General features: G+C 60.1%; 56 protein-coding genes and 5 tRNA genes (1 of these 61 only partly in view). 17 read left to right on the top strand and 44 right to left on the bottom strand.

The window, feature by feature from the left end:
* From moaC to modA, 4 genes are all read right to left on the bottom strand, one after another.
* Positions 1–95: the 5' end (the start) of a cyclic pyranopterin monophosphate synthase MoaC gene (gene moaC, locus ACED88_RS01395; protein WP_449107440.1), read on the bottom strand. Its footprint begins 397 nt before the window's first position; 95 of the gene's 492 nt are visible here — the first part of the coding sequence; its start codon is at positions 93–95; its stop codon lies beyond the left edge, outside the window.
* An 81-nt stretch (positions 96–176) separates the two neighbouring features.
* Complete coding sequence (locus tag ACED88_RS01390; RefSeq protein WP_449107439.1) at positions 177–1,529, bottom strand: molybdopterin molybdotransferase MoeA; 1,353 nt, start codon at positions 1,527–1,529, stop codon at positions 177–179.
* A complete protein-coding gene (locus tag ACED88_RS01385; RefSeq protein WP_449107438.1) occupies positions 1,526–2,395 on the bottom strand; it encodes an ABC transporter permease in 870 nt (289 codons plus the stop codon). Before ACED88_RS01385 ends, ACED88_RS01390 begins: the two co-directional genes overlap by 4 nt.
* Positions 2,396–2,404: 9 nt before the next feature.
* Positions 2,405–3,172, bottom strand: coding sequence for a molybdate ABC transporter substrate-binding protein (modA, locus tag ACED88_RS01380; RefSeq protein ID WP_449107437.1), 768 nt, complete (start codon positions 3,170–3,172; stop codon positions 2,405–2,407).
* 144 nt (positions 3,173–3,316) lie between these two features.
* Between modA and moaA the strand changes: the two genes are divergently transcribed.
* From moaA to ACED88_RS01360, 4 genes are all read left to right on the top strand, one after another.
* Complete coding sequence (moaA, locus tag ACED88_RS01375; RefSeq protein WP_449107436.1) at positions 3,317–4,450, top strand: GTP 3',8-cyclase MoaA; 1,134 nt, start codon at positions 3,317–3,319, stop codon at positions 4,448–4,450.
* 16 nt (positions 4,451–4,466) lie between these two features.
* Positions 4,467–4,748, top strand: a complete 282-nt coding sequence (locus ACED88_RS01370; protein WP_237194747.1) for a MoaD/ThiS family protein — start codon at positions 4,467–4,469, stop codon at positions 4,746–4,748.
* A 12-nt stretch (positions 4,749–4,760) separates the two neighbouring features.
* Complete coding sequence (locus tag ACED88_RS01365) at positions 4,761–6,614, top strand: NTP transferase domain-containing protein (RefSeq protein ID WP_449107435.1); 1,854 nt, start codon at positions 4,761–4,763, stop codon at positions 6,612–6,614.
* A 140-nt stretch (positions 6,615–6,754) separates the two neighbouring features.
* Positions 6,755–7,765, top strand: coding sequence for a LacI family DNA-binding transcriptional regulator (locus ACED88_RS01360; RefSeq protein WP_449107434.1), 1,011 nt, complete (start codon positions 6,755–6,757; stop codon positions 7,763–7,765).
* 90 nt (positions 7,766–7,855) lie between these two features.
* On the opposite strand, the gene ACED88_RS01355 is transcribed toward ACED88_RS01360, so the two are convergent.
* The 16 genes from ACED88_RS01355 to ACED88_RS01280 all read right to left on the bottom strand — a co-directional run bounded on the left by ACED88_RS01355 (position 7,856) and on the right by ACED88_RS01280 (position 22,811).
* Positions 7,856–8,500 (bottom strand): N-acetyltransferase family protein, encoded by a 645-nt coding sequence (locus ACED88_RS01355; protein WP_449107433.1) that lies wholly within the window; start codon positions 8,498–8,500, stop codon positions 7,856–7,858.
* 279 nt (positions 8,501–8,779) lie between these two features.
* Positions 8,780–10,765, bottom strand: coding sequence for a sucrose-specific PTS transporter subunit IIBC (locus ACED88_RS01350; protein WP_449107432.1), 1,986 nt, complete (start codon positions 10,763–10,765; stop codon positions 8,780–8,782).
* A 197-nt stretch (positions 10,766–10,962) separates the two neighbouring features.
* A complete protein-coding gene (locus ACED88_RS01345; protein WP_449107431.1) occupies positions 10,963–11,529 on the bottom strand; it encodes a PTS sugar transporter subunit IIA in 567 nt (188 codons plus the stop codon).
* A gap of 164 nt (positions 11,530–11,693) precedes the next feature.
* Complete coding sequence (locus ACED88_RS01340) at positions 11,694–13,175, bottom strand: glycoside hydrolase family 32 protein (protein ID WP_449107430.1); 1,482 nt, start codon at positions 13,173–13,175, stop codon at positions 11,694–11,696.
* A 150-nt stretch (positions 13,176–13,325) separates the two neighbouring features.
* Complete coding sequence (locus tag ACED88_RS01335; RefSeq protein WP_449108520.1) at positions 13,326–14,348, bottom strand: endonuclease/exonuclease/phosphatase family protein; 1,023 nt, start codon at positions 14,346–14,348, stop codon at positions 13,326–13,328.
* A 132-nt stretch (positions 14,349–14,480) separates the two neighbouring features.
* Positions 14,481–14,858 (bottom strand): 50S ribosomal protein L7/L12, encoded by a 378-nt coding sequence (gene rplL, locus ACED88_RS01330; RefSeq protein WP_185174250.1) that lies wholly within the window; start codon positions 14,856–14,858, stop codon positions 14,481–14,483.
* Between the two features lie 120 nt (positions 14,859–14,978).
* The gene (gene rplJ, locus ACED88_RS01325) at positions 14,979–15,488 is read right to left on the bottom strand and encodes a 50S ribosomal protein L10 (protein WP_237185947.1); all 510 of its coding nucleotides are present in this window, start codon (positions 15,486–15,488) and stop codon (positions 14,979–14,981) included.
* Between the two features lie 322 nt (positions 15,489–15,810).
* A complete protein-coding gene (locus tag ACED88_RS01320) occupies positions 15,811–16,878 on the bottom strand; it encodes an ABC transporter ATP-binding protein (RefSeq protein ID WP_449108519.1) in 1,068 nt (355 codons plus the stop codon).
* A 155-nt stretch (positions 16,879–17,033) separates the two neighbouring features.
* A complete protein-coding gene (locus tag ACED88_RS01315; RefSeq protein ID WP_449108518.1) occupies positions 17,034–17,972 on the bottom strand; it encodes a hypothetical protein in 939 nt (312 codons plus the stop codon).
* 247 nt (positions 17,973–18,219) lie between these two features.
* Positions 18,220–18,558, bottom strand: coding sequence for a hypothetical protein (locus tag ACED88_RS01310; RefSeq protein WP_449108517.1), 339 nt, complete (start codon positions 18,556–18,558; stop codon positions 18,220–18,222).
* Between the two features lie 127 nt (positions 18,559–18,685).
* Positions 18,686–19,546, bottom strand: coding sequence for a DUF2599 domain-containing protein (locus tag ACED88_RS01305; RefSeq protein WP_237199085.1), 861 nt, complete (start codon positions 19,544–19,546; stop codon positions 18,686–18,688).
* A gap of 346 nt (positions 19,547–19,892) precedes the next feature.
* Entirely contained in the window at positions 19,893–20,585 is a 693-nt protein-coding gene (gene rplA, locus ACED88_RS01300) for a 50S ribosomal protein L1 (protein WP_185174246.1), read from the bottom strand.
* Positions 20,586–20,725: 140 nt separating this feature from the next.
* Positions 20,726–21,157 carry a 50S ribosomal protein L11 gene (rplK, locus tag ACED88_RS01295; protein ID WP_135012423.1) on the bottom strand — a complete coding sequence of 144 codons (432 nt, stop codon included), beginning with the start codon at positions 21,155–21,157 and terminating at the stop codon, positions 20,726–20,728.
* A 394-nt stretch (positions 21,158–21,551) separates the two neighbouring features.
* Positions 21,552–22,298, bottom strand: coding sequence for a transcription termination/antitermination protein NusG (gene nusG / locus ACED88_RS01290; protein WP_135012425.1), 747 nt, complete (start codon positions 22,296–22,298; stop codon positions 21,552–21,554).
* A 101-nt stretch (positions 22,299–22,399) separates the two neighbouring features.
* The gene (gene secE, locus ACED88_RS01285; protein WP_237194772.1) at positions 22,400–22,663 is read right to left on the bottom strand and encodes a preprotein translocase subunit SecE; all 264 of its coding nucleotides are present in this window, start codon (positions 22,661–22,663) and stop codon (positions 22,400–22,402) included.
* A gap of 75 nt (positions 22,664–22,738) precedes the next feature.
* Positions 22,739–22,811: transfer RNA gene (locus ACED88_RS01280), tRNA-Trp, on the bottom strand.
* A 249-nt stretch (positions 22,812–23,060) separates the two neighbouring features.
* On the opposite strand from ACED88_RS01280, the gene ACED88_RS01275 reads away from it, so the two are divergent.
* Together ACED88_RS01275 and ACED88_RS01270 are read left to right on the top strand one after the other, a co-directional pair.
* A complete protein-coding gene (locus ACED88_RS01275; RefSeq protein ID WP_449108516.1) occupies positions 23,061–24,263 on the top strand; it encodes a pyridoxal phosphate-dependent aminotransferase in 1,203 nt (400 codons plus the stop codon).
* A 545-nt stretch (positions 24,264–24,808) separates the two neighbouring features.
* A complete protein-coding gene (locus ACED88_RS01270) occupies positions 24,809–25,840 on the top strand; it encodes a 6-phosphofructokinase (protein WP_237184882.1) in 1,032 nt (343 codons plus the stop codon).
* A 378-nt stretch (positions 25,841–26,218) separates the two neighbouring features.
* On the opposite strand, the gene ACED88_RS01265 is transcribed toward ACED88_RS01270, so the two are convergent.
* Positions 26,219–26,947, bottom strand: coding sequence for a YceI family protein (locus ACED88_RS01265; RefSeq protein WP_449108515.1), 729 nt, complete (start codon positions 26,945–26,947; stop codon positions 26,219–26,221).
* Positions 26,948–27,215: 268 nt separating this feature from the next.
* Between ACED88_RS01265 and ACED88_RS01260 the strand changes: the two genes are divergently transcribed.
* Complete coding sequence (locus ACED88_RS01260) at positions 27,216–27,584, top strand: hypothetical protein (RefSeq protein ID WP_237199089.1); 369 nt, start codon at positions 27,216–27,218, stop codon at positions 27,582–27,584.
* A gap of 10 nt (positions 27,585–27,594) precedes the next feature.
* Here ACED88_RS01260 and ygfZ read toward each other — a convergent pair whose 3' ends face one another.
* The 3 genes from ygfZ to ACED88_RS01245 form a co-directional block, all read right to left on the bottom strand.
* Positions 27,595–28,740: a CAF17-like 4Fe-4S cluster assembly/insertion protein YgfZ gene (gene ygfZ, locus ACED88_RS01255; RefSeq protein WP_449108514.1), complete on the bottom strand. Its 1,146-nt coding sequence runs from the start codon at positions 28,738–28,740 to the stop codon at positions 27,595–27,597.
* A complete protein-coding gene (locus ACED88_RS01250) occupies positions 28,737–29,405 on the bottom strand; it encodes an FABP family protein (protein ID WP_237206181.1) in 669 nt (222 codons plus the stop codon). The genes ygfZ and ACED88_RS01250 overlap by 4 nt, the downstream gene beginning before the upstream one ends.
* Before the next feature lie 359 nt (positions 29,406–29,764).
* Positions 29,765–30,517 (bottom strand): hypothetical protein, encoded by a 753-nt coding sequence (locus ACED88_RS01245; RefSeq protein ID WP_449108513.1) that lies wholly within the window; start codon positions 30,515–30,517, stop codon positions 29,765–29,767.
* A 149-nt stretch (positions 30,518–30,666) separates the two neighbouring features.
* Between ACED88_RS01245 and ACED88_RS01240 the strand changes: the two genes are divergently transcribed.
* The 6 genes from ACED88_RS01240 to ACED88_RS01215 all read left to right on the top strand — a co-directional run bounded on the left by ACED88_RS01240 (position 30,667) and on the right by ACED88_RS01215 (position 37,200).
* The gene (locus ACED88_RS01240; RefSeq protein ID WP_237204813.1) at positions 30,667–31,353 is read left to right on the top strand and encodes a response regulator transcription factor; all 687 of its coding nucleotides are present in this window, start codon (positions 30,667–30,669) and stop codon (positions 31,351–31,353) included.
* A 35-nt stretch (positions 31,354–31,388) separates the two neighbouring features.
* Positions 31,389–32,360, top strand: coding sequence for a mycothiol synthase (gene mshD, locus ACED88_RS01235; RefSeq protein ID WP_449108512.1), 972 nt, complete (start codon positions 31,389–31,391; stop codon positions 32,358–32,360).
* A gap of 35 nt (positions 32,361–32,395) precedes the next feature.
* Positions 32,396–34,624: an RNA degradosome polyphosphate kinase gene (locus ACED88_RS01230; RefSeq protein ID WP_237204747.1), complete on the top strand. Its 2,229-nt coding sequence runs from the start codon at positions 32,396–32,398 to the stop codon at positions 34,622–34,624.
* 126 nt (positions 34,625–34,750) lie between these two features.
* A complete protein-coding gene (locus ACED88_RS01225; RefSeq protein ID WP_449108511.1) occupies positions 34,751–35,752 on the top strand; it encodes an NUDIX hydrolase in 1,002 nt (333 codons plus the stop codon).
* A gap of 7 nt (positions 35,753–35,759) precedes the next feature.
* On the top strand, positions 35,760–36,581 hold the full coding sequence (locus tag ACED88_RS01220) for a thymidylate synthase (protein WP_449108510.1): 822 nt from the start codon (positions 35,760–35,762) through the stop codon (positions 36,579–36,581).
* 16 nt (positions 36,582–36,597) lie between these two features.
* Positions 36,598–37,200 carry a dihydrofolate reductase gene (locus ACED88_RS01215; protein WP_449108509.1) on the top strand — a complete coding sequence of 201 codons (603 nt, stop codon included), beginning with the start codon at positions 36,598–36,600 and terminating at the stop codon, positions 37,198–37,200.
* A gap of 168 nt (positions 37,201–37,368) precedes the next feature.
* Here the strand turns inward: ACED88_RS01215 and ACED88_RS01210 are convergent, their stop codons facing one another.
* The 3 genes from ACED88_RS01210 to ACED88_RS01200 form a co-directional block, all read right to left on the bottom strand.
* Positions 37,369–38,049 carry a SinI family restriction endonuclease gene (locus ACED88_RS01210; protein WP_449108508.1) on the bottom strand — a complete coding sequence of 227 codons (681 nt, stop codon included), beginning with the start codon at positions 38,047–38,049 and terminating at the stop codon, positions 37,369–37,371.
* 67 nt (positions 38,050–38,116) lie between these two features.
* Positions 38,117–39,526 carry a DNA cytosine methyltransferase gene (locus ACED88_RS01205; RefSeq protein WP_449108507.1) on the bottom strand — a complete coding sequence of 470 codons (1,410 nt, stop codon included), beginning with the start codon at positions 39,524–39,526 and terminating at the stop codon, positions 38,117–38,119.
* Positions 39,527–39,588: 62 nt separating this feature from the next.
* Positions 39,589–39,828: a helix-turn-helix domain-containing protein gene (locus ACED88_RS01200; protein WP_237184912.1), complete on the bottom strand. Its 240-nt coding sequence runs from the start codon at positions 39,826–39,828 to the stop codon at positions 39,589–39,591.
* A gap of 140 nt (positions 39,829–39,968) precedes the next feature.
* Here ACED88_RS01200 and asd point away from each other — a divergent pair, with 140 nt between their 5' ends.
* Together asd and ACED88_RS01190 are read left to right on the top strand one after the other, a co-directional pair.
* The gene (gene asd, locus ACED88_RS01195) at positions 39,969–41,108 is read left to right on the top strand and encodes an aspartate-semialdehyde dehydrogenase (protein ID WP_449108506.1); all 1,140 of its coding nucleotides are present in this window, start codon (positions 39,969–39,971) and stop codon (positions 41,106–41,108) included.
* A 9-nt stretch (positions 41,109–41,117) separates the two neighbouring features.
* Positions 41,118–41,543 (top strand): GntR family transcriptional regulator, encoded by a 426-nt coding sequence (locus ACED88_RS01190; RefSeq protein ID WP_237184926.1) that lies wholly within the window; start codon positions 41,118–41,120, stop codon positions 41,541–41,543.
* Here the strand turns inward: ACED88_RS01190 and ACED88_RS01185 are convergent.
* The 12 genes from ACED88_RS01185 to ACED88_RS01130 all read right to left on the bottom strand — a co-directional run bounded on the left by ACED88_RS01185 (position 41,540) and on the right by ACED88_RS01130 (position 50,955).
* Entirely contained in the window at positions 41,540–42,097 is a 558-nt protein-coding gene (locus tag ACED88_RS01185; RefSeq protein ID WP_272878566.1) for a PIN domain-containing protein, read from the bottom strand. The two genes, ACED88_RS01190 and ACED88_RS01185, sit on opposite strands and share 4 nt — an antisense overlap.
* Positions 42,097–42,606 (bottom strand): helix-turn-helix domain-containing protein, encoded by a 510-nt coding sequence (locus ACED88_RS01180; protein WP_237222552.1) that lies wholly within the window; start codon positions 42,604–42,606, stop codon positions 42,097–42,099. Before ACED88_RS01180 ends, ACED88_RS01185 begins: the two co-directional genes overlap by 1 nt.
* A gap of 36 nt (positions 42,607–42,642) precedes the next feature.
* Positions 42,643–43,044: a PGPGW domain-containing protein gene (locus ACED88_RS01175; RefSeq protein WP_237222551.1), complete on the bottom strand. Its 402-nt coding sequence runs from the start codon at positions 43,042–43,044 to the stop codon at positions 42,643–42,645.
* A 12-nt stretch (positions 43,045–43,056) separates the two neighbouring features.
* Positions 43,057–44,148, bottom strand: a complete 1,092-nt coding sequence (locus tag ACED88_RS01170) for a UDP-N-acetylmuramate dehydrogenase (RefSeq protein ID WP_449108505.1) — start codon at positions 44,146–44,148, stop codon at positions 43,057–43,059.
* Positions 44,149–44,242: 94 nt separating this feature from the next.
* Complete coding sequence (locus ACED88_RS01165; RefSeq protein WP_449108504.1) at positions 44,243–45,472, bottom strand: MFS transporter; 1,230 nt, start codon at positions 45,470–45,472, stop codon at positions 44,243–44,245.
* Between the two features lie 146 nt (positions 45,473–45,618).
* Positions 45,619–46,080 (bottom strand): MaoC family dehydratase, encoded by a 462-nt coding sequence (locus ACED88_RS01160; protein WP_449108503.1) that lies wholly within the window; start codon positions 46,078–46,080, stop codon positions 45,619–45,621.
* A 3-nt stretch (positions 46,081–46,083) separates the two neighbouring features.
* On the bottom strand, positions 46,084–46,530 hold the full coding sequence (locus tag ACED88_RS01155) for an FAS1-like dehydratase domain-containing protein (RefSeq protein WP_449108502.1): 447 nt from the start codon (positions 46,528–46,530) through the stop codon (positions 46,084–46,086).
* 55 nt (positions 46,531–46,585) lie between these two features.
* Positions 46,586–46,657: transfer RNA gene (locus ACED88_RS01150), tRNA-Thr, on the bottom strand.
* A gap of 1 nt (position 46,658) precedes the next feature.
* Positions 46,659–46,732, bottom strand: a tRNA-Met gene (locus ACED88_RS01145).
* A 26-nt stretch (positions 46,733–46,758) separates the two neighbouring features.
* Positions 46,759–46,830 (bottom strand) — tRNA-Thr (locus tag ACED88_RS01140).
* A 216-nt stretch (positions 46,831–47,046) separates the two neighbouring features.
* The gene (locus ACED88_RS01135; protein ID WP_449108501.1) at positions 47,047–49,011 is read right to left on the bottom strand and encodes a DEAD/DEAH box helicase; all 1,965 of its coding nucleotides are present in this window, start codon (positions 49,009–49,011) and stop codon (positions 47,047–47,049) included.
* A gap of 339 nt (positions 49,012–49,350) precedes the next feature.
* Positions 49,351–50,955 carry a DUF2079 domain-containing protein gene (locus ACED88_RS01130; RefSeq protein WP_449108500.1) on the bottom strand — a complete coding sequence of 535 codons (1,605 nt, stop codon included), beginning with the start codon at positions 50,953–50,955 and terminating at the stop codon, positions 49,351–49,353.
* 114 nt (positions 50,956–51,069) lie between these two features.
* Here ACED88_RS01130 and ACED88_RS01125 point away from each other — a divergent pair, with 114 nt between their 5' ends.
* Entirely contained in the window at positions 51,070–52,068 is a 999-nt protein-coding gene (locus ACED88_RS01125; protein ID WP_449108499.1) for a DNA-3-methyladenine glycosylase family protein, read from the top strand.
* Positions 52,069–52,128: 60 nt separating this feature from the next.
* Here ACED88_RS01125 and ACED88_RS01120 read toward each other — a convergent pair whose 3' ends face one another.
* The 3 genes from ACED88_RS01120 to ACED88_RS01110 form a co-directional block, all read right to left on the bottom strand.
* Positions 52,129–52,509: a thioredoxin family protein gene (locus tag ACED88_RS01120; protein ID WP_135012472.1), complete on the bottom strand. Its 381-nt coding sequence runs from the start codon at positions 52,507–52,509 to the stop codon at positions 52,129–52,131.
* A gap of 121 nt (positions 52,510–52,630) precedes the next feature.
* Positions 52,631–52,712, bottom strand: a tRNA-Tyr gene (locus tag ACED88_RS01115).
* 154 nt (positions 52,713–52,866) lie between these two features.
* On the bottom strand, positions 52,867–53,277 hold the full coding sequence (locus ACED88_RS01110) for a hypothetical protein (RefSeq protein WP_449108498.1): 411 nt from the start codon (positions 53,275–53,277) through the stop codon (positions 52,867–52,869).
* Positions 53,278–53,456: 179 nt separating this feature from the next.
* On the opposite strand from ACED88_RS01110, the gene ACED88_RS01105 reads away from it, so the two are divergent.
* Positions 53,457–53,948 (top strand): YajQ family cyclic di-GMP-binding protein, encoded by a 492-nt coding sequence (locus ACED88_RS01105; RefSeq protein ID WP_237184942.1) that lies wholly within the window; start codon positions 53,457–53,459, stop codon positions 53,946–53,948.
* Positions 53,949–54,073: 125 nt separating this feature from the next.
* On the opposite strand, the gene htpX is transcribed toward ACED88_RS01105, so the two are convergent.
* Entirely contained in the window at positions 54,074–54,967 is an 894-nt protein-coding gene (htpX, locus tag ACED88_RS01100; RefSeq protein WP_237184944.1) for a zinc metalloprotease HtpX, read from the bottom strand.
* Positions 54,968–55,095: 128 nt separating this feature from the next.
* Positions 55,096–56,238: hypothetical protein (locus ACED88_RS01095; RefSeq protein WP_449108497.1), on the bottom strand; the 1,143-nt coding region annotated here is incomplete at its 5' end.

Below are 56,238 nucleotides of genomic sequence, written 5' to 3'. Positions count from 1 at the left end.
CGGGTGGTTTCGTTCTTTTCGGTGACGTCAACCATGTGGGCACTGCCGTCGGCACGCACGTGGGTGAGGTTTCCGTTGGGGGTGGGGGCGGTCATGGTTCTTGGCTTAGCCTCTCAACACAAAATTAATCAGTATTTACTATACGTGATTTGCTGGCAGGGGTGTCTATCTGCACCTCACAGGGCAATATACCGCACCGGTTCACCGCCGCGGTAGGTGCGCCCCGGTTCCAGTTCCACCAGGGCATCGGCGCGGGCTGCCTGCAGGAGCAGATGGGAGCCGGTTGCGGCGTCCGGAGTCAGCAGGGCAAGGACGCTCCCGTCCGCCCGAGCCTGCCGAGTCAGGTGGGCGCGGCGGTACTGGGTTTTTCCAGCCGGTGCCGCGATGGGGGCATCGAGCACCAGCTGGCCGTAGGCGTCCGGCTGATCTTCTGCTGCCAGGTGGGCCAGGGCAGGGCGCAGGAGCAGGTGGTAGCTAATGAGGGTGCTCACCGGGTTGCCCGGCAGGCAGAGTACCGGTAGCACCCTGCCGTCGGGGGCCTCGAGTAGGGCCAGCCCCTGGGGGCCGCCGGGCTGCTGGGCAACATGGCCAAACCAGCTAGCCCTCACCCGCCCCCCACCGGCAGGAGCAGTAGCCAGAGCCGCCAACCCCAGACGCACCACCTCGTATTTACCGTGGCTGATACCACCGCTGGTCACGATAAGGTCGGGCACCTGATGGGCCAGAGCCTTCTGCAGGGCCGTGCAGAAATCTTCTACCGAGTCCCCGATGGGCAGGTGGTCGGTGGTACAGCCGTCCTGATGAAGCAGGGCCGCCAACACCGGGCCGTTGGCGTCAAAAATCTGCCCGGTAGCAGGCGCCCGGCCCGCCCCAGCGACCTCGTCGCCACCTGTCACCACCAGCACCCGAAGGGGGCGGTAGACCGGCACGCTCGCGATTCCCTGGGCGGCCAGGGCGCCGATGAAGGCCGGGGTCAGGCAACTGCCGCTTTCTGCCAGGAGCTGGCCTGCGGCAACGTCCTCTCCCACAGCCCGTACGAAAGTACCGGGGGTAGCCGGGGGTATCTCCACCTGCCCGCCCTCGGCTACGAAGCCTGCGGCGTCCGTCTCTCCGGCCACAGGGCTGGTGCGCTCGACGGGAACAACGGTGGTGTAGCCATCCGGCAGCGGAGCTCCCGTCATGACCGGGTAAACCAGAGTATCGCTCACCGGCAGCCCCTCCCCGGTGGCTCCGGCAGGAACGTCCCGCCCTACCCGAAAAACCCGCTGGCCTGCCCGGGCGGCAGTGCTGGTGAGGGCGTAACCGTCCATCTGGGAGTTAGCGAAAGAGGGCTGGGGGGCAAGCGCGTAGAGGGATTCAGCGAGCTGGTACCCGGCGACCTCCCCCAGGGGCAGGCTATAGGGGGTGCGGGCGACGGTGGCAGCTACCAGGTCGCGCACACAGGAAGCGTAGGCCCGCGGCTGAAGGCGGGAGCCGGTGGGAAGCAGATGGGCAAGGGTTTCTGTAGAGGTTTCTGTCGGCAGCATCATGAGGGGCGGTCTCCTTTCAGTCGCCCCAGCCAGAGGGCCAGGGCTCCGGCGGCAAGCAGGCTGAGGTAGAGGGCAATAAGCATGAGGGCTGCGCCCAGGGCTGCCTCCATGCGGTTGGAGCTCAGAGCCAGCTCAATGGCCAGGGGGATGGTTCGGGTGACGCCCTCGATATTTCCGGCGAAGGTAACGGTTGCCCCGTATTCACCCAGGGCACGGGCGAAGGTCAGGACGGCCGCCGTCAGCAGGCCTGGGGTAGCCAGCGGGAGCAGCACCCGGGTGGTGACCTCCGCGGGGCTGGCCCCCTCAAGCCGGGCGATTTCGGCATACTCTGGCGGCAGGGCCCGCAGGGTGGTGACCAGGGTGGCCACGAAGAAGGGCAGGGCAACAAAAGTCTGGGCCAGCACCACAGCCAGCGGGGTGTAGGCCACCGAGATACCGGCGGTATCGAGCCAGGAACCGAGCAGCCCGCGTCTACCCCAGAAGAAGAGCAGGGCTAGACCCGAGACCACCGGGGAGAAAATGATGGGGGTATAAATCAGTCCGTAGAGGGGCCAGGTCAGGCGGCGAGCGCGAGACCGTTCGAGAACCGTGGCTAGCACCAGGGCTGTAGGGGTGCCCAGTAGGGCTGATACAGCGGTGGCAGCTAGAGCGGTGAGCACCGAGAGCCGGACGGCAGCCAGGGCAGCTGGTTCTGCCAGTAGCTGGGGCAGACTCCCCCAGGGCGTACGGACCAGGAGGGAAAGCAGGGGACCCGCAATAACTGCCAGGGTGATCAGGGTGGGCAGCACGGCATGCACGGGGACGGATGTGAAGGAGCTGGCCCGCCCTCGTGGCGGCGGGGTGGGTGCGGGGCCGGGTGTGCTCATGGTTCTAGTTTAGGCAGGTTCGAAGCCGTAGTCGGCCAGAATCTGGGCGGCAGCCTCAGAGGTGGCCAGCCAGTTCGCAAAGTTTTGGGCGCTTTCCTTGCCTTGACCGCTGCTGGTGAGGGCTAGGGGGTAGGCGTTGCGTTCGACCTGGGGCAGGGTGATGACGGTGATATCGTCGGTGGCTGAGATAGCGGTGGCGTCGGTGGAGTAGATGAAGCCGGCATCCACCTGGCCGGTGGCCACCTTGGTGGAAACTGCCGAGACGTTAGCTTCTTCGGTGGAGGTCGCCGGGGTGATTCCCTGGCGGGTGAGCTCCTGGTGGGCCAGGCGTCCGCAGGGTACTTCCTGGGCACAGATTGCGGTCATGACGTCGCTTGCCGCCAGATCATCCACGCTATCGATCGCAGAGGGGTTGCCGGGGGCGGTGGCCAGCACCAGGGCGTTGGTGGCGATGGTTTCGGGGGTGACGCCGGCCAGTCCTTCAACCGTGTCGATAGCCTGGTTCATGGTGGTGCTATCGGCTGTAATGAGCAGGTCGGGGGTAGCGCCTTCGACCATCTGCGTAACCAGCTGGGATGACCCTGCGTAGGTGGCAGTGATAGAGACCTGCGGGGTTTCTTGACGATAGGCTGCTATGAGCTCATCGCCCACAGCTCCTAAGGAGGCCGCCGCAAAGAGCTGTACCTCAGCGTCCTGCCCCTGTGGGGAGGTTGCTGCTCCCCCGCAGGCGGTAAGACCCAGCAGAAGGGGGACGAGAAGGGTGCTCAGGCGGCGCATGGGGTCTCCAATGACGGGGTAACAGTGGCTAGCAGAGGGTCTTTGTCTATAGATTAGTGTAGAGCCAGGTGGTGTTCTTCACCCGGTTTAGCTAGGCTAAATATTACATCTGAAATGCCGATTAAGATTTGTGAAAGTGCGGGTATGCCCCAGTCTTCAGCCCCCAATCCCCCGGTGCCCCTGGGTTCGTCTATCCCAGTTGTGACCGGCGGTGCCAGTGCAGCTGCACACCCGGGCGCGCCCACCACCGGGCCTCTTGCCGACCGCTGGGGACGAACCGCCACTGACCTGCGCATTTCCCTGATGGACAAGTGCAACCTGCGCTGTGTCTACTGTATGCCTGCTGAAGGCCTCAACTGGCTGCCCGGCACACAGCTTCTAACCCTCGATGAGGTCACCCGCCTGGTAAGGGTAGGTGTACGAGATCTAGGAATCGAAGAGGTACGCTTTACCGGTGGCGAGCCCCTAGTACGAGCTGACCTCACCGATATTATTGCTGCCGTCCGCGCCGAACACCCCCACCTGCCCATCGCCCTGACAACCAACGGCATCGGACTCGATAAAAAGGTAGATGCCCTGGTTCAGGCCGGGCTCAACCGGGTCAATGTCTCCCTCGACACCATCTGCCCCGAAACGTTCGCTCAGCTCACCCGCAGGGATAAGCTAGCCTCGGTACTCACAGGTATTGAAGCCGCAGCTGCCGCCGGGCTCACCCCCCTCAAAATCAACGCGGTCCTCATGGCCGGGGTCAACGACACCCAGGGCCATGAACTCCTCACCTGGGCTTTAGAGGGCGGCTACCAGCTCCGCTTCATCGAACAGATGCCTCTGGACGCCGACCACAACTGGACCCGCGAAGGCACCATCACCGCCGAGCAGATTCGTCAGCGCCTGGCTGACCACTACGACCTGCTGCCCCACGGGCGTCCGCGCGGGGCCTCCCCCGCAGCCCTCTGGGACGTCTACCCACTGGGTCACGCCGGCACAGCAGAGCCCCTGGGCCAGGTAGGCATTATCGCCTCGGTCACCGAGCCCTTCTGCTCGGCCTGCACTCGCACCCGCATCACCGCCGACGGCAAGGTGCGCTCCTGCCTCTTCTCCCTGACCGAAACCGACCTTATGGGTGCCCTGCGCGGCGGGGCCAGCGATGCTGAACTGGCCCAGATTTGGCGCGGAGCCATGTGGGCCAAGCCCAAGGCCCACGGCAAGGACACCGTCGGCTTCGATACCCCCGATTTCACCCAACCTACTCGATCAATGAGCGCCATCGGCGGCTAAGATTCAAGGACTTTCCATGCAGATTAACTTTTTCGCCGCAGCCCGGGCGGCAGCGGGCCGCCCCAGCCTCACCCTCGACCCAGCCCAGCTACCTGCCCCTACTCTTGCCCAGGTTCGTACCTACCTGGCAGAAGAATTCACCGGCAGCACTCCCTCGGGCCAGACCCTGGCCGATATTCTGCCGCGCTGCACCTTCCTCGTCGACGGGGTTGCCGCCACCGACGAGCAACTCGATGACCCGATGCTCCTGAAACAGGCTGAACGCCTGGATGTTCTTCCGCCCTTTGCCGGTGGCTAGGAGGACAACCCGGTGAACACCCCCAGCTACTCGGCCCTGATCCTGGCGGGCGGACGCTCCTCCCGCCTCGGCGGGGTACCCAAGGCCCTGCTCTCCAACGGTGAGCACACCCTGCTCGACGGAGTTATCGCCGCTTGCACGGGTGCGGAGCACCGCGTGGTCGTCGGCCCGGCAGAGCTCACCCTGCCCGCGGGCGTCCTACAGACCCGAGAAGAACCAGCTTTTAGCGGGCCAGCAGCCGGTATTTCTGCCGGGCTTGCGGCCCTGGCAGCAGCCCAGCATGACTTGTCGGCACTCTCCCACCACTGGGTACTGGTCCTTTCCTGCGACCTGCCCCGAGCCCGGGCCGCTGTGCCCCTACTTTTGCAGACGGCGGCGTCCGCACCGGAGCAGGTGACCGGCTACTGGGCTGTAGCGGAGGGTATCACTCAGCCCCTGCTGGGCATCTACCGGGCCGCGGCTCTGGCTCCTGCCTTTGCAGGGGATACCGCCAACGCCTCCGTCCGCCGTTTTCTCAGCCCCCTTGCACCCGCCGATCTAGAACTGCCCGCCGAACTCACCGCCGACGTCGACACCTGGGAAGCCGCCCGTGCTGCTGGCTACACCCAGGTTCCCCTACCCCCTAAGGACAGCACCGTGCACCACACCAGCTGGCAGCAGGCCAGGCAGCTCCTGCACCGGGCAGGGGCGACCCTTGCTCGAACCGATGAAAAGGTGCCCCTCGCCCAGGAGGCTATCGGCAGAACCCTGAGCCAGGACGCCCGCGCCCTGCTGCCGGTGCCCCACTATGATTCCTCAGCTATGGACGGCTACGCCACCGCCGGTGCCCCACCCTGGCAGCTGCTCACCCACCCGCCAGCAGCAGAGGGCGAGAATATCCACCAACGAGTTCTGCCCCTAACCCCCGGCCAGGCTACCCCCGTTCTGACCGGCGGGCTCATCCCCCCGGGCACCGACGCCGTGCTCCGCCAGGAACACGCCCTAGTAGACGGCAACACGCTCAGACCCGACCCCAAAGTTTTTGGTCAAGGCTATCCGGCACTCGGTGCCGATATACGACGGGCAGGTGAAGAACTTTCAGCCGACAGCACGGTACTTCCCGCAGGAACACCCATTACCGCCCGCCACCTCGGCGCGCTCGCTACTCTCGGCCTTGACACCCTCACCGTCACCGCCCGCCCCGCCGTCGCCATCGCCTACACCGGCAACGAAATTATTACCTCCGGGCTACCCGGCCCAGGCCAGGTGCGCGACGCCTACTCCATGGCCTTCCCCCACATCATCGAACACATGGGAGCCAGTGTTAGCAGCGTCCGCCGTCTGCCCGACAGCAAAGCTCAGCTCACCAGCTGGCTCACCACCACCGGCGCCGACCTGCTACTTATCACAGGCGGCTCCTCTACTTCCACCGCAGACTGGGTACGCCGCGCCCTAGCCGACCTAGACGCCAGCTACCTCTTCGAATCCGTCGCTATCCGCCCTGGCCACCCGGCCCTGGCCGCCCGCCTACCAGCCATAAGCAACCCGGAGACCCCACTCGTCCTGGGCCTACCCGGCAACCCCCTAGCCGCCTACACCGCCCTCTACTCCTACCTAACTCCCTGGCTCATCGGCGCCACTGGTGCTCCCCTGGCCGATCTGGCCGAAGGCGTCCTCACCCACCCGGTACCCGGCTACCGCAAAGAGGATCTAAGGCTCATCCCCGCACGCCTTACCCCAACAGCCGAGGGAAAAGCGCTGATTCCCCTGCCCAAAACCCAATCCCACATGCTTACCTCCTTCGCCACCGCCGACGCCCTAGCCCTCATACCGCCCCAGGGGGCAGCAGCAGGCAGCACCGTACGCTACCTCCTGCTTCCCAGCTAGCTTTACATCCCTCCCCTCCCCCTGATGGTCTCAGAATTAGGCAAACATTCCGTCACAGAGCTCAACAGTTCCCACCCCTGTTAGACAGGACTTATAATTGAGAACAACCTGAGCCCTCCCCCAACAGACCGGAGCCCCGCGTGCCTAAACCAAAACTCGGCGATGTCGCTGCGCTCGCAGGCGTCTCCCCCACCACAGTCTCCCGCGTGCTCAACAACCGGGGCTACCTCTCCGAAACAACCCGCGTCAAAGTCTTCGACGCCATGCAGCAGCTCGGCTACCGGCCCAACGCCATCGCCCGCTCCCTGCAGGGGCAAAAAAGCCAGCTCATCGGCCTAGTCTTCCCCTCCGTCGCCAACCCCTTCTACGGGGAAATGGCCTACCGCATCGAATCCCACCTGGCCGATATCGGCTACAAGACGATTCTCTGCAACAGCAACGACCACCCCGAATCAGAGCAGCGCTACCTCGATATGCTCATAGCCAACCAGGTCGACGGCGTCATCACCGGCGCCCACTCCCAGGTTGTTGCCAACTTTCCCCATCTGGGTGCGCCCCTGATTACCATCGACCGCCAGCACACCGGCCGCGGCCCCAACATCAGCTGCGACAACTTCGACGGGGCCTACCGGGCCACCCACCTGCTTCTTGACGGCGGGGCCACGAATATTCTGCACATCACCTCAACCATCTCCCTCGACAACGCCCGCCAGCGCGGCTACCAGCTAGCGGTCACCGAAGCCGGTTACACCCCGCATATTCTCGAACTGGGCTTCACCACCCCGCAGGCCACCAAACGCGAGCGCATCTTCACCTACCTCGACGAGCACCCGCAGGTTGATGCTGTCTTCGCCTCAAACGATGTCTATGCCGCCATGGTGCTGGGCTATGCCCGCGCTAGCGGCCGGCAGGTGCCCCAGGACCTACAGGTCATCGGCTTTGACGGCACCGAAACCAGCCGGGCCCTCCTGCCCGAGCTAACCACCGTGGTGCAGCCCATCGACGCAATGGCCCAGCGGGCCGTCGCCCAGCTCATGCACGCCATGAACGGCGAAGAAAAAGAGCTCACCGGCAGCGATGTGCTACCGGTGAGCCTTCATGAGGGGTCAAGCACCCGCTCCCTGCTCTGGGTAGAGAGCGCGGTGGCATAAGCTAACGTCCCCTGCCCGACCTCTCCGCGATTTCTATTCTTTGACACAGAGCTCACTCGTGAACGCCCCTGAACCAGAGGAAAAAGAATATTACTTATTCCGGTGGTGGTCATGAAGCGATACCTGGGTCACCGGCGCCGGGTGCAGCATACCCAGGGCGGGCTTGCCGCCCTTAAACCGGAAAAGCTCAACAAACCCGTGACGGGCATAGAGAGAAGCTGACCGGTAGGTAGAAGCCTCCAGGTAGGCGGGCACCTCGCCCAGACGCTCGCGGCGGTAATCCAGCAGGTGGGAGCCGATGCCGTGCCCGCGGGCGTCCTCGTGCACACCGATGGTGTAGAGGTACCAGTGGTCGAATTTTGGGCGGGCCGCCAGCAGGCGCAGCTCGGTGACGGTGGCACGAGCCAGCCCCTTCCCCAGTACCCGGTAGTAGTCGGGCAGGGCCTTAATGTCGGCCAGCAGGTTACCCTTCTGGGCCTCGGGCGAGAGCCACAGGGCAGCGCCCAGCACCTTGCCGTCGGCGGTGACGGCGATATCGATAGTGCCCTTCGGGGCGTAGGTGGTGCGCAGCTGGAACTCAAAAAGCCCGCGGACGGTTTCGGTGTGGCCGTCCCCGCCCATAGCCTTGTTCATGACCGGGTCGTGCTCAAAGGCATTGGTCAGCGCCTCAATCACGCCGGGGTAGTCAGCTTCGGTCGCTTCACGCACGGTAAAGTCGTAGGTTTGCTCGGGCATGGAATCCTCCTGGGTACGGTGTTACCTTTCAAGATTACCCGGTCAAGAAAGCTCTAGAGAGAGTTTTCCTTGCACCTTCTACGGAGGGGGTGACCCTGCATCGCAGCTCGTTGGCTCGGGGCTGGCGTGAATTGCGACGAGCCCCCGGGCGAGGAGCAAGAGGGTCACGAGCCAAGATGTAGGGGCACCCCCGTACTGGTATAGCGCAAAGCAACCCGCCCCGCGCGCGTCCTTACTATCAGGACGGGCACGGGGTGGGTTTTCTTTCTTGGGAAGGTTTTAGACGGTTGCGGTCTTAGCGGCTACGCTGACCAGCTCGTCGCGGCCTGCGGCCACGGTTGAGCCTGTTGCAACGGCAAGAGCGGTTGAGTCAACGGTCTTCTTGGCGTTGGTGATGACCAGCGGGGTGGTCAGGGGGTAGCCTGCGGCCTTGATGGCGGCCATGTCGAACTCCACGAGCACGTCACCGCGCTTGACTTCCTGGCCCTTTTCGACCTTGGGAGTGAAGTGCTTGCCGTCCAGCTCGACGGTGTCGAAGCCGATGTGCATGAGGACTTCTACGCCCTTGTCGGTGCGCATGCCGATGGCGTGGCCGGTGGGGAAGGCTACGGTGACCTTGCCGTCGGCGGGTGCGTAGAGCTTGCCTTCGGTGGGTTCTACGGCTGCGCCGGGGCCCAGGGCGCCGGAGGCGAAGGTGGGGTCTGATACCGCTGAGAGTTCCACGGCGGTGCCGTTGAGGTGGGCGGTCAGTTCGTAGCCTTCGGTGGCTGCTGCGGGGGCGGACGCGGCGGGGGCAGCTACAGACGCAGCGGTAGCGGCGGGGGCGGCGGCTTCAACTTCTTCTTCGGCAACCTGGCCGGCGAAGGCGCGCTTACCGTAGATGAAGGAGGCACCGGTGGAGAGAGTAGCTGAGGTGAGAGCGGCAATGATGAAGCCGGTCCAGCCCATGCCCTGCTGGTTGTCGATAGAGGGAATGCCCAGGAAGCCAGCAGCACCCAGGCCCGATGCCTTGACACCGAAAATAGCGATCATTGCAGATGCGATAGCTGAGGCACCCATTGCGATGTAGAAGGGCCAGCGCAGGCGCAGGTTCACACCGAAGATAGCGGGTTCGGTAATACCGAGGAAGGCGGAAGGAGCGGTAGCACCTGCCAGACCCTTCATCTTCTTGTCCTTGGTGGTCAGGTAAACACCGAGAGCTGCACCGCCCTGGGCAATGTTCGCCATCGATGCAGTAGCGAAGATGAAAGAGCCACCGGCAGCAATGAGCTGAAGTTCGATGGGCGGGAAGGACTGGTGCAGGCCGGTAATGACGATCGGTGAGTAGACCAGACCGAAGAGGAAGCCACCCACGGGGCCAGCGGTGTCATATACCCAGTTGATACCTTCACCGAGTAGGGTACCGAGCTTGAACATGGGCGGGCCGACCAGCATGAAGGTGGCAAAGCCGGTGATCAAGAGGGTCAGGGTGGGGGTGAACATGAAATCAATGACACCCTTGAGAATCTTGTGGAAGAACTTCTCAATGTTGGCCAGGATGAAAGAAACCAGGATAACGGGAAGGACGGTACCCTGATAGCCAGCCTGCTGCACCTGGATGCCGAAGACGTCCCAGTAGGCCATGGTACCGTCCTGCAGGGCGGCAGCTACGTTGTAGCCGTTGACCAGGGAGGGGAAGACCATGGCAGCGCCCATGGTCATACCCAGGTAGGGGTTACCGCCGAATACCTTGGTGGCGGTGAAGCCGACGAGCACGGGCAGGAAGGCGAAGGCCGCTGCTGAGAGCAGGTTGACGATTTCAGCGAAGCCGGTCCAGGCGGGGTAGAGCTCAATGAGTGACTTTTCAGGGTCGAAGATACCGGTTGCGGTCAGCACGTTGTTGAGTGCCATGAGCAGACCGGAACCGACCAGCACGGGGATGATTGGCAGGAAGATTTCTGAGACGACCTTGATGAAGCGGGTGAAGAGGTTGCCCTGGTCCGCTGCGACGTTCTTGAGTTCGTCCTTGGAGACCTGCTTCATGCCGGCGGCGGCCATGTGCTTGTAGACCTCGTCAACGTCGCCGGGGCCCACGATGATCTGGAACTGGCCGGAGTTGTTGAAGGTACCCTTGAGGTCCTCGTCGTTGTCTAGGGCGGCCTGGTTGATGACGTTCATGTCTTTGAGCACCAGTCGCAGGCGGGTGGCGCAGTGGGCGCCTGCTGCGATGTTGTCCGTGCCGCCGACGGCGGTGAGGACTCGCTCAGCCACGGATTTGTGGTCCATGTCTTCTCCTTGGTGTATGGGCCAGGCTCCCCCTACATCTGTGGTTCAGCCTCGGCGCGAGTGTGTATGTTGTGTGTAAAAACAAACATGCCAATCGTTTGACATACTAGCACCAAAAAAGGGGCCAAAACAGCCCCTTGCAGAAGGTCGGTGGCCACCTGTGTTAGGTGGCCACCGACCCTATCTCAAGCTTTGTTTTAGCCCTTGCGAGCTACGGTGATGAAGTCAGCACCGGCTGCTACGTCGCTTCCTGCGTTGGCAACTGTCAGGTCGGCAACGGAGCTCTTGGCGTTGGTGATAACAAGCGGGGTGGTCACGGGGTAGCCTGCAGCCTTGACCTGCTCCAGGTCGAGCTCCACCAGCACCTGGCCGCGAGTGACGGTATCGCCCTTCTTGACCTTGGGTTCGAAGAACTTGCCGTCCAGTTCCACGGTATCGAAGCCTACGTGGATCAGGATTTCCAAGCCGTCTGCGGTACGGATGCCGAAGGCGTGCCCGGTGGGGAAAGCGACAGTTACTTCGCCGTCTGCGGGAGCCACAACCACACCTGCGGTCGGCTCAATGGCGGCGCCGGGGCCCAGGGCGCCTGAGGCGAACATCTGGTCGCTCACGCCGGCAAGCTCAACAACGGTACCGTTCATGTGGGCGGTCAGAGCGGACGCGCCAGCGGCGGACGGTGCTGCCGCGGGAGTAGTTGCGGGAGCGGGAGTCTGCGCTGCGGTGTCGTCGCTGCCGCCGAAGAGCTTTTTGAAGAAGCCTGCCATGATTGTCACCTCATAGTGGTTGGGAGTGGTGGGGCCGCTGTGTGCGGCGTCTCTACCAGCCTACCACCGTCGACAACCTGTGAGACAGGTCTTACTGTTTCCTGCCGGTGCCAGGTCACGGAAAATTTTTCGCCCCACGCGCTAAGGCACCGGCGCCATTTACCCTAGTCTTCTACAAGCCGGGCAGCTTCGAGGCTCCGCACGGCCGCCTCGTCTGCTACCAGGCGGACGGTGCGCTTAGCTCCGGTGAAGTAGGTTCGGGATGAGAATACGGCGGCTCCCCCATCGAGGAAGAGTTCGGTTCCGGAGGCATCGACCAGCAGGTCGAAGGTGCGGGTAGCGCCCTGCTCTAGGGTGCGGTGGCGTTCTGCCCCGCCCACAGTGTAGCGGCTGCCGGTGCGATCCAGGTGGGCACCGTCCTCGCTCAGGGTCAGAGCTAGAGCCTGGCCTGCGGCGTCCTCAACGATAATCTGCACGGGGCTAGTCACCTCAACCTCACCGCGCAGGCGCCAGACGCGGGCGTCCGCCAGTTCCGCAATCTCCCCCTCAGCCCCAGGTGCTACCGGGGCAGGTGCCAGGGCGTTATCGAGTTGTTCCACGGGGTTCTGGTACACACGACCCGCGCGCAGGGTCAGGCGGCGGGGGTAGGTCTGCATGTGCACCCAGTGGTTCTCCCAGGAGGGCTGGTCATCCTGGTCGGCGTTACCGAACCAGCCCTGGAGTACAGCGTGGGAGCCGTCTTCGCCCACCCCGTGGAAGCACTGGGGGGCGTAGAACTCTGTGCCGGCGTCTAGTTCGGTGAAGGGGGTGGTGACCTCAAAATGGGTACCGGTGAGGGTGCCGACCACGTAGCCGGTCTGGAAGATATTGTTGTACTTTTCCCCGTCCGCTTCCATGCCCTGGGGGCTGAAAATCAGCACGTCCTTGAGCTCGCCGCTTTCTTCATCGCGCAGCTGAATCAGGCCGGGGCACTCGTACATATAGCCTAGCTTGGCCAGGGCCGGGTCTGAGAAAGTGATCTCGCCGTCGAAGGTCCAGGTGCGGCGGTCGGGTGAGGAGTAGAGCACCACGGCCCCGGTTTCGTCCTCGCGCTGGGCGCCGATGACGGCGTAGAAGCTGCCCTCGCGTTCAATTACATGGGGGTCGCGGTAGTGGGCGGTGTAGCCCTCTTCGGGGCCGTTGATAAAGACCTCTTGCTTGGTGAAGGTCTTGCCCTGATCGGGTGAGGTAAAGAGTACCTGGTAGGCCTCCCGGTTACCGTCGGCGTCCTTGACGTTGCCGGTATAGAAGAACTCAAAGGTGCCGTCCTCGCCCACGAAACCCGAGCCCGAGTAGCAGCCGTTCTTATCAAACCAGTCGGTGGGGGCGATGGCGGTGCCGCGGTCCTGCCAGTGGGTGAGGTCGTCGCTGGTGGCATAGCGCCAGAAGACGGCGCGGGTGGGGTGCACCGGGGAGTACTGGTAGAAGGCGTGGTAGGTGCCTTCATGATAGATCAGCCCGTTGGGGTCATTGAGGCGACCCACGGGCGGTGCTAGGTGCAGGGCCGGGTAGTCGGGGTCGGTGCGCACCCGCTCGTGGTAGGTGGCATAGGCTTGCTCTGCGGCTGCGAGCAGTTCGGCGGCGTCCGGACGTCCGGGCTTAGTCACGCGGGGCTCCTTGAGTGGGTGCGGTAACGGGTTCTGTCAATCGTTGATCATATCCAGCTTACCCCCTGTCCTCTCCCCAGGTCTTAGGTCAGCAGCGTGCAGGGCAGACCGGCAAATATTCCAGTTTGTGATAGGGGCTAGCCCACGCGCCTAGCTGCAAAGGTCTACGACGGCACTCACTGCCAGGTGGTCAGAATTGCCCACCTGCTGGTAGGTCACTTCTTCACCACCAGCAGGTGGCCCCTGCATCACCATGATGTGGTCGATCGGGGCCCGCATTCCTAGCACTCCGCCGACTGGCCAGGTGCCCTCAATCCGGTGGGTGGCCAGGGCAGCATCCGCACCCAGGTGTGAGCCTACCCCCGCGTAACTGGCCAGGCCGCCGTGGAGCAGGGTCGCGTTGAAGTCGCCAGCGATTAGGTCAGGGCGGTTCTCATCGCGGGCCAGGCGGTCGATGGTGGCTAGGTCATCGCGCCACTGCTGCATGTAGGAGGGCACGGGCGGGGCCGTGTGCACCGCAAGCAGTGAGGGGTGACCACTATCGTCATTTTCAGGAGCCAGAATGAGGGCGCCGAAGGTCATGGGCACTTCCTGCGCGGTGTAGGTGCCCAGCCGGTCGCTCACCAGGGTCAGTGTCGGGGCGATGTGGGCCTTTCCGCTGGTGGAGGCGAACAGCTGGTAGCCCGAAACGCCGCCAGCAAGGGCGGGTGTATCGGGTGAGACTTCAGGGAGTACCAGGAAATCCGGTTCATCGGCTAGCAGCCGAGCCAGGGACTGGGCGGTCAGGGTGTCGAGGGCGTTATAGGTGGTCACCCGGTAGGTCTGCATATTAACGCACCCAATAGCGGGCACCCCGCGCGCCTGATATCGCATAGACCCGTAGGGGTCAACCACCGCCAGCAGGCTAGAAGCGGCACAGGCTAGTGCCGTCAGCCCGGCAAGGATGCGGGTAACTGTGCTGGTTCTAGAGCGCAGGGCAACCAGCAGAGCCACCATCAGGACGCCCGCCCCGGCAACCGCAAGCAAGGTGGGGAAGGCAACGGCCTGGGCAATGATCAGGCGGGTGGTCAGCCAGGCGGTCACCGGGTGCCCCGGCCAGAGGAGGATAGCTAGCCAGGTCAGAAAACCTGCCAACAGCAGGCACCAGAGCACACGAATCAGAGTCTTACCCATGACCCCAGCCTAGCTAAAACCAGCAGGCAGGGGAAGAGGTGGGGGCGGCGTCCGTCCTTAAACAAAAAGCCGCAAGGGCGGCAACCCGTAATGGGTGCCGCCCCTGCGCCAAAGATAAGAAAAGTAAGAAACTTACTTGAGGGTGACGGTTGCGCCAGCGCCTTCGAGAGCTTCCTTAGCCTTCTCTGCGTCTTCCTTGGAAACGCCTTCGAGAACGGGCTTGGGAGCGCCGTCAACGAGGTCCTTAGCTTCCTTCAGACCCAGTGAGGTGAGGGCGCGAACTTCCTTAATAACGCCGATCTTCTTGTCGCCAGCTGATTCGAGGATAACGTCGAATTCTGACTGCTCTTCAGCAGCACCAGCGTCGCCACCGGCAGCACCAGCAACAGCAACGGGAGCAGCTGCGGTTACGTCGAATTCTTCTTCGAATGCCTTAACGAATTCGGAAACCTCAACGAGTGACAGTTCCTTGAATGCTTCAATGAGTTCTTCGATTGAAAGCTTAGCCATGAGATTGGCTCCTTCTTTGATTCAGTTGCAAGCCTCAGTATTTCAGCCTGCGAGCTTGAAAATTGTGGGGTGGCCCGGGCAAGTGGGCCGAAGTCTGTGCGGTGGGCAGCTTCGAGGCGATTACTCGGCCTCGGGTGCTGCGCCTTCCTGCTCTTCGAGCTTGATACGCAGAGCGTCAACGGTGCGAGCAACCTTTGCGATTGCGCCCTTTGCGCCGCCGGCGACCTTTGCAAGAAGTACCTCGCGTGATTCGAGGCTTGCAAACTTGTTGATGCCAGCTTCGTCGAGAGCTTCGCCCTCGAAGTAACCGCTCTTAACGATCAGCTGGGGGTTAGCCTTGGCAAAGTCACGCAGACCCTTCGCAGCATCAATGAAGTCGCCCTTGATGAATGCGATTGCGCTGGGGCCGTGGAGCTGACCATCGAATGCGTCGATGCCAACTTCCTTAGCCGCGATAGCGGTCAGAGTGTTCTTTACCACGGCGTACTCGGTCTCAGCACCCAGTGCACGACGAAGTTCCTTCATCTGTGCAACGGTGAGACCACGGTACTCGGTGAGAATTACGCCGTTTGAGGATTCAAGGAGTTCCTTGATCTCAGAGACGGCAGCAATCTTATCCTGTGTTGCCATGGTGTTCCTTCCAGTTCTTATCCCGCCAGGCCAACAAAAAATGCCCCGACGCGCAGGCATCGAGGCACAATACAAGCTCAGCAAAAACTGGTTTGTATTCTTTTATCGGCACCTACGCAGGTGGGCTAGTTGGCCCTTATCGTGCCTGTAAAAGGCATAGACCGGCGGTCTTTGGTTACTTCATCTAATCACGCTTGGCGGGGCTCTGGCAAGTTAAAACCGGGTTTAAGGGTGCTTAATCACTTAAACCGCCGCTTCTATCCACCTTTGTGCCGTATACAGACCAGATGAGGCAGGTTTTTTGGTCAGCACATGGTACAAACTAGCTCTGCCCTGAGAAACAGTGCAGAGTACCGGGTCGGAGTTTCAGGTAGAGCCCCTGCTCCGCGCCTACCGGGGTTTCTGGCAGCACAGCCGTGAGCGGGCTACCGGCGGGAATGGTCACGGCACCGTCCGAGTGTGGCAGCTCTACCGCCCGAGTGGTTTCAAGGCTAAAACGGCTTCCTGCCGTATGGGCGAGCACGCCCAGCACCCGCACCGGCAGGGCCCCCGGGCTAGCGGCGTCCGCCCGCTCAAATCCGTGGGCAGAGATACCGGCCGGTATTGCCCGCCCACCCCGTTCTACCTCTAGCTCGTTGTAAAGCGGGTGCAGCAGGCGGGCGACCTGCGCGGACGCCGGGGCGGCCAGTACCTGCCCCGGGGCGGCAACCTGGGCCAGGCGTCCGCCCTCTAGCACCGCAAGCTGCTGGCCCATGGCCAGGGCTTCGTCGGGGTTGTGGGTGACGTAGATGCCCGTGAACCCTAGCTGGCGGTGCAGGGTCAGCAGGTCGGCGCGGATAGCTTCGCTCAGGTGCTCATCGACGCTAGAGAGCGGCTCGTCGAAGAGAGCCAGCGTGGGTTTACGCACCAGGGCCCGGGCGATACCGGCCCGCTGGGCCTGGCCACCCGATAGTTGCGCCGGCCTCTTACGCAGGTGCTCCCCCAGACCCAGGGTATCGACGAGGGAAAGGTAGTGGTCGCGGTCCAGCTGCTCCCGGGCGCGCAGGCGCTGGGCGAAGAGGATGTTCTCTTCCAGGCTCAGGTGGGGGTAGAGCACGGGCTTTTGAAAAACGAACCCCACCGGCACGGCCCCTGCCTGCCGGGTCTTGGCCTTGCCCTTGATGCGGGTGCCTCCCCCAACACCTACCGGCCGGTGGCCGAACAGCACGCGACCGGCGTCCGCCTGTTCCAGCCCGGCAATAATGCGCAGCAGGGTGGATTTGCCCGACCCCGACTCCCCCACCAGGGAAAGTAGGCTGCCACCGGGCACGGTCAGGTCAATGCCGTCAAGCACGGCGGACGCACCAAACCGCTTGGTCAGGCCGGTGATGGTGAGGGCGGGGCTGGTCATGACCTCTATTATGCCCGACGGTTGCACGGTATGCCCTAACCGTAGCCTTCCCACCACAGCGCAACCCTGATTCGACCGAGCGTGCGCCTTATCGCTGAGCGTGCACCTATCTGCGGCACGCTCGGCGATAAGGCGCACGCTCGTTAGGGAAGCAGTTAGCCTCGTGCCTGCTCAATGCGGTCATCGGGGTAGATAATCTCACCCTGCTCTACCAAATCTCGAATTGAACCGGGCAGGTTCTCGCCGCTGAAACCGGGAAGTAGCCCGGCATCAGCTTCTCTGCCCCACACCGTGGGAGTCAGATTGCGACCCCATTTGAGCACATCAGCCCCCGCACCTTTGACCTTAGCGGTATAGCCGATACTAGGGGCAAGCTCCCCCGGGTGGGCTGGCCTGTCGCTTACTGTATCGGGGTGGACGACCTGTACTAGACGGTTAAGGAGTGGCAGGGGCTCCTCGTCATCAGTGTGCTGTGCGAGCTGCTCTGTGTACCAGGTGCAATCTTCGCTGTGCTCTACTGCGAACCAGTGGGGCAGGTGGCGTTCAAAGTTATGGTCGGTGATGGTTAGTTCTTCACTCAGGAGTTGTGGCAGGTCCCAGGTGATAACCTGCCCTTCTTCGATGGTCTCAGGTGCTTTGGCCGGGGCCTGAGCCAGGTACTCGATCAGGGTTTTCACGTGGGGGTATAGCCAGTGGCCGGGGTCTTGTTCGTCCCAGCGGATTTCTCCGGTGCGGGTCAGCAGCCCCTGCGAGATGAGTTTGCCAGCGCGGTCTTCGAAGCGGGAGTACGCTTCAAACTGATACATTAGTTCGCCATCGCCGCGTTCTTCCGCAGGCCCCAGGGCGGAGATATTGATGCGCATTTCGCTCTCAAGGGGGCCACCAGCATAGTTATAGATGGTGTAGTCGGTGGGAAAGTCCCCCTCGTACAGGGTTTCAAGGCGGTAGAGAAAGACGGTTTGGCTCACCGGTTCTTGAAGGGCAAGCAGCCCGGGGTAGAGCGACTTTTCATCGCGGTAGGCAGGCAGATCGGACGGACGCGGGTAAGGGAAGTAGGCGACGCGGTACACGAGAGTTGAACCTCCAGACATCATTGAAAGGGGTGTGCTCTTTACCACAAGAATAGCTGCCTGTGCCTGCAAAAGCTAGACCCGGGCGTCCGCGCACCCCGCCCTTGCTTCACCCTCGCTCCGCCTCCCCGCCACAACAAAAAGCAGGCTCCCCGCGCACTAGACGCGGGGAGCCTGCCTTATTTAACCGTTAAGGTCTAAGAAACTTAGGCTACGGTGGTGGGACCTATCAGGGATGAGTGCTCTACACGCTAAATCAGGCGTTCAGTGCTTATAGAGGATATCCAGCTTTGCCAGCCGCTACCGAAACCACAAATTTTCCTGCACCGTTGGGAGTTTCCCAGGTTCCATCTGTTACATAAATATCTAGAACATCCTCACCCTTATCGCACCTATAGGGAATTTCTACCCTATAGATATTTGAATCATAGTTTACATGAATATGATCTTTTTTATTTTTTAGCAGTCGACACCCCTGTGGGATACCTACAGAATTTCTCAAATCTTCAATAGACTCAGCAGATTCACCTAAGTTTGCATAAGAATCATAATAGGCAGTTGCACCGTCATAGTCCTCTCTATCTAAGTTATAAGCAAAAGCATAAGCCACTTCTTCTGGCTCAGCCTCGAAGGGTGAAACGCTAATCTTTGAATAAAGAGATATTTGGATCATGCCATATATGATAAATATGAGACCACCTAGGCAGAAAGTCACAAGAAGAATCGCATTATTTTTCTTATGAATAGCGACTGCCCCCCGGATTGCACTGATCAACAGGGTTGAGCTGTTGCCACCAAGGCTTATAGGGCAACCAGGATTCCATATTATAATCTTCTCTCTCGAAAAGGTTACCAGCGACATGGCAGAGATACTGTTCTCGGATAGTTGGTGTTATCCGCCCCCGTGCGGTCTTCGAGACAAGTTCATCAACATGTGCCTTATGTGTCGCGACTCCACTAAAAGCCCTGCCCCAACTAGTAGCTACAACATTTACCTTGTAGCCTTCACGATGGTTAGTTACCCAGACGCGGCTAATCAAATCCCGTCCTAGCCAAGGGTCAGCTGTCACAGGATACGCTACGCTCTCCTGCCCCCGATGCTCTACAACCTGAACCAAAGTAGATCCCCGAATCTCATACCGGGTAGGTATATCCACTCCGTTAGCGTCTTTAGCCCAAGGAGCAGCAACACCAGCAAAAAAGTTCCCCTCAGAATCTTCTACAAGAACAAGACCGCCCTCAAGAATCTCCATGCTGGCGCCTTCCGGCAAGTCAAGATTATAAACGTATTCCTCAGGGGCAGAGGAATCAGCAATCGTAGTTACCATCTGCACAGAGCCATCTTCGTGAGGCAGGACAGATGTAGAAGAAGCATTACCATGATCAAAGCTAACCTCCCCAAACTCACCAGGTTCAGCCACAGCCTCTTCTATACTTGCAGGAATCGAAATAGCAAGATTCTCTTCGCTCTCAGAAACTAATACAACTGGATAATCAGCCTCTTTAGGAATCTCAACCGAACTTTCTTCACCAGCTACTACAAATGCAGACGAAGTCTCTTCAAGCTCATCAATTGTAAATGCCTGTTCTGCAAGCACATCTAGCCTATATTCCACAGAGCTCTCTTGGCTCGTCGGAATTGAATTCTGAGCTAAAGCAGGTGCAAGACCTACTCCACCAATCAACACAGCGCCAACCGCATAGATACTAAAAGCAGAACGGGGGGGGTAAAAGGGACATCTTTATCTCTTTTCTCTAAGGTACCAGACTCCTTGATGGGGCTGGTTGATAAGTAGCCTACAGCCGGGGTGCAGGAAAAACCAGAGTTATTCTGTCACTAGACCAAAGAGAGTACTTAAGTACTTTTCTTTAATCTGAAAAAGCAGGCTCCCCGCACCTATGCGCGGGGAGCCTGCCTTGTTTAACCGTTAGGGTCTAAGAAACTTAGGCTACGGTTGAGGGGTCAACGGGAACGCCAGGACCGAAGGTGGTGGCGATGGTTGCCTTTGAGATGTAACGGCCCTTAGCTGATGAGGGCTTGAGGCGGTTAACCTCTTCGAGAGCTGCTTCGAAGTTCTCGGTCAGCTGCTCAGCGGTGAAGGAAGCCTTACCGATGATGAAGTGCAGGTTTGAGTTGCGGTCAACGCGGAAGTCGATCTTACCGCCCTTGATGTCTGCAACTGCCTTAGCAACGTCCATGGTGACGGTGCCGGTCTTGGGGTTGGGCATGAGGTTACGGGGACCCAGAACCTTACCCAGACGGCCAACCTTGCCCATCATGTCGGGGGTTGCAACTGCTGCGTCGAAGTCGGTCCAGCCGCCAGCGATCTTTGCGATCAGGTCGTCTGAGCCAACGAAGTCAGCGCCAGCTGCTTCTGCTGCTTCAGCCTTTTCACCGGCTGCAATAACTACAACGCGGGCGGTCTTACCGGTGCCGTTGGGCAGGTTGACGGTACCGCGTACCATCTGGTCTGCCTTGCGGGGGTCAACGCCGAGTCGCAGTGCGACCTCAACGGTTGAGTTGGGCTTGTCTGCCGCGATGTCCTTTGCTACTGCAATAGCCTCGGCGGGTGCGTAGAGCTTGTCCGCTTCGATCTTGGCTACAGCTGCCTGGTACGCCTTGCTGCGCTTTGCCATCTGCTTTTCTCCTTTGCAGGTGTGGTCTTTGGTGAGCCGCGCTCGGCTCTGCCACATGCCTCCCGGGTGGGAGACTCTAACAATTGTCTTTGGGTGAAGTGTGAACCTCGGTTCCCCGCGGTGGGCGGGGTGGAAGGGTTTTAGCCTTCGACGGTGATGCCCATGGAGCGGGCGGTGCCGGCGATGATCTTCGCTGCGGCGTCGATGTCGTTAGCGTTGAGGTCTTCCATCTTGGTCTGGGCGATTTCCTTGACCTGGTCCAGGGTCAGTGAGCCGACCTTCTGGGTGTGGGGTACGCCGGAGCCCTTAGCAACGCCAGCTGCCTTCTTGATGAGCTGTGCTGCGGGAGGGGTCTTGGTGATGAAGGTGAAGGAGCGGTCCTCGTAGACGGTGATTTCTACGGGGATGATGTTGCCGCGCTGGGATTCGGTGGCTGCGTTGTAGGCCTTGCAGAATTCCATGATGTTGACGCCGTGTGCACCGAGTGCGGGGCCAACGGGGGGCGCGGGGTTAGCGGCGCCTGCCTGGATCTGCAGCTTGATGAGGCCTGCGACCTTCTTCTTGGGAGCCATTTGTGTTTGGTCCTTTTCTTAGCTGGTGGACCGGCGCACAGGAGTATGCACCGGGCGGTGGTGCTGCCATGGCGGCGGCGGCACCGTGTAGGGGCGCACCGGCGTGGGTGCGCACATACAGTCTTCTATCTTAGTACGGTCTGAGCTTTAAAGCTATTGCGGGGCGGACGCCTACCCCTGGGTGCTTGCTCACAGGTGGATAGGTACGGGGTTAGGCCGATTGCGCAAACACCATCACTCCAGGTCCCCCGCATTTATTCTGGTTTACCCGCAACTAGTTGCGGGTAAACCAGAATAAATGCGGAAAACTCTAGTAACCCTCCCCCACTTTTGAACAAAAACAAAAGGGCCGCCCCACATCAAGCGGGGCGACCCTTGACCAGACAAGCTGGTTTTACATCTTGGTGACCTGTGAGAAGTTCAGGGTCACGGGGGTCTCGCGTTCGAAGACGGAAATCAGCACAACCATGGATGAAGCTGCTGCGTTAATCTCTGAGATGGTTGCGGGCATGCCCTCGAAGGGGCCTTCCTTAACGGTGACGGCCTCACCAATCTCAAAGCCGGTCTCGACGGCGGGTGCAGCCTTGGGAGCGGCGCCTGCTTCTGCCTGCTCAGCTTCAAAGACGGGAGCCAGCATGTCGACAACCTCATCAAGACGCAGGGGAACCGGGTTGTAGGCGTCCTGACCCACGAAGCCGGTCACACCGGGGGTATGGCGCACAACGCCCCAGCTCTCGTCGGTCAGGTTCATACGCACCAGAGCGTAGCCGGGGACGCGCACACGGCGAACCAACTTCTTGGTGGTGTTCTTGACTTCCATGACCTCTTCCATGGGGACCTGAACCTCGAAGATGTCATCTTCAGCGTTCATGGTCTGAGCACGGGATTCGAGGTTAGCCTTGACCTTGTTCTCGTAGCCAGCGTAGGTGTGAATGACGAACCATTCACCTTCCTGGCGGCGCAGCTTAGCCTTGAACTCTTCGAGAGGGTCAACGGCGGGCTCGCCAGCTTCTTCAGCTTCAGTGACTTCTTCGACGACCTCAGCGGCTGCTACTTCAACAGCCTCGTGGCCCTCTTCGGTTGCCTGCTCTGCAGGTTCTACGACCTCTTCGGTTTCAGGTGCAACTTCCTGCTCGGACACGCTTTCCTGCTTTCGTCATTGGGGTTTACTTGAAGGCGCGCACGCCCTACATACACAAAAGATTCTACGGGTTAGGCCGCCGTCGGCCTAGCTTCGTGCTTCTAGTTGATGCCGTTACCAAAAATCCAGAAGGCTCCCTGACCGAAAACGTAATCTAGGCCCGAGATGAAGAGCATCATAAAAGCAACGAAGAAAAGAACAATAATCACATACTGCACCAGTTCTTTACCGGTGGGAGTGGTGACTTTTTTGAGTTCTGCGATAACTTCGCGTAAGAACTGGAAAATGCGGCCGAAGAAGCCCAGCTTCTTCTCTGCGCCTGGTTCTTCAGAATCGGCGGTCCTGGCGGCGATTGATTTAGCCATGGTAGGCCCGCCCCTTTCTAGACTCATCATGAACATGAACTGTTCGATTGACAAATAAACCTGTGAGGCTTGAAGCAGGGCGGACAGGACTCGAACCTGCAACCTGCGGTTTTGGAGACCGCTGCTCTACCAATTGAGCCACCGCCCTTTGAAGGTTATCCCTTCAAGGAGGCTTGAGACCCTTGCGGGCACAAACCTAAAGCTGTTCGGTTGCGAACAACGTTATCTACTGTAGAACATATTTTTTGCTTTGGCAATTTGGTGCGCGCCAGCCCCTCTTCAGGCTCCCGCCCACCCTATGATTTAAGGGGTAGGTGCCAGCTGCCGCGCTGGCGTCCGTACCCCTTTTGCCATAACCCAACGGTCCTGCCCGCAGGACGGAAGCGAGAACCTCCCCATGACTGCCCGCGTATCACGCCGCATTGGCGCTATCGCCCCCTCGGCCACCCTCGTCGTTGACGCTAAAGCTAAGGCCCTCAAGGCGCAAGGACGCCCGGTTATCGGCTTTGGTGCGGGCGAGCCCGACTTCCCCACCCCCGACTACATTGTGGACGCCGCCCGCAAGGCTCTCGAGGACCCCGCCAACTTCCGCTACACCCAGGCCGCTGGCCTGCCCGCCCTCAAGCAGGCAATCGTTGAGAAGACCAAGCGTGACTCCGGCATCGATATTGACGCCTCCCAGGTGATCGTGACCAACGGTGGCAAACAGGCCGTCTACCAGGCCTTTGCCACCGTCATTGACGAAGGCGACGACGTACTGCTGCCCGCTCCCTATTGGACCACCTACCCCGAGGCCATCCGCCTGGCCGGTGGCAACCCCATCGAGGTCTTCGCGGGAGCCGACAAGGAGTACAAGGTCACCCCCGACATGCTGGAGGAGGCCTACACTCCCGCCACCAAGGCCCTGATTTTCGTATCCCCCTCTAACCCCACCGGCGCGGTCTACACCCCCGAAGAGACCAAAGCTATTGGCGAATGGGCGCTGGAGAAGGGCATCATCGTGCTCACCGACGAAATCTACGAGCACCTCACCTACGACGGCGTACCCTTCACCTCCATCGTCAAGGCCGTGCCCGCCCTGGCTGAGAACACCGTCATTCTCAACGGTGTTGCCAAGACCTACGCCATGACCGGCTGGCGCGTGGGCTGGATGATTGCCCCCGCCGACATCACCAAGGCGGCAACCAACCTGCAGTCGCACATGACCTCCAACGTCAACAACATCGCCCAGCTAGCGGCACTTGAAGCTGTTTCGGGCTCCCTCGACGCCGTCAACGAGATGCACAAGGCCTTCGACCGCCGCCGCAAGACCATCGTTGAGGGGCTTAACGCTATCGAGGGCGTCCACTGCCCCACCCCCAAGGGCGCCTTCTACGCCTACGCCGACGTCACCGGCCTGCTGGGCAAGACCATTGCGGGCAAGACCCCGCAGACCTCCGCTGAGCTTGCCGAAATCATCCTGGAAGAGGCTGAAGTAGCGGTTGTTCCCGGTGAGGCTTTTGGCCCCTCCGGCTACCTGCGTCTGTCATACGCCCTGGGCGATGAAGATCTCGCCGAAGGCCTTGCCCGCATGCAGAAGCTGCTGGCAACCGCAGAGTAGTTTGCCTGATTCGGGTACGCAGGACGCCCCTTTGCCGACTAACCTTCTTGCTGGTTCGCTCTGGCTCGCAAGCTCGCCAGATTCACGCCGAGATTATTTTCCTCGCGCGCTCGGAATCTCGACGCTCATCGACTGCAATTCATGCCAGCCCCAGCCAGTCGGCGCCAGGGGCGTCCTGCGCACCCCATGGAGGCACCAAGTAAGCGCGGCATATGAACCGCAAGCAAGCTGGCTCGGCGGCTGGCGTGAATCGCACCTGAGCGAAGCGAAGCTGCGAGAGGGTCGCTTGCGAAGGTTCATATGCCGCGCTATCTGTATATCCGGTGCGCCCGAACCTACTACCTCACCCGACATAAAGTCATCACTGACTCTAACGGCGAGGTTGAAAACATACAGCGCAACCTACCCCACAGCTACCCAACGCAACCCCTCTTTACTACAATAGAAACCAACAAAGACCCACACTTTGGATTGCCTAAACGGGCAGAAACCCAACAGGGTCACCACCATCATTCCCCACCAGGAATAACACAAGGAGTTTCTCCATGAAGATCGGTCTGCTCACCTCCGGCGGCGACTGCCCCGGCCTGAACGCTGTTATCCGTGGCGCTGTGCTCAATGGCGTCAAGACCTATGGCGACGAGTTCGTTGGCTTCCGCGACGGTTGGCGCGGTGTTGTTGAAGGCGACTTCATGGATTTGCCCCGCACCAAGGTTCGCGGTCTGGCTCGTACCGGTGGAACCATTCTGGGTACGTCCCGTACTAACCCCTTCGATGGCCCTAAGGGTGGCCCCGAGAACATCGAGATCATGATGGAGCGCAACGGTATCGACGCTATTGTCGCTATCGGCGGCGAGGGCACTCTGGCGGGTGCTAAGCGCCTGGCTGACGCGGGTCTGCCCGTGGTTGGTGTTCCCAAGACTATTGATAACGACCTGCAGGCAACCGACTACACTTTCGGTTTCGACACCGCGGTTTCTATCGCAACCGATGCCCTGGACCGCCTGCGCACCACCGGCGAGTCCCACCACCGCGCCATGGTCGCTGAGGTTATGGGCCGTCACGTTGGTTGGATTGCCCTGCACTCCGGTATGTCCGGTGGCGCTCACGCTATTCTGATTCCCGAGGTTAAGGTCTCGATGGAAGAGGTTTCTGGCTGGGTCAAGGAAGTTCACGACCGCGGCCGCTCCCCCCTGATTGTTGTTGCTGAGGGCTTCATCCCCGAGGGCTTCGACGATGTAATGGCTGGTAAGGGCCAGGAGAAGGACGGCCGCCCCCGCCTGGGCGGTATTGGCGACTGGGTTGCCCAGGAGATTGAGCGCATCACCGGCATTGAAACCCGTAACACCACCCTGGGTCATATCCAGCGCGGTGGCGCCCCCACAGGCTTTGACCGCGTGCTCTCAACCCGCCTAGGCATCCAGGTTGTCGATATGATTCACGACAAGGAATGGGGCAAGATGGTTGCCCTGCAGGGCACCGAAATTAAGCGCGTTGACTTTGCTGAGGCCCTTAACGGCCTGAAGACCGTTCCGGTCCACCGCTACGAAGAGGCTAAGGTTCTCTTCGGCCGCTAGACCTAAGAATAAAAGAAGTGGCTTTCTCCCCCTGTCCAGGGGGAGAAAGCCACTTCTTTTTACCTTCGTCCTCTATAGGTTTATATACCTCGCAGGGCGATGACCATAGGGAGTGTGAGTATCAATAGGGCGAAGACAACTGCCCAACCCCAGGTACGCGCAAAGAGGGTCAATATAAAGCCGATAAGACCCAGGAGCGGAGCCAGAACCCAGATATAGCTGGTAGTAAACCCACCATATATAAAGGCAAAGACGCTTGCACAGAAGATGAGCCCAGCATATATATTGAATCTCTGCCAGCGCGAGGAAGAAAATACCCCCCCCTGCCGCTTTCAACAACAGGGGGATTCTTACTAAAAGGATGACTAAAGCTAGGATCTAATCCTTCGGAGTAGCTACTAGCTGCACCTCAATAGCCCCGCTTTCTTCTACAGAAACAAAACCTAGGCTGGGGGCTTCGATGCCGCAGTCAGAGAGGGTAATGGGAATGGATGATGCAACCTGCACCTGGCTTCCATCACTGGCAACTTCAACAGTAAAGGTAACCGGCTGGGTGACACCGGCTAAGGTCAATTCACCATTGACGTCAACGGTTACGGTTTCACCAGCTACCGGAGTACCCAGGTCAACCGGTTCACTCACACTAAGCTCAGCGGTGGGGTAGTTTGCTGTGTCGATGGTGGTGGACGTGAAGTAAGAATCGCGGCGGTCACTATCGGTGGTAATGCTGGCGATATCGACCGTAAACTGGGCGTTCTCCAGGGTGGAGCCATCGTCGCTTACCGTAAAAGCACCTTCAACATTTGAGGTACGGCCAGTTACGATAACGTCCTGCCCGTTCAAAACTTCTGCTACGCGATACCCCGCTTCAGATCCGTCAGAAACCTGCCAGCTTCCAGCAAGCACAGCGCTGTTTGTGGCGCTTTCAGTTGCAGCACCTTCTGCTGCGTTTGATCTTGCCGACATTGAAATGCTGGGAGCATCGGCTACCTGATCTTCTGAGTACGAAGCATAGAGCGAGGGGCCCGCAATTGCTGCTCCACCGAGCACAACAAGAGCACCTGCTCCGATAATAGCCAGACGTGATTTATTTTCTATGTAAACCATCCTGACGTGTTTTTCTATGTTTAAGCTGTGCAACAGCTCAAAGGCATCAGAGCAAGCCTCTCGCTCCCTGTTCCCCAACTATCCCCTTCTGCAGGGCCACACAGCGCGCGTAATATTCGCCCAATGCACAGGAAGCGCACGCTCTATGGGCATACTGTCATTTAGCGGACGATCTCGGTTTCCCCACGTCTTATCTATAGATATTTGGCCTACCCCGAAGGATAGATCTATGAAAAAGTTTTATCTTCCTCTATGCACACTTATTCTTATGTCGACCGTTTCAGCATGCTCTTCTCAAACCAGCGCCGAGCCACCCGCTGAGGCCACAGCTACCAGCGTCATGGAGTCCCTGCCCAGCATCGCCCCCTATGAGCCGGTAGCTGACGAGGCCCAGGCCTTAGCCCAACTCACCGAACAAGAAATCGCCACCTACCACGACATTCTCTGTTCAGGCAGTTCTTTTGCAGAACTAGAAGATATTGCCACCATCGACAGCATGACCCAGGAAGAAAAAATTCAAACTGTGCGCTCCATCAATGATGCTCCAGCCATCGTGCGCCAAATCAGCGATAACAACAAGAACCTCACCGGTAGCGAAGGCAACCTGCAAAAGCCCCGGCCAACCGTATGTAACTAGAACCTAGTTTCTAGCCCCGTAAGAAGTCCCCCATGTTCCGGCGTCCTGCCACCTGACCGGCGTCCGGAGCAACAATGACGGTCTGGGCGGCAGCATACTGGCTAGTTGCGGGGTTGCCGTCGGCATCCGTATCTCCCCCGTCTACCACGCGCAGGGCGGCGGTGGGGTCAACCGAGCGCTTGAGGACGGCCAGGGCAATAGGCCCAGCCTCGTGGTGCAGAGCCACCGAGGTCACGGTTCCCACCTTCTTCTCACCGTTCATCACGGCAGAACCGGCAGCGGGCAGGGTGTGCTCGGAGCCGTCCAGGTCGAGGAAGGTCAGACGGCGGGGCGGGTGGCCCAGGTTGTGCACGCGGGCCACGGTCTCCTGGCCCTTGTAGCAGCCCTTCTCCAGGTGTACGGCGGTGCGGAGCAGGTCAAGCTCGTGGGGGATAGTCTTCTCATCAGAGTCCACGCCCACGCGCGGCCGCCAGGCCTCAATACGCAGAGCCTCAGCAGCCCAAACTCCGGCCAGCTGGGCCCCCTCCACCGCATCGAGCAGACGGTGGGCGGGCACGATGGTCAGGTAGCGGCGGTAGGCGGACGCCGGGTGCTCGTCTTCCCCAGCGGACGCGTAGGTGTAGCCCCCGGGGGCAATGCCGGCGCCCCAGGGGTCAGTCCAGACGATGCCGCCTGCCAGCACGGCATCCGCGCCCTCAGCCTCGCGCGGGTCAAGGGTGGACCCCAGCACCGCGTGGGTTTCGGTGCGGTCGGTAATCTCAACGCGCAGCATGAACTTCATGCGGTTCAAATACTCGGCCAGGGGCGCAGCCTGGTCTCGTTCGGTGATCAGCCAGACCGCGCCGTCCTTCTCCACAGCGAAAGCAGAGAACTCGATACGGCCCTGCGGGGTCAGCAGAAGAAGCTCGGTGGAGCTCCCCTCCCCCAGCCCGGCTAGGACCTGGCTTGAGAGGGTGGTCAGCCAGCTCAGGCGGTCCTCGCCCGCAACCGTCACCACGCCCAGGTTGGAGTGGTCAACCAGGGCAAGCCGGGTACGGCGGGCCAGGGCCCGCTGCTCAGCAACCGGGTCGCCGTAGTGGGCAGCGACCCCGGCGTCCGCCCCGGACGCCGCAAAGGCGCCCGGGCGAGACAGCAGGGGGCTACGGTAGGCAGTCACTGCTGGTCACCTGTAAGGTTTTCGCCGCCGAACATGGTGGTGCCCAGATCTTCACCGGTCATGGACGAGGTCTTACGCAGCTCAGCCGAAGCGTGCTTCTCAAGCTTGCGGGTTTCGGGGTTAGCGGTTTCCCAGTCCCACATGAGGTTGCCGTTGACCAGGCCCCAGAGGCGTACGGAACCGGCATAGTCCTTAGTGATGTCGTCCTTGAGCATGTTGCCGGTCTGCATACGCACCACCGGGCCCTTAATCATGCCCACATAGTTTTCGGTCAGGCCACCGGGGTGGGCGATGGTGGCCAGCAGGTTGAAGCCGCCGTCCTCGTTGCGCAGGGACTCAACGGACTCAGCATCCTGGTGCACAGGGACCACGTCAGCAGGCACCAGGCCGGGGCCGACGTCACCGTCCACCTGGGGGCGGTCAATCTGCCAGAAGCCGGTCTCAACAGTGATGGTGCGCAGCTTCTGGCCCTGGTCATCGAGCAGGAAGCTCTCGGCGCGGTATTCAATGAAGGGCAGACCGTCCTGGCTGAAGGTAATAATCTGCCCGAAGGGAGTTGATTCTGCCCCCTCGTACCAGAGGGAGCCGGTACCCTCCCAGGTGCCCAGCAGCCAGGAGAAGGGCACGAGTTCGGGGGTAAGGTTGGTGGGAATTTCAATAGCCATACATACCAGTGTAATCGGCAAGCCTGTCTGAGGAGAGGGGCAGTTATGAGCAGCGGGGCGCCCCTCTGACGACTAACCTTCTCGCAGGCTCGCAAAGCTCGCACGCGATTCATGCCAGCCCCAGCCAGTCGTCTGCCGGGGCGCCCCCGCTGCTCCCTTCACCTTAGGCGCCCGAAACATAAAGAAAACCGGCCCTCGCGCAACAGTGCGCGGGGCCGGTGTTGATAAGCCTGTGGGTTGCTTACTTCTGGCCGCGGAAGAGGCCGGTGAGTACGAAACCGATGCAGGTGAAGATAGCCAGACCTGCCAGGCCCAGAAGGACGAGGAAGAAAATTTCAAGTGCAAGAATACTCATACCGCTACCCTACCACGCGCGTGAGGAAAGTCGCACACACATAGGCGATGACGCCGATAAATGCTACGGGTGTTACGCCCAGGGTGACGGCGCCACGGCGGGGGCCTTCCTTGGGGCCTGCCGAGACAACCCGGATGCCGATAAGACCCAGCAGCAGGCCGACGGCCAGGCCGATGGTGATGACGGGGTAGGCGGTTTCAACGTCCCTGGCCAGAATGGCTAGACCCACCCAGCCTGCCACAGAGACTGAGGCCAGTACACCCGAGACGCAGCTGATGACCGATTCCAAGCGCCCCACAGCGCCTTCGCCGCGGGCAAGTTCTGCCATGAAGCTTGCGACCACGCCCACCGCTGCGATGGCGGGTAGGAAGGCCAGGGGGGAACTGCCGGGGTTGAGCCAGGAGTAGAGCAGGGAGGCTACGCCCGATATCAGCACGATGACGGAGTGGGAAGTGATGCGGCGGCGGCCGCGTAGTTCGGCGATGCCGGTAGCTGCGGGCCAGCCGCCGGCGATGAGAAGGACGGCGCCCAACCCGGCGAGTGCTGCGAGGTCAGGTGAGATAGCTGCGGTGATAACCAAGGCTATGAGGGTGATGAGGGCTGAGAGTGCCACCAGTGTGTAGCGAGAACGGCGAGTTGTGCCGATACGCCCGATGGGCCCTTCGTAGACGGTTTTCTGCCTGGCCCGGCGGAGCTTGGTGAGCTCGGGGACGAAGGTGCGGATAGCTCGGGTGTGGGTGGGGTCTTTAGTCGTCACTCTGGGGTTTCATCTCGCTGTGTGGTGGGCCGGTGGTGTGGGTTCCGGGCTTCTTCTTATCTTCCCGTATTACGAACCTGTTTATCAACGTCTGTGGCCTGCGTTTTATACTGGTGCTTGAGTTGACCTGTTCTAGGGAGTGTATGAGCGTGCTGCATATTGTCGTATTGAGTGATTCTGCGACCGATGGCGCCGATGTCACTCAGTCGCTGGGGTTGTTGGCTCATCAGATATCTGTTCTTCCTCTGGGCGCTGCGCCGTCGATGGTGCAGGCCGCTGGGCCCGACGTGGTCTTGGTGGATGCCCGTGAGCAGTTGGTTGCGGCCCGTAACTGTGCCCAGTTGTTGAAGGGGTCTGGTTTTACTACGCCGCTGTTGATGGTGCTTACCGAGGGCGGTATGGCTGCGGTGGCGCCGCACTGGATGGTGGACGATATCGTGCTTGAGTCGGTGGGTCCGGCTGAGCTTGAGGCCCGTTTGAGGTTGCTGACGGCGCATGTGGCTGAGGAGGCTGAGCCTGAGAGCACGGTGATTCGGGCCGGTGGTATCACGGTCGATGAGGCCTCGTATTCGGCGCGTTTGCAGGGGTCGCCCCTGAACCTGACCTATAAAGAGTTTGAGTTGCTGAAGTTTTTGGTGCAGCACCCCGGGCGGGTTTTTACGCGTGCCCAGCTTCTCTCTGAAGTGTGGGGTTATGACTACTACGGTGGTACGCGCACGGTTGATGTGCATATTCGTCGTCTGCGGTCGAAGCTGGGCCCTGACAATGAGCAGTTGATTACGACGGTTCGCAATGTGGGGTATAGCTTTAACTCGGCGCGGTCGGATTCTAGGTAGGCTTAGAGGAGCTGCGATGTGTGTAGGAGGCGCGTGTGGTCTATGAAATTGTTTCACCCAAGGTTTCGGGTGTTGTGCTAGCTGATTTTGAGCGGTTGGCTGAGCTGGCCCGGCGGCAGGACGGCGCCTCCCCCTTTTCTGAGCAGACCTTTGTTGAGCTGCACAAGGCAGCTGCGGGGGCGGACGCCGGTGTGCGGCTTTTTGAGGCCCGGCAGGCTGGTGCGCCCCTAGGTTTTGCGGCCCTGGTGAGAGAAGGCAAGATCTGGGTGTTGGAGGCCGCTGTTGCCCCCGAGGCCCGTGGCCAGGGCCTTGGCTCGGCCCTAATAGGCGCGGCGGTTGAGGCTGCCGGTGAAGAGCCGCTTCGGGCCTGGGTACACGGTGGTTCTGATACGTCTAGCCCTGCCCTGCAGGCTGCAACCCACCTGGCCGATAAGCTGGGCTGGCGCCCTACTCGCGAACTCTACAAGCTGGGTCTGGCCCTGACCGATGAGGCGCGGGAGAGCGTCCGCGCCGCTGCCCAGGCCCGCCCCCTCCCCGCTGGCCTAACGCTGACCACCTACACCCCCGACCGGGCTGAGGCCTGGGTGCAGGTCAATGCCCAGGCCTTTGCCCACCACCCCGAGCAGGGGCGGCTAACCCTCGATGACCTTGCGGCCCGCACCGACTCTGACTGGTTCCGGGCAGAAGGGTTCTTCCTGGCTGTAGAAAAGGACGGGCAGCTGGCAGGCTTCCATTGGACCAAGATTCCTACCGGCCAGGGCGAGCACCCCGAAGGGGAAGTCTATGCGGTGGGCATCGCGCCCACCTGGCAGGGTAAGGGGCTGGGGAAGGCTCTGACCCTAGCCGGCATGGCCTATCTAGCCGGGGCTACCGACGAGTCCGGCACGCCCCTTGACCGCATCGTCCTCTATGTCGATGCCGACAACACCGCCGCTGTAGCCCTCTACCGCTCCCTCGGCTTTACCCCCCTCACCATCGACCGACAGTACGCACCTGCCCACCCCTAATCTTTACCACCGCCCCTCGCATTGAAAGGCACACCATGACCACTACACCGGCAGAAACCCCGGCCCACCCCCATATCAACGGCGATATTAACAAGCTCGAACGCGCCGAAACCCGCGTAGACCGTATCGACGTGGGCGAAAAAATCAAGCAGCCCAACCTCGAAGGCGATTTCGGCAGTGACCGCTTCCTTGACCGCGAAATCAGCTGGCTCGAGTTCAATACCCGAGTGCTCGAACTGGCCGAAGACCCCAACCTCTACCTGTTAGAGCGCCTGAACTTCCTCTCCATCGTCACCAGCAACCTGGACGAGTTCTTCATGGTGCGCGTGGCCGGCCTCAAGCGCCGTATCGCTACCGGCATCGCCGTGCCCTCAGCAGCCGGGCTCTCCCCCGAAGAGCAGATGGAAGAAATCTCCGAGGCCGCCCATGCCCTGCAGGAGCGCCAGTACCGTGTCTTCCACGAGCAGGTCTACCCCGAGCTGGAGAAGGAAAACATCCGTATCGTCGGTTGGGCAGACCTCTCCTCCAGTGAGCAGGAGCGCCTCTCCCGTTTCTTCCGCGCCGAGCTCTTCCCTGTGCTCACTCCCTTGGCTGTTGACCCGGCCCACCCCTTCCCCTACATTTCTGGCCTGTCGCTCAATCTGGCCGTCATCGTCCGTAACCCCCAGACCGGCAAGGAGCTCTTCGCCCGCCTCAAGGTGCCCGAAGCTATCGAGCGCATGGTGGCCGTTGACGGTGCCCGCGCGGTCAAGTCCTCCTCGGGCGAGGTCCGCTTCATCCCCCTTGAGGTCATTATCGCCGAGCACCTCGACATGCTCTTCCCCGGTATGGAGGTCGTGGAGCACCACGCCTTCCGCGTGACTCGCAACGAGGACCTTGAAGTTGAAGAAGACGACGCCGAGAACCTGCTCAAGGCCCTAGAGACCGAGCTGCTGCGCCGCCGCTTCGGCCCCCCGGTACGCCTGGAGGTTGAAGACACCATCAACCCCACCATCCTTGACCTGCTCGTTTCAGAGCTGCGCATCGACGAGCACGAGGTCTATAAGCTCCCCGCTCCCCTCGACCTGCGCGGCCTGTCTGATATCGCCAAGACCAACCGGCCGGCCCTGCACTACCCCAAGCACATCGCCCACACCTCCCGCTGGCTCAACGCCAACGAGACCTCCAAGGCTGCCGACGTCTTTACCGCAACCCGCGACCACGACGTCCTGCTGCACCACCCCTACGACTCCTTCGCCACCAGCGTGCAGGCCTTCCTGGAGCAGGCCGCGGCCGACCCGGCCGTCCTCGCCATTAAGCAGACCCTCTACCGTACCTCCGGCGACTCCCCCATCGTGGACGCCCTCATTGAGGCAGCCGAAGCCGGCAAGCAGGTGCTGGCCCTGGTTGAGATTAAGGCCCGCTTCGACGAAGAGGCCAACATAAACTGGGCCCGCAAGCTCGAACGCGCGGGCGTGCACGTGGTCTACGGCATCGTGGGCCTCAAGACCCACTGCAAGCTCTCCCTGGTCGTGCGTAAAGAGGCGGACGGGCTGCGCCGCTACTGCCACATCGGCACCGGCAACTACCACCCCTCCACCGCCCGCTTCTACGAGGATCTCGGTCTCATCACCTGCGACCCGCAAATCGGTGAGGACGTCTCCCGCCTCTTTAACCAGCTCTCCGGCTACGCCCCGAAGACCACCTACAAGCAGCTACTGGTTGCCCCCCGCTCCCTGCGTTCGGGCCTGATTGACAACATCAACAAGGAAATCGAGCACAAGCGCGCGGGCCACGCCGCCAAGATCCAGATTAAGTGCAACTCTATGGTCGATGAGGCCATCATCGACTCCCTCTACCGCGCCTCTCAGGCAGGGGTTGAGGTCAACGTGGTCGTTCGTGGTATCTGTGCCCTGCGCCCCGGCGTCCCCGGTCTCTCCGAGAACATCAAGGTGCGTTCAGTCCTGGGCCGCTTCCTCGAGCACTCCCGCGTCTTCACCTTCGAAAACGCCGGGACCCCCAAGGTCTACATCGGTTCAGCAGACATGATGCACCGCAACCTCGACCGCCGTGTTGAAGCCCTGGTGCATGTGAAGGCAGAAGCCCACATCAAGTACCTGCTAGAGATGTTCGACAACTACCTCTCAGAGAAAACCAGCAACTGGCACCTGGGGTCAGACGGCACCTGGGAACGCCACCACCTGGCAGCCGACGGCTCACCCCTGCGCGATGTGCAGGCCTACTACCTGGCTAGCCGCGACCAGAAACGCAACAAGCGAGCCTAAGCCGGGCGCAGACGTCCGCGCCTTGTCCACCGCTCACAGCTAAGAGGCTTAGAATGTCCTTGGGTTAACATTCGGTTAACTCAAGGACATTCTCAATGCCCGCCCCACCCCCACGGAGCTTTCCACATGCCGCACACCGAGACCTTCTACGCCGCCCACACCCACGACGGAGCGCTCTCGCTCAGCCGGGGCCCCCACAACCGGGCAGCTGTCAACGCAGCAGGCGCCATCATCTGGCGCTGGCACCACGACCAGGTGCAGGTCCTCATCATCCACCGCCCCCGCTACGATGACTGGTCCTGGCCCAAGGGCAAGCAGGACCCCGGCGAAACCCTGCCCGAAACCGCCATCCGGGAAATCCGCGAAGAGGTCGGGCTCAACGTCACCCTCGGCGCCCCTCTGGCGGTGACCGCCTACGAGGTCAAGGGCAAGCCCAAGGAGGTCTACTACTGGGCAGCCGAAGCGCCAGCCGGGCAAAAAGCCGTTGCTGACGAGGGCGAAGTGGACGAGCTGCGCTGGGTCACCCCCAAACAGGCCCGCACCATGCTCACCAACGCCACCGACAAAGAGCCCCTCGACGCCCTACTGGCCCTGGCCCGTGCGCAGAACCTGCGCACCCGCCCGGTGATTATCGTCCGCCACGCCAAGGCCAAGCCGCGCGCCAGCTGGGCCGGGGCCGAAGGCGAGCGCTCACTTGCGGCTACCGGCAAGCGCCAGGCCCTGGCGGTAGGACGCCTGCTGGAGGCCTGGCAGCCCGAACGCATCGTTTCCTCCCCCTGGGTGCGCTGCATGCAGACGGTCTACCCCTATTCGAAGGCCTCTGGCATTTCCATCAAGGAGAAGCGGGCCCTGACCGAAGCCCACCATGCCCGGGCGCCCAAGCACGCCCGCAAGGTGGTCGAGTCCCTCTTTGAGAAGCGGGATAAGTCGGTCATGCTCTGCACCCACCGCCCGGTGCTGCCCACTGTCCTTGAGGTTCTGGGCGAGCACCTGAATAAGCAGCTACGCTCCCATCTGCCCGTGCATGACCCCTATCTCAAGCCCGGGGAGATGTGGGTCTTGCAGGTGTCTGTTGCCCACCCCAAGACCGTGGTGTCGCTGGAACAAATTAAGCCTTTTGACGATTAAAGAAGATATGACTGTTATTCCTACCCCCTACGAAGACCTGCTGCGCGAGATTATGGCGACCGGCGACGAGAAAGCCGACCGTACCGGCACCGGCACCAGAAGCGTCTTCGGCCGTCAGATGCGCTTTGACCTATCTGAGAGTTTTCCGCTGATCACCACCAAGAAGGTGCACTTCAAGTCGGTGGTTATTGAGCTGCTCTGGTTCCTGCGCGGGGAGTCCAACGTACGCTGGCTGCAGGAACGCGGCGTGACTATCTGGGATGAGTGGGCGGACGAGGACGGCGAACTGGGCCCGGTCTACGGGGTGCAGTGGCGCTCCTGGCCGGCCGGTGACGGGCAGACCATCGATCAGATTGCCAAGGTGCTTGACTCGCTCAAGAACAAGCCCGATTCCCGCCGTCATATTGTCTCTGCCTGGAACCCGGCTGAGGTTGACGACATGGCGCTGCCACCCTGCCATGCCCTCTTCCAGTTCTACGTGAAGACCCGGGAGGACGGCCAGAAGGAGCTCTCCTGCCAGCTTTACCAGCGGTCTGCCGATATGTTCCTGGGCGTGCCCTTCAACATTGCCTCCTACGCCCTACTGACCCAGCTGATTGCTGAAGAGGTGGGTATGGTGCCCGGTGAGTTTGTCTGGACCGGCGGAGATTGCCACATCTACTCCAACCACTACGAGCAGGTCACCGAGCAGCTGTCGCGCAAGCCCTACCCCTACCCGCGCCTGCGCATTAAGAATAAGAAGCCCTCAATTTTTGACTACGAGTTTGAGGACTTTGAGCTGGTAGATTACCGCCATCACCCCCTCATTAAGGCCCCGATTGCGGTCTAGGGTCGAGGAGTTGAGCATGAACGGTGAGCGGGTAAGCGACTCGGGTACCCTGCCCGAGCTAGCAGCTATCTGGGCGCAGGCGGGCAACGGGGTGATTGGCCGTAACGGCGATATGCCCTGGTATGCGCCCGAGGACCTAGCCCATTTCAAGACCTTGACCCTGGGCGCCCCGGTCATTATGGGCCGGGTGACTTGGGAGTCCTTCCCTCCCCGCTTCCGCCCCCTGCCGGGGCGGCTCAATCTTGTGATTACACGTTCTGTCTCGCAGGTTGAAGAAAAGGACGGCGCCATCTGGGCGCCTTCTCTCAATGCGGCTTTGGGGGCGGCACAGAGTTTGGCTCCGGACGCCCCCACCTACTGGGTTATTGGCGGCGGCTCCCTCTACGCCGAGGCTCTACACCGCACCGACCTGCCCGGAGTAGCGGGTGGGCAGGTGGCCCGGGTGGAGCGCACCCTTTTTGAGGCTGAGGTTTCCGGTGATACCTATGCCCCTGAACTGGGGGCCGACTGGGCACTAGTTGCTGATGACGCACCCGTCCGCTCTGAAAAAGGCTATGCTCTCACTGGTACCGGGCAGAAGCTGCCTCTCGCCATGCGGTTCCAGACTCTGCGCAAGTAAGATATCAATAAGACTTACTCATAAGGGATTCAGCAGGCTCACACTCGTTGCTGACTCTCTCGCTTGATTCGTTTCGTTCGCACGAACAAATCAAGCCCCGAACGTAGCTTCGCTGTAAGCCTACTTCACCTTCCCTTAAGGAGAGTCTTGGCAGCCACCCAATGTGAGCTACTTTTTATATTCGAGGATTAGATTCTTGGCAAAAGCTTGGAAGCCTTTCTCTGACAGGGTTAGTTTCTTATTTTCCAGCGGAAACTTTTCCCACATTGTTTCACCAGAGCGAGATTTAGTTCGATACCACTTAGAAATCTCAGTACCATTTCTGACCAACTTACTTGATGAGTTCTCAGTATTATCACGGTTCTTAATTTGTAAGGCTTTCCAAGGGTCGTTAGGGGTTGACGGCCGCTGAATGAAGTCAACGTGCTTTACAACCCCGCCTGCGCACCAAATCCAAGAATCTTCTAGAACTGAATCTAGATATCGTTCAAGCAACTCACCAATCATATTTTCAGCTACCATTGCGGTTCGATGCCCTTCAACCAGTCTAGGTAAATCTTTCTCAGGTTCGCCGTAGCCATAATGCATAATCAACGGAAGAACCGGATCCGGAATAGTACTAGGTTGAGGCAGTCCTTCTCGTATACGACCTCTATTAAACTTATTTGCCAGGAAGAGGTAATGCTCCAAATCGGTAGTCGAAGGTTCAGAATTAGACTTCGTTGACTTCCGCCGCCTATAAGCAAGGCCTGGCTCCGTATAGGAGAACTCTACGATAGCTAGAAACTTTTCAGTGAGTTCAGGATTTACTTCTTTTATGGCTTGGCGCGCCAAATCTAGGTAAGACAAGTTAGAGACCTCCAGTCTAAATTGGAGGCACTTTGCCCCCACTCCAGAATAGACGAGCCACCTTGCACTAAAAAAGTGTGTCTTCAGGCGTGTCATCCTCAATAGGACACAAATCTAAGTCAGACGTATTTTTGTATCGTGAAAATTTAAACCCTGAAGGAAACTCTGTTTTTTCTCCTGAATCATGCGCGACAATAGCTCGCCCTATAGCTTCACCTAACCCCAGGGGCACCGCGTTGCCGATTTGTTTGTATTGTTGCTGCGGGCGCCCCTCTATTACCCAATCGTCAGGGAACTGCTGGATACGTTTATACTCAGCAACAGTTAGAGGTCTATCTTTTTCCGGGTGCCCCAGGTCAGTTGCAGGCATAGCAGGATGTGTTACTAAGGTAGGAGAAGGTTTATCCCAAGCAAGCCTCCTATAAAAACCAGTCTTACCGCCTCCCAAATGGTATGACTTTCCCATAGCAATAGGCTGAATATCAGCAGGCAAATCTTTCCAGTATTGTCCAGGCTTCAGCATTCTGAAATATTGAAGTCGCTTTTCAGGGAACGGAATGAACTCAGAGTTCACTTCATCGAGGTCAGAGATTACACTTCTGAGAGTATTCCATGCTGGAAGCCCAAACTGGGGGTCATCAGAATTCGTTGGGGTTAGGTAAGGAACTTTTTCATCATCAAGGGTGGCTACAATAACCACTCTTTCTCGAACCTGAGGGGTACCAAAGTTTGCAGCATTATATAAGTTGAACGAAACCTTATAACCAGCTTCCCTCAACCGATATGTAACTAGTTGAATAGCACCATGTTTCTTTGAGAAATCACGACCTGTAGTTTCGAGCAACGCAGCAGATTGCGTGGGTGACACTGGCAACGAAAGCAACCCACGAACATTTTCGATTACTGCATATTTAGGCTTAATTTGTGAGATTAAATCAAGGTAATGCAGAAAGACATTTCCTCGTAGATCTTCGAAGCCCCGCCGCGCTCCTGCGGTTGAGAAAGCTTGACAAGGCGGGCCGCCAACCATCATATCGACCGGCTCCCCTTCATCAATACCAGCCAATCCCAAAATTTCATCAGCCTGATACCTCCATATGTCACCAAGTATCGGCAAATCAGGGCGGTTTGTCGCAATAGTCTGCCTAGCCCATTTATCTGATTCGCAGGCCAAAACGGTGTCGATGCCTGCGCGTTCTAGACCAAGATCCAGCCCCATTGCTCCCGAAAAAAAGCTCAGGGCTTTAAGCTTCCCCGCATGAGAGCTGTCAGCACGCGCAGGGATAAGCGAGGTTGTTGTTGAAGCTCGAACCGCATCTAAGTCTTCTTCACGAATGACCCATACACGGCCTACACGTTCGGCGTGGAGGGTACCGTTCGCAATAAGTTGACGCACTCGCTGTGAGGTAACACGTAAAGCTTTCGCAGCATCGTCAGGAGTTAGCAGCCTATTTGGAATATCAATATTTTCAGTCACGAAAGTAATCATAGACCAAATTTGTCAGGAGTGGGGGTCTCCAAAGTAAGCATTGAGTTCACTCATGATGCGGCCTTTACTTGAAGCTCTAGGTTTAGAGCCCAAAAAGCATCTAGCACCTTATAGAGCTCAACCGTTGGCTTACCTTGTTCAAGGTCAATGTACCATTTGCGGGATACGCCAATCTTGGCGGCCACTTCTTTTTGAGTAAGACCGAGCTCTTCTCGGCGGAGACGGACGACTTCCCCCACTTCTCCAGTGATGTGCAGGGTTCGTATACCGGTGGCATCTTGCTGTGTCATACCGCAAGTGTAACCGAACGACTACTTTTCCTAAAGTAATCGTACGGTTACTTTAAGTAAAGTCACCGTACGATTACACTTTCTCTCACCATGCGGTTCCAGACCCTGCGCAGAGAGCCCGTAAAAGCTAGACTGAAACCATGACTTTTACATCTGGTGATTCCGTAGGCTTTGTTGGTTACCGTGGCATGGTCGGCTCCGTGCTCATGAAGCGCATGCTCGAAGAAGGTGACTTCGAGGGTATCAACCCGGTCTTCTTCTCCACTTCCCAGGCCGGTTCAGCAGCCCCCACCTTCTGCGGGGCGCTGGAAGAGTCCATGCTCAAGGACGCCCACGATATCGACGAGCTCGCCAAGCTGCCCGTCATCGTGACCGCCCAGGGTGGCGACTACACCAAGGCAGTCCACACCCAGCTGCGCGAGCGCGGCTGGAGCGGTCTCTGGATTGACGCAGCCTCAACCCTGCGCATGAACGATGACGCCGTCATCGTGCTTGACCCCATCAACCGCGACGTCATCGACCGCGGCCTGGAGTCAGGGGTTAAGGACTTCATCGGCGGTAACTGCACCGTCTCCTGCCTGCTCATGGGCCTGGGCGGCCTGTGGAAGCAGGGACTGGTCGAGTGGGGCACCTCCATGACCTACCAGGCAGCCTCCGGTGGCGGCGCCCGCCACATGCGCGAGGTGCTCAAGCAGTTCGGCGATATCAACGGCTACGTAGCAACCGAGCTGGACGACCCCGCGTCCGCCATCCTTGAGATCGACCGCAAGGTGCTGGAACTCCAGCGCTCCGGCGACCTCGACACCACCCAGTTCGGCGTTCCCCTGGCCGGTTCACTGATTCCCTGGATCGACTCTGACCTGGGCAACGGCCAGTCCCGCGAAGAGTGGAAGGCCGAGGCTGAGTCCAACAAGATTCTGGGCCTTGAGGGTGATGACCGCGTGGTTCTTGACGGCCTGTGCGTGCGTATTGCAACCATGCGCTCCCATTCCCAGGCTCTGACCCTAAAGCTCAAGGAAGACCTGACCGTTGAGGAAATCGAGAAGATTATCGATGAGGACAACGAGTGGTCAAAGGTTATCCCCAACACCAAGGACGCCACCGTCGAGGGGCTGACTCCCGTTGCGGCGTCCGGTACCCTGGATATCCCGGTGGGCCGCATCCGCAAGCTCAACATGGGCCCCCAGTACATCTCTGCTTTCACCGTGGGTGACCAGCTGCTGTGGGGCGCCGCAGAACCCGTGCGCCGCATGCTGAAGATTGCGACCGGCACCCTTTAGACTGGTGCCATGACAAAGAACGAGATGCCCCCGATTCACGACTCCCACGAGGAGCTGTGCGGGGGCATCCGTGCTTTAAATTTTAGGGTTGATAAGGGGTCGGACGTCCCGCCCTACTCCCAGCTGCGGCGGGCTATTATTGCGGCACGGGCTTCCGGCGCTCTGGCTGCCGGTGACCGGCTACCGCCCATGCGGGCGCTAGCTGCCGAAACAGGTCTTGCAGTAAACACGGTGGCGAAGGCCTACAAGGAGCTGGAAGCCGCCGGCGCCATTGAAACGCACGGCCGGGCAGGGTCCTTTATTACGGCCCTCGACTCAACCGCGCACAAGGCACAGACCCTAACCGAAAAGTACATTACAGCCATGCGCAAACTGGGCTTTGAAGACCAGCAGATCCACGAGACTCTGGATCATATGCTGGGGTTCGAAAGCTAGAACCCATTAGACTCAAGAGTCTCTGCAAACCTCACCAGCCCAATTTTTCTCAACCCCACCAGATACTCCGTGTGAGTTACCTCTGGGTTCTTCATGTCTCGCACAATGTCTTCAGCAATTTGTTTGATTCTCTGCGGGTTCAGTGCAAACCGGTCGCAGAGAAAATCATCTGGATGAACGGCCCTCACATCAAATGGAGCTAAAGTCTCTTCAGGGAAGTCTTTCAGATTAAAAGTAACGATAAAGTCAGCACGAGCTCGAACTGCTGCTGCTAAAACATGGCGATCTTTAGGGTCGTTACCCATCTGATGTATCAGCGATTCATACTCACAAACTTCTGCATCTGGGAAGTATTTCTGCATATTTCTCACGCGCTTCTCAGCCTGCCCAGGCGTTCGCATGAACGCTGTCTGCAAGTTGCGTTCTACTTCCTCTAGAATCCCATGCGACCAGAGGGGCCTGTACTCTTTTGCATCTGCTAGGCGCAGAAGTAAGTCGCACGTTGGCATCGGTAGCAGTACACATGCATCGAGAACAGCAGATAGCCCAGACATTAAGATTTTCCTGACGGAATGCGAGTCTGCGCAAAGCTTGGAGGTAGGTCAAAGTAGCTACCGTCTGCTGATGATTCTTGCGTTTGTTCTTGGAGGAAAGCTTTACGCTCTCTTCGCTCTTTCTCTTCATACTGAATCAAGTCTGCGAGAAGCACACGGCGATGGCGGCCAACAGTAGTAAAGGGAATATCACCAGATTCGAGAATTTTTACGAGTGTTGGACGAGATATTTGGAGATAATCAGCAGCTTGCTGAGTGGTGAGCTTGGTATCGGTAGGCGTAATCGAAACAGCCTTGTTATGGGCTAAGGCATCAACGATGGTTGTTAGTGTGTCATATAAGAGGAAGGGAATGACCTGTTTTTTACCGTCTGGCGATAGCAGCGCAGGCTGAGCCCCCTCATCCTCACTAGAAGCGCTGTGCAAAAAAGAAAAAAGTAGTTCTAAGTCTGCTTCATGAAAGGTGGAGGGTTCAAGAATAGAACGCTGATTATTCTGAGTGACGGTCATGCCACCACTATAGCACTATTCGAAATATTCGAAATGTTATAGTGTTTGCCTGTAGTGGCAGCCCGTTGGGCAGTAGTGGCTGCGGTTGCTGCGGCTAGCCCAGCGGGCGGCGGTGCGACGACGGTGGGCCCGATGCCGCTTAGCCTCTAACTGCCGCCAGATATTCAGCACCTTAGCTTTCGCCCACACGTTCAGGCGGTGGGCCCAGTGGAATTCGGTGCCCCACAGACTCATGCCCATGAAGATGAAAAGCCAGCCGGGGCCGGGCGTCACCAGCATGATAATACCGGCGACGATGCACAAAAAACCTAGCCCAATAATGAGCAGGCGGTAGAGCAGAAGCAGGGCGGCGTGCCGCCCCATAAAGGCGCGAAAGCGCTCCATACGCCGGTGTAGGCGTCCGCCCTGCCCGCTCTCGATTTCTTTCTCTAGGCTCATGACGCCCCTGCGTTAGAGAGTAAACCCAACGACAACAGGCTCAGGGACCAGGCGCACCCCGAAGCTTTCCTCAACCCCGGCTCGCACAGCGCGGGCGATGGCCGCGATATCGGCGGTCGAGGCGCCACCACGGTTGGTGATAGCTAGGGTGTGCTTGGTAGAAAGCGACGCTCTGCCACCGGCAAGCTCCGCTGCCTCGCCCTCAAGTCCGAAGCCCTTATCGAACCCGGCGTGCTGGATCAGCCAGGCGGCAGAGAGCTTGACCATGCCTTCCAGGGGTTCACCGGCGGGGGTGGTTGCCGGGTAGCGGGGGGCGTCCTGGGGGAGCTGGGCTGCGACGTCCTGCCCCACGATGGGGTTGGTGAAGAAGGAGCCGGTGGAGTAGGTGTCGCGGTCGGTGGCGTCCAGCACCATGCCCTTGCCGGCGCGCAGGCGCAGCACGGTTTCGCGCACCAGGCGGGAGTCGGCGCGCTCCCCCACCTCAACGCCCAGCTGGCGGGCCAGCTCAGCGTAGCGGACGGGGGCGGACTGGGAGCCGTGCGGCAGCTGGAAGTCTACGGTCAGCACCACGTAGCGGGGAGACCCGTTGACGGTGGACTGTTTGAGAATCGAGTCGCGGTAGGCGAACTTCAAGTCGGCGTTAGCGAAGGTCTTGTAGCCGCCGGTTTCACGGTCCCAGGTGCGAACCGAGGCGATGGTGTGGGCGACCTCAGAGCCGTAGGCCCCCACGTTCTGCACGGGGGTGGCGCCCACGGTGCCGGGAATACCTGAGAGGGCCTCAATACCGGAGAGCTCGTTCTCTACGGCGTAGGCTACCAGGTCGTCCCAGGTGTGGCCTGCCTGCACGCGCAGGGTGGTGCCGCCGCAGGCGTAGTCGCTCACGGTTTCAATACCGGTTGAAGCGATGTGCACCACTGCCCCGTTAAAGCCCTCATCGGCTATCAGCAGGTTAGAGCCCCCGCCCACCACCAGCAGGTCTTCTCCTGCACGGTCGGCGGCGGTTACGGCATCAATAATCTCCTGCTCGCTGGTGGCCTCAACGAAGAGACGGGCGGGGCCACCCACAGCGGCAGTGGTCAGTTCACTTAAAAGCTTGTCAGTCACGGTGCCCATTCTACCGGCTTAGCCCGGGTGCCGCCTGCGAGCGTGCTCACCGGGCGCTGGGAGCTGGGCGCGGGCGTCCTGGCGGCTAACGCCCCTAGAGCTTTTCGGTGTGGACGGTGTTGCCCGGCTTCTTGGGTTCCAGCTGGCTGGTGAGCAGTAGGGACACAACCACAAAAACCAGCACGGCGAGCAGGCCGTTGCGGATGCCAAAGTGCTCCCCCAGCAGGCCCAGCAGGGGCGGGCCGCCCAGGAAGGCCGCATAGCCGATAGTTGAGACAACGGAGACGCGGACGGCGGCCTTGAGCGGGTCGTCCGAGGCAGCTGACATGCCGGTCGGGAAGCCGAGGGAGGCTCCCAGGCCCCAGACCAGCAGGCCAACAAAGCCCAGGGGCACGGTAGGGGCGAAGATGAAGAGGGCCAGGCCGATAATGGCGAGCGAGCAGGTGGTGCGGAGCACCGGCACCCGGCCAAAGCGGTTAAGCAGGGCGGTGCCGCCAAAACGCCCCACCATCATGGCCACTACAAAGGTGAAGTAGCCGAGGGACCCGATGGTGTTGCTGGTGCCGTAGTCGTGGGTGAGGGCGAGTGCGACCCAGTCGTTGGCGGAGCCTTCGGCCAGTGCCATGCCCAGTACGAAGAGGCCGATGAGGATGGTGTGTTTATCGCGCCAGGCGTCGCGCACCCGGTAGGAGCCGACGGCGGCGATGGCCTGGGTGTCGTCCTGGCCGTAGTTTTCACTGTGGCAGAACTTGAGGGAGATGAGGACGAGGGCAGCAACTGCTAACGCGAAATAGGCCATGTGGACGACGAAGGGCACGCCCAGGCGGGTATCGAGTGTGCCGATGGCGGCACCTGCTACGGTGCCGATCGAGAAGAAACCGTGCATGATGGGGGTAACGTAGCGCCCCAGTGCCCGCTCGTTGGCTACGCCCTGCACGTTGGAGGCCACGTTGGAGACAGCGCTACCTAAGCCCTGAAGCATGAGGCCGAGCAGGGTTACGGGAACGCTGGCGAGGTGGACGCCCAGGCCGATCAGGAGCATGCCGGTGACGGTGGTGATGTAGGCTGCCGCGATACAGCGGATAGCGCCGAAACGGGCAACGAAGGCACCTGAGAAGCTCACGGCGCAGAAGGAGCCGATGGTCATACCCAGCAGCAGCAAGCCCATGGGACCGGAGCTCAGCCCCAGCCCGTTAGCCACATCGGGCAGGCGGGTCAGCAGGGCAGAAACCACTAAACCGCTAGCAAAGAAAAGCCCCAGCACAGCCCTGTACCAGGTCTTAATCTGCCGGTCGGAAAGCTGGGTGCGGGGGTTATGTGCCATGGTGGGTAAGGTCAATTCTCTCGTAGTAAAGCTAAGAGGGCATGTCAGTGTGTTTGTGTCCTGCTGTCTATTCTAGTGGTCGTGCACAACAAGGCGCCCGCTCAATCTCTGAACGGGCGCCTTTAGTGCGCAAGGTGGGGGCTATACTAGGCAAGCTTCACGAGTGCCTGGGCCTTCATCAGCACCTTCTGCTCCTTGCCCTCGGTGTCGGGGGCGGTGACGGTCAGGTCGATGCGGGCGGTGCGGGCGTCCGCGTCCAGGGCACCGACCTTACCGGCAACCGAGATGACGTTGCCACCGGTAGCAGGGGAGGCCGCGTCATCAGCATCGGGTACCGGAACCGGTTTGGAGAAGCGGGTCTGGTAGTCCACAATCGCACCGGCGTCGCCTACCCAGTCGGTCACCAGCTGCACGGCAGCGCCCATGGTGAACATGCCGTGGGCGATGACGCCGGGCAGACCCACAGCGGTTGCGAAGCGCTCGTTCCAGTGGATGGGGTTGAAGTCGCCGGACGCGCCCGCGTAGGCCACCAGGTCAGCGCGGGTGACAGGGATCTGACGGGCACCAATCTCGGTACCCTTTTCAAGGGAGTCAAAAGAGATAGCCATGGGTTAGTCCTCCGCCCGAACCAGCAGTGATGAGATGCAGGTGGCGACCTTTTCGCCCTCTACAGTGGTGATTTCTTCGCGGGTGGTCAGCATAGCGCCGGCTCCCATGACGCGCACGCTATCGACGTGCACCTCGGTCAGCAGCTCGTCCCCTGCCACGATTGGGCGGTGGTGGGTGAAGCGCTGGTCAGCGTGGACCACGCGGGAGAAGTCGATACCGGCTTCGGGGTCACCAATCAGGGCGGCGTCTGCCTTCTGGGCCAGAATAATAGCGAAGGTGGGCGGGGCGATCAGGTCGCTGTAGCCTGCGCTCTGGGCTGCCTGCACATCAAAGTGCAGGGGGCTGGTGGCCTTGACGGCAGCAGCGAATTCACGGATTTTCTCTCGCCCCACCGAATAGGGCTCAGTGGCCGGGTAAATGCGGCCCACGATCTCTTGGTTAATAGCCATAGAGACCACTCTACAAACAAAAAACCTGCCAAGCTAATGCTTGACAGGTTATCTGAGCCCCGACCGGGAATCGATCCCGGGACCTCCATCTTACCAAGATGGCGCTCTACCACTGAGCTATCGGGGCGTAGCGGTGGACGGGCTCGATCCGTCGACCTCACGATTATGAGTCGTGCGCTCTAACCAGCTGAGCTACACCGCCACGTATGAACTTTTGGGCTCATACAGAGCCCCGACCGGGAATCGATCCCGGGACCTCCATCTTACCAAGATGGCGCTCTACCACTGAGCTATCGGGGCAACAGATACTAGCTTACGATACAACCTTTGGAAGACGCAAATCTAGAACCTGTTTTTTGGGGTGTTCTAGGGCACAAGTTGAAATGGTGCCCTATGGGTAAGGTGGCGCAGGCTCGCAGCGAAGCTGCTGGCTCGGCGGCTGGCGTGAATCGCTTGTGAGCGTCAGCGAACCAGCGAGAGGGTCGGCAGCGAGCGCGAGCCTGCAGAACCTTATCCTTAGAACTTCTTGCGGCCCTTCTTCTTGCCGAAACGGTCGTCGCGGTCGAACTTTTTCTTTCCGCCAAAGCCGCGGTCGTCACGATCAAATTTCTTACCGTCGAACTTCTTCTTGCCGCCGAAGTCCTTCTTACCGAAGCCGCGGTCGTCACGGTCGAACTTGCGTCCGCCTCCGCCGCCCTTGGGGCCGCGGTCGCGCTTGATGTTGATGAATTCGCCGGCTACCTGGGTGTCGCGCAGGCGGTCGAAGAAGTCACCGGGCAGTTCTGCTTCGGGGAGGGAGACGATGGTGAAGTGCTGGCGGATGTCGATTGCGCCGACCTGCTTGCCCTTGAGGCCGCCTTCGTTGGTGAGGGCACCGACGATAGCTGCGGGTGAGACGTGGGATGAGCGGCCTACGTTGAGCTTGAAGTCGACCATGCCTTCTTCGGAGTGGCGGCGGCCGCCGCGGGGCTTGTCGTCGCGGTCGAAGTCGCGGTCGAAGTCGCGGTCACGGTCGCGCTTCTTGCTCTTGGGTTCGGGCATTTCTTCGGCTAGGAAGGGGCGGCCCTGCTGGGCGATGACGGCCAGGGCTGCTGCGATTTCTTCGCCTTCAACATCGTGTTCGTTGGCGTAGGCGTCGATGAGTTCGCGGAAGAAGCTGAGGTCTTCGGTTTCGATGGTGTCGGTGATCTGCTGGGCGAACTTCTGCTTGCGGTTGGCGTTGACGTCTTCAACGGTGGGCATGTGCATCTGTTCGACCTGCTGGCGGGTTGCCTTTTCGATCTGGCGGAGCATGTACTTTTCACGCGGGGTCATGAAGAGGATGGCTTCGCCGGCGCGGCCTGCGCGGCCGGTTCGGCCGATGCGGTGCACGTAGGATTCGGTGTCGTGGGGGATGTCGAAGTTGACGACCAGGGAGATACGCTCGACGTCGAGGCCGCGGGCGGCAACGTCGGTGGCAACCAGGATGTCGATGCGGCCATCGCGCAGGGCTTCAACAGTGCGTTCGCGCTGGTTCTGGGGAATATCGCCGTTGATGGCGGCAGCCTGGTAGCCGCGGGCCTTGAGCTTGTCAGCGACTTCTTCGGTTTCTTTCTTGGTGCGGACGAAGGCGATGATGCCGTCGTAGTCTTCGACCTCAAGTACGCGGGTCATGGCTTCGAGCTTGTGGGAGTGCATGACCTGCATGTAGCGCTGGCGGATGTTGGCGCTGGTGGTGGTCTTTGACTTGACGCGTACCTCTGCGGGGTCGTTGAGGTACTGCTCAGCGATCTTGCGGATGGTCTTGGGCATGGTTGCTGAGAAGAGGGCAACCTGCTTGGAGTCGGGGGTGTCTGCCAGGATCTGTTCTACGTCTTCGGCGAAGCCCATGCGGAGCATTTCGTCAGCTTCGTCCAGTACCAGGTACTGCAGGTTGGAGAGGTCCAGGGAGCCCTTTTTCAGGTGGTCGATGACGCGGCCGGGGGTACCGACAACGACCTGGGCGCCGCGTTTGAGGCCCGCCAGCTGGGGGCCGTAGGGTGAGCCGCCGTAGACGGGCAGCACGGTGAAGTCGGGCATTTCGGTTGCGTAGGACGAGAAGGCTTCGGCAACCTGCAGGGCCAGTTCGCGGGTGGGGGCTAGGACGAGCACCTGGGTGTCTTTGGAGACACCGTTGATGTCGGCCAGTTCTGCCAGGGTTGAGAGGGCAGGTAGGGCGAAGGCTGCGGTCTTGCCGGTGCCGGTCTGGGCTAGGCCGACGACGTCGCGGCCTTCAAGCAGCAGGGGGATGGTTTCAGCCTGGATGGGTGAGGGCTTTTCGTAGCCGACCTTTTCGAGGGCTGCCAGGACGCGGGCATCCAGGCCCAGGTCGGTGAAGCGGGTGCCGCCGTCCTCGTCCTTTTCTACCTGCTGGGTGGGGGCATCTACAACCGGTTCCTGGAAGATGGCGTCGGTTGCGGTTTCTGCGTTAACGGCAGTATTTTCAGTCAATGTTGTCCTCATCGAGTGGGGTTTCAGCACTCTCACTGAGGTGGAGGTGCTGTACGGGGTGTCCCCGTGGAATGCTCGCGAGGGGCCTCAAAGATCAGAGGTCTTCGGTTCGTGGGCGCTGGCTATCAGGGGTGCGCGCTTGGGCGAGCTGATTACACATCAGGTTCTCTAGTCGAAGGTTCAACGGTCTGCTTAGCCTAAGTATGTTCGTTGAACGCGCGTGGCCCTGTGGTTGTGTGCCAGTAGCGGGCGTGGGCGCTGAAGAGAAATGGTCGGGGGTTCCCGAGTCTTACGTTTTCAACTCTACCCTAGTTTGGGCGTTTTGGGCCCGGGTGGTGATAGAGGGTACAGCTAGCGGGTGCGGACGGCGATGTCGATGGTGCCGATGGTGCGGTAGTGAACATAGGTGGCGGTACCGTAGCGGTCGGTGGCGTAGGCAACGGCGCTGCTGGGCGGGTTGCCGCCCCAGGCGCTGCCAAGTTTGTCGACGAGCACGTAGTCGGGGCCGGGTTCCCCGGAGTGGCCAATCCAGTAGGCGGTGTGGTTGGGCACCAGGTAGGTGAGGACGGAGAGGTCGGCAGCTACGGTGGCGCCTTCTGGGATAGCGGCGACGGCTTCAGCCTTCATCTGGTCAGTGGTGGAAGGCTCTGTGGTGGCAAAGTCCGGGTCAGCCAGCTGGGCCAGGGGCTGGTTGGGCAGGATTCCTAGGCTGATGATGAGGGCGAGCGCGGGCAGGGCTACCGGGGCGCGGTGGCGTAGGGTTGCAAGGATTGTGCGGACGGTGCGTCCGGCGGGTGTTGCCCCGAGCCGGTAGGCGGGGAGGTGCGTACGGGCGACGGCTCGGGCAAGCACATCGAGCAGGGCGGTGAAGACGATGGGCATGAGCACGAGGTTGTAGTGCCAGGTAGGTTCCCAGTAGCCCTCTTGGGGTGAAAGGAAACGCCAGATGAGGGTGGGGGCGGCGATGAGGGCGAGGGGGCTGGTGGTCCAGGCCAGGACGCCGGTGAGCAGGAGCAGGCCGAGGGTGGCGGTTTTTTGCCAGGGGTAGACGAGCTGGGCGAAGGCGCCGAGGGGGTCGCCGATAGCTGCTGCGATGTCGAGTTTGTCGGAGTAGTCGAAGACTCCTGCGGTGTTGAAGTGGGGCAGGATAAGGCCGATGGCGAGCAGGGGCCAGACTATGCCCCAGAGCATGAGTAGGCTGGCTTCGGCGACCGCGGGGGTGTTGACCCAGGAACGCAGCAGGGTACGGTAGCGTTCGCGGCGGGGGCGTACCGGGGCGGACACCGAGGGGAAGGCTATGCTGCTGGCGGTTGAGAACCAGCCGGTGCGGGCCAGGGCAACGAGCCCGATCACGAAAACCGTGATGCCGACGTCCTCTTTGACGAAGACCAGAGGGGCTGCCCAGTAGATGGAGCGGCGCAGCAGGGGGGCGGGGGCGCCCGTCAAGCGGGTCATGGCCAGGTAGCCCAGGCTCATGACGAGCAGGGGCAGGGCGAAGGCAACCTCGTGAAATTGAACGGCTACAGCCTGCTGAATACCGAAGCTCAGGGCGTAGGCAAGGCCCAGGGCCAGGGCTGCCCAGGGGGCCAGGATTCGCTGGGCAAAACGCACTAGCAGGTAGACAGATAGGGCGACCAGCCCGTTTTGCACATAGAGCAGGGTGGCGGGTGTAGGCCAGAGCCAGTAGAAGGGAGTCAGTAGCACCGTGACGGGGTGGAAGTGGTCCCCCAGCAGGTTGAACCCCTCCCCCTTGATCGGCACAATCGGGGCCTGCCCTGAGGCATATGCCTTAGCCAGCTGCGAGAAGATACCCAGATCCCAGGAGGGCACCACGTAGTGCCGCCACTGCAGCCAGGAGTAGACGCTGTAGAGGGCAAAGACAGCTAGGGCCAGGGCTGCAGCGCTGATACGCGCCCTGATGGGGTGGGCTTCTGCTGGCAGTAGGGGGGAGCTCATGCGCCTTCTTCGTCTGAGGTTGGGGTGGGCGCCACGGGTGCGGCGTCTTGTACGAGTATAGACAGCAAAGTGGTTCTGTGGGTCGGGTAGAGCGGGTGTGAGACGATGGTGAGCATGTTGCGCGCGCATTTTGTTCTGGAACCAACCCATCGGGTACACCTGGGCCAGACCTTTGCGTCCCTACAGCACGGAGCCTTTGACCCCCTCTTTCGTCAGGTAGCCGGGCCTGCTGGCCCTGTTTTTTGGGCGACTGCCCGCGAAGCTGGGGTGGGTCTGCTTGTTCGTTTTGCCAGGACGCACCCCGCCGACCTGCGCGCCCCAATTGAGGTAACGATTTGGGCGGGTGCCAGCTCCCCTAGCGGTACATCATCTGCGTCCGCCCTGGAAGCTTTTGCGGCTCGCGTGCCGGGCTGGGTGGGTGAGCAGGACCGCTGGGCCGGCTTCTACGCCTCAGAGGCCTGGGGGCAGCTGCCAGCTAGGCTGGTGCGGGCACGGGCCGAGGCACCGGGGCTGCGGCTACCCTCTGTTGGCCTGCTCTCGCAAAACCTGCTACTCGCCATCACCGAACAACGAGTCACCGGCATCGAGGCTATGGGAGGTATGCGGGCCCTGCTACGCCAGTACGGTGAACCAGCTCCTGCAACCGGGCTCCCCGACCAGCCGCCGGGGCTTGTTATCTTCCCGCAGGCGTCCACCTTTGCCCAGATTCCTGACTGGGCCTACCACCGCGCCGGCTTTGACCGCTCCCGCTCATCTGCCATGGTGCACTATGCGAACCGGGCTGAGTCCTTCGAACGGTTTGCCTCCCAGCACAGCGTGAGCGAACTCGCCCGGGCGCTGAACTCGGTTCCCGGTATTGGCCCCTGGACCATCGCAGAAACCCTGCAACGCTACTGCGGCCACCCCGATGCCGTCAGCGTGGGCGACTACCACCTTGCCCACCACGTCACCTACGCCTTCGATGGTACCCGCGGCGATGACGCCCGCATGGTAGAGCTACTTACTCCCTATGCCGGGCACCGCCAGCGGGTCGTGGCCCTCATTAAGGCCGCCGGGATCAGCGAACCGCGCCGCGGCCCCCGATACGCCCCGCAGGATATGCGCTCCTTCTAAGACGAAGTCGCCCTCCCCCAGTTAGGGGGAGGGCGACTTATATAAAGAAAGTTAGTGGCCTTAGGCCTGCTCAGCCTGGGCTGCTTCAGCCTCGGCAACCTGCTTGTGCACCTCGGCCATATCCAGACCCTTGACCGCGTCGATAATCTGGTCGAACTGCTGGGCATTCAGGGCGCCGGGCTGAGAGAAGACGAGAACGCCCTCGCGGAAGCCCATGATGGTGGGGATAGAGGTGATACCTGCTGCGGCGGCCAGCTGCTGCTGGTCTTCGGTGTCGACCTTGCCGAAGGTGATATCGGCGTGCTTTTCAGAAGCAGCTTCGAAGATGGGGCCGAACTGCTTGCAGGGGCCGCACCAATCGGCCCAGAAGTCGAGGAAGAGAATATCTGAGTTTTCGACGTTCTGGGTCAGGTTTTCCTGGGTAATTTCAATGGTTGCCATGACAAACACGCTACCGGTTTTATCGGGGCTTGTCTAAAGACTGTGGCCGGTTTCTCTGATAATGAAGCTAGCTCACCAGGGAATAAAAAATCCCGCCTCGTGTGAGGCGGGATTTTTGCTGTGGCAGATGAGGGATTTGAACCCCCGTAGGCAATGCCAGCTGATTTACAGTCAGCCCCCTTTGGCCGCTCGGGTAATCTGCCGTATTCAATTTCTTGAATGTGTTCGTTTGAGCGAACAGTAGAATACTTTACACACTTTTAGGCAGCTTGCCAAACCGAAAGTAGCTTTTGTTGCAAAGACCACTTAAGCGGGCCGACCGGCGCGCTGTGAGAGCGGACGCCGGTCGGGGTAAGGCTAGTTGGATGCAGAGCTTGCCGCCAGGGCTTCTTGCTCTAGCAGGAGCGATATTTCAAGGTTTTCTAGGTAGGCATAAGCCTGGTCGGGGGTGCACATGCCGCCACGAATTTCGCGGGAGAGGTTTTCTTTCACGCCCTCGAATCTAGCGACCAAATCAGCATCGTGCAGGGTTTGACCTAGCCCACGGGTAAAATCTGGGACCCGTTCGACTTCAGGCGAGCCGCTGCCCGCCGGGGCAGTCGCATCGGCGGCAGTAAAGCCGTCTGCCACTAAATCTGCAAGGAGAGCCTCGTAGGCTCGCTGCATGGTCTCGTCAGTTACAGCTAGTACCTGGTGCGCTGCCGGAGTGGTTCCTGAGCCGGGCCGTACGCCGGCTGCAGCGTGGGCAGCTGTTTTCTTTTCAGCCATAGCTTCATCCTCCCAAACCAAGATGAACTTTAGCTGAGAATGGTGTCACAGTTTCATAACGATTGCGATAACCTGCATAGCCCCCGCAAAACAGGGTACCTTTGTAGGTAAGCGCCCCTCACCCGCTAGCGGTCTACAGGGGCACGGTCACCTATCTACAAGCAAAGAGGTAAGCACCCGTGGCAAGCGATTCATCATTCGACGTTGTTTCAAAGGTCGACAAGCAGGAAGTTTCTAACGCCCTCAACCAGGCCCAGAAGGAAGTAGCCCAGCGCTACGACTTCCGCGGTGTCGGCGCTGAAATTGATTTCTCCGGCGAAAAGATCCTGATTAAGGCCAACTCCGAGGAGCGCGCCCTGGCCGTGCTCGATGTCTTCCAGTCCAAGCTGGTCAAGCGCGGCATCTCGCTCAAGTCCCTGGATTCCGGCGACCCCTACGCTTCTGGCAAGGAATACCGCATTGAGTCCTCTATCAAGGAGGGTATCGCCCAGGACCAGGCCAAGAAAATCTCTAAGCTCATTCGCGAAGAGGGCCCCAAGTCGGTCAAGGCTACCATTCAGGGCGATGAGCTGCGCGTAACCTCCAAGTCCCGCGATGACCTGCAGGACGTCATTGCCCTACTCAAGGGCGCCGACCTTGAGGTTGACCTGCAGTTCGTCAACTACCGCTAGGCACCTGCCCCATAGGGGCGTCCGCACCTAGATATAAGGCTCCCCACCTGCCCGGGCAGGTGGGGAGCTCTTCTTTAACCTGTTCAGATTTGTACGGTCAACTTTCAGTCAGCGTGACCTGAAGTCTAGAGCTGCCCGTTCTGACGAGCCATATTTTCGAGTCGGGCGATACGGTCAGCCATGGGCGGGTGGGTAGCCATCAGGTTCTTAATCGAACCACCGCCTCGGAAGGGGTTAGCAATCATCATGGAGGCAGCGCCTGCGGTCTGGCGGTTCTCGGGGTTCATGGGGTAGCGTGACACCCCGTTTTCCAGCTTGTGCAGGGCGGATGCCAGTGCCAGCGGGTCGCCGGTGAGGCGGGCGCCGTCCTCGTCGGCATCGTATTCGCGGGTGCGGCTAATGGCCATCTGCATGACGGCTGAGGCCAGGGGCGCCAGGAAGGCGATGAGCAGGGTGAAGATGAGGCCGCCACCGCGGTTTTCTTCGCGGTTACCGCCAAACATGGCGCCGAAGGTAGCGAACTGGGCGATAGTACCGATGACGGATGCGATAGCGGCGGCAATTGAACCGGTCAGAATATCGCGGTTGTAAACGTGCATGAGCTCATGGCCAATCACACCGCGCATCTCGCGCTCATCGAGTAGCTGCAGAATACCCTCGGTGCAACAGACCGCGGCATTCTGAGGGTTACGGCCAGTAGCGAAGGCGTTGGGGGTCATGGTCGGGGCAACGTAGAGCTTGGGCATGGGCTGGTTTGCCTTAGCGGAGAGCTCTTCAACGATGGCATAGAGGCCAGGAATCTGCTCGCGGGTAACCGGGTAGGCGTTCATGGAGCGGATAGCGAGCTTGTCGGAGTTCCAGTAGGTGTAGGCTACGGTACCTACACCGATCAGGCCGAAGAGCACAATAAAGATTGAACTTCGGGTGAAGTAGGCCAGGCCTGCGCCAATGAGGAGCAGGAAACCTACCATCGACCCCAAGAGCAGGGCTGTTTTGAGGCCGTTGTTATGGCTGTGCATAAAAGAGTCCTTTCGTTGGGGCTTGATTACCAGAGTAGATGTTCTAGCTGGGATATCCCCGGTGTTCCGCTAGAGGCTTGAGAAAAGCGCCTGCTGTATCTCGTACGAGAAGCAGCAGACGCTTTTATCTAGTAGCACGTGATGTCTTGAATCTTACTGAGGCCGAGGTAGCCTTCGAGCAGGTAGGCGGCATACGGAGATTCGATAAGGACGGGCGGCAAGTAGGTGGCGAAACCGGAGGGCCAGTTGGCGCCTTCAGTGTCAGTGACGATAAAGGTGATCATGCACATCCGGTTATCTCCGATGGGCTGACCAATAGCGCCCCACGGTATTGATGCTATGAGCTGGTAGTAGTCAGCACTTCCCTGCCAGGAATCATAGTCTGGAATTGTCGGCTCTACCGGAACGGTCGGGTCAACCGGGTCAGTTGGGTCAGTCGGTTCAACCGGAACAACCGGGTCAGCCGGTTCAACTGGCTCGACAGGATCAGTAGGCTCACCCGGGTCAGTTGGGTTAGTCGGTTTAACCTGAACAATCGGGTCAGCCGGTTCAACTGGCTCGACAGGATCAGTAGGCTCAACCGGAACAGTCGGGTCAGTCGGATTGACCGGGTCAGTCGGGTCGACGGGAATCGTGGGGTCGACAGGGTCAACCGGAACAGTCGGGTCGGTAGGTTCAACTGGCTCGACAGGATCAGTAGGCTCAACCGGAACGGTCGGGTCGGTAGGTTCAACTGGCTCTACCGGAGTGGTCGGGTCAGTTGGGTCAACAGGTTCTACCGGATCAGTAGGTTCTACCGGAACGGTCGGTTCAACCGGGTCAACAGGATCTACCGGAACAGTAGGTTCAACGGGAAGCGTGGGGTCGACAGGCTCAACCGGGTCAGTAGGTTCAACCGGGTCAGTTGGGTTAACAGGGTCAGTAGGTTCAACGGGAACCGTGGGGTCAACAGGCTCTACCGGAACAATCGGGTCGGTCGGTTCAACTGGCTCGACCGGAGTGGTCGGGTCAGTTGGGTCAACAGGTTCTACCGGATCAGTAGGTTCTACCGGAACGGTCGGCTCAGCCGGAACAATCGGGTCGGTAGGTTCAACTGGCTCGACCGGAGTGGTCGGGTCAGTCGGGTCAACAGGAACCGTTGGGTCAACAGGCTCAACCGGGTCAACAGGCTCAACCGGAACAGTCGGGTCGGTAGGTTCAACTGGCTCGACCGGAGTGGTCGGGTCAGTTGGGTCAACAGGTTCTACCGGATCAGTAGGTTCTACCGGAAC

Source organism: Rothia sp. 11273D007AR, from assembly GCF_053547255.1.
Note: the sequence above shows the minus strand (reverse complement) of the source record. Positions and strands in the feature narration are given on the sequence as shown.

Bases quoted from the DNA above. Each gene is read 5' to 3' on its own strand.
- ACED88_RS01390 (WP_449107439.1), bottom strand. From the start codon at position 1,529: ATGATGCTGCCGACAGAAACCTCTACAGAAACCCTTGCCCATCTGCTT.
- ACED88_RS01385 (WP_449107438.1), bottom strand. From the start codon at position 2,395: ATGAGCACACCCGGCCCCGCACCCACCCCGCCGCCACGAGGGCGGGCC.
- modA (WP_449107437.1), bottom strand. From the start codon at position 3,172: ATGCGCCGCCTGAGCACCCTTCTCGTCCCCCTTCTGCTGGGTCTTACC.
- moaA (WP_449107436.1), top strand. From the start codon at position 3,317: ATGCCCCAGTCTTCAGCCCCCAATCCCCCGGTGCCCCTGGGTTCGTCT.
- ACED88_RS01370 (WP_237194747.1), top strand. From the start codon at position 4,467: ATGCAGATTAACTTTTTCGCCGCAGCCCGGGCGGCAGCGGGCCGCCCC.
- ACED88_RS01355 (WP_449107433.1), bottom strand. From the start codon at position 8,500: ATGCCCGAGCAAACCTACGACTTTACCGTGCGTGAAGCGACCGAAGCT.
- ACED88_RS01350 (WP_449107432.1), bottom strand. From the start codon at position 10,765: ATGGACCACAAATCCGTGGCTGAGCGAGTCCTCACCGCCGTCGGCGGC.
- ACED88_RS01345 (WP_449107431.1), bottom strand. From the start codon at position 11,529: ATGGCAGGCTTCTTCAAAAAGCTCTTCGGCGGCAGCGACGACACCGCA.
- ACED88_RS01335 (WP_449108520.1), bottom strand. From the start codon at position 14,348: ATGGGTAAGACTCTGATTCGTGTGCTCTGGTGCCTGCTGTTGGCAGGT.
- rplL (WP_185174250.1), bottom strand. From the start codon at position 14,858: ATGGCTAAGCTTTCAATCGAAGAACTCATTGAAGCATTCAAGGAACTG.
- rplJ (WP_237185947.1), bottom strand. From the start codon at position 15,488: ATGGCAACACAGGATAAGATTGCTGCCGTCTCTGAGATCAAGGAACTC.
- ACED88_RS01320 (WP_449108519.1), bottom strand. From the start codon at position 16,878: ATGACCAGCCCCGCCCTCACCATCACCGGCCTGACCAAGCGGTTTGGT.
- ACED88_RS01315 (WP_449108518.1), bottom strand. From the start codon at position 17,972: ATGATGTCTGGAGGTTCAACTCTCGTGTACCGCGTCGCCTACTTCCCT.
- rplA (WP_185174246.1), bottom strand. From the start codon at position 20,585: ATGGCAAAGCGCAGCAAGGCGTACCAGGCAGCTGTAGCCAAGATCGAA.
- rplK (WP_135012423.1), bottom strand. From the start codon at position 21,157: ATGGCTCCCAAGAAGAAGGTCGCAGGCCTCATCAAGCTGCAGATCCAG.
- secE (WP_237194772.1), bottom strand. From the start codon at position 22,663: ATGGCTAAATCAATCGCCGCCAGGACCGCCGATTCTGAAGAACCAGGC.
- ACED88_RS01275 (WP_449108516.1), top strand. From the start codon at position 23,061: ATGACTGCCCGCGTATCACGCCGCATTGGCGCTATCGCCCCCTCGGCC.
- ACED88_RS01270 (WP_237184882.1), top strand. From the start codon at position 24,809: ATGAAGATCGGTCTGCTCACCTCCGGCGGCGACTGCCCCGGCCTGAAC.
- ACED88_RS01265 (WP_449108515.1), bottom strand. From the start codon at position 26,947: ATGGTTTACATAGAAAATAAATCACGTCTGGCTATTATCGGAGCAGGT.
- ACED88_RS01260 (WP_237199089.1), top strand. From the start codon at position 27,216: ATGTCGACCGTTTCAGCATGCTCTTCTCAAACCAGCGCCGAGCCACCC.
- ACED88_RS01250 (WP_237206181.1), bottom strand. From the start codon at position 29,405: ATGGCTATTGAAATTCCCACCAACCTTACCCCCGAACTCGTGCCCTTC.
- ACED88_RS01230 (WP_237204747.1), top strand. From the start codon at position 32,396: ATGACCACTACACCGGCAGAAACCCCGGCCCACCCCCATATCAACGGC.
- ACED88_RS01225 (WP_449108511.1), top strand. From the start codon at position 34,751: ATGCCGCACACCGAGACCTTCTACGCCGCCCACACCCACGACGGAGCG.
- ACED88_RS01220 (WP_449108510.1), top strand. From the start codon at position 35,760: ATGACTGTTATTCCTACCCCCTACGAAGACCTGCTGCGCGAGATTATG.
- ACED88_RS01215 (WP_449108509.1), top strand. From the start codon at position 36,598: ATGAACGGTGAGCGGGTAAGCGACTCGGGTACCCTGCCCGAGCTAGCA.
- ACED88_RS01200 (WP_237184912.1), bottom strand. From the start codon at position 39,828: ATGACACAGCAAGATGCCACCGGTATACGAACCCTGCACATCACTGGA.
- asd (WP_449108506.1), top strand. From the start codon at position 39,969: ATGACTTTTACATCTGGTGATTCCGTAGGCTTTGTTGGTTACCGTGGC.
- ACED88_RS01190 (WP_237184926.1), top strand. From the start codon at position 41,118: ATGACAAAGAACGAGATGCCCCCGATTCACGACTCCCACGAGGAGCTG.
- ACED88_RS01185 (WP_272878566.1), bottom strand. From the start codon at position 42,097: ATGTCTGGGCTATCTGCTGTTCTCGATGCATGTGTACTGCTACCGATG.
- ACED88_RS01180 (WP_237222552.1), bottom strand. From the start codon at position 42,606: ATGACCGTCACTCAGAATAATCAGCGTTCTATTCTTGAACCCTCCACC.
- ACED88_RS01175 (WP_237222551.1), bottom strand. From the start codon at position 43,044: ATGAGCCTAGAGAAAGAAATCGAGAGCGGGCAGGGCGGACGCCTACAC.
- ACED88_RS01165 (WP_449108504.1), bottom strand. From the start codon at position 45,472: ATGGCACATAACCCCCGCACCCAGCTTTCCGACCGGCAGATTAAGACC.
- ACED88_RS01160 (WP_449108503.1), bottom strand. From the start codon at position 46,080: ATGGCTATCTCTTTTGACTCCCTTGAAAAGGGTACCGAGATTGGTGCC.
- ACED88_RS01155 (WP_449108502.1), bottom strand. From the start codon at position 46,530: ATGGCTATTAACCAAGAGATCGTGGGCCGCATTTACCCGGCCACTGAG.
- ACED88_RS01135 (WP_449108501.1), bottom strand. From the start codon at position 49,011: ATGAGGACAACATTGACTGAAAATACTGCCGTTAACGCAGAAACCGCA.
- ACED88_RS01130 (WP_449108500.1), bottom strand. From the start codon at position 50,955: ATGAGCTCCCCCCTACTGCCAGCAGAAGCCCACCCCATCAGGGCGCGT.
- ACED88_RS01125 (WP_449108499.1), top strand. From the start codon at position 51,070: ATGTTGCGCGCGCATTTTGTTCTGGAACCAACCCATCGGGTACACCTG.
- ACED88_RS01120 (WP_135012472.1), bottom strand. From the start codon at position 52,509: ATGGCAACCATTGAAATTACCCAGGAAAACCTGACCCAGAACGTCGAA.
- ACED88_RS01110 (WP_449108498.1), bottom strand. From the start codon at position 53,277: ATGGCTGAAAAGAAAACAGCTGCCCACGCTGCAGCCGGCGTACGGCCC.
- htpX (WP_237184944.1), bottom strand. From the start codon at position 54,967: ATGCACAGCCATAACAACGGCCTCAAAACAGCCCTGCTCTTGGGGTCG.